This is a genomic window from Nonomuraea sp. NPDC046570 (assembly GCF_040645915.1).
Classification (GTDB): domain Bacteria; phylum Actinomycetota; class Actinomycetes; order Streptosporangiales; family Streptosporangiaceae; genus Nonomuraea.
On record NZ_JBEYZF010000001.1, the window covers coordinates 230,687 to 287,409 of the forward strand.

Genomic DNA, 56,723 nt, shown 5'->3' on the forward strand with positions numbered 1-56,723 from the left:
TCTCGATGCAGCCTGACCCCGCCAAGCTGCACCCCGACCACCCCGGCAGGAAGCACCCCGACTGGATCCTGCCGTTCGGCGGCAAGCTCTACTACAACCCGGGCATGCCGGAGGTCCGCGCGTTCTGCCAGGACGCGATGATGGACGCGATCACCCGCTACGACATCGACGGCCTGCACTTCGACGACTACTTCTACCCGACCAACACCACCGCCTTCGACGACAGCGCCGCCTTCGCCAAGTACGGCCAGGGCTTCCCCGACCTGGCCGCCTGGCGCCGCAACAACGTCGACCTGATGGTCCAGGAGATGCAGCAGCGGGTCCTGCAGGCCAAGCCGGAGATCTCCTGGGGCATCAGCCCCTCGGGCATCTGGCGCAACAAGGGCAGCGACCCGCTCGGCTCGGAGACCAACGGCGGCCAGTCCTACGACAACCTGCACGCCGACACCCGGGGCTGGGTGAAGAAGGGCTGGCTCGACTACATCGCGCCGCAGCTCTACTGGTACATCGGCCAGCCGCCCGCCGACTACTCCAAGCTCATCCCCTGGTGGTCGGACGTGACCGCGGGCACCGACGTGCAACTCTGGATCGGCCAGGCCGCCTACAAGGCCGGTGACCCCGCCCAGACCGCCCCGCAGTGGCAGGACCCCCAGGAGCTCTCCAAGCACCTGACGCTCAACAGGGACCACCCGCAGGTCGGCGGTGACATCTGGTTCAGCGCGGGTGACGTGCGGGCCGACCGGATCGGCTCGATCAGCACCGCGGTCAACGACCACTACCAGCGGCCCGCGCTGTCGCCGGTGCTGCCGCGCCTGGCCGGCGGCGAGGCGCCGCGACGTCCGGTCCTCGCCTACGCTCGCAGGGTGTCCGGCGGCGTCGAGCTGCGCGCGGTCGCGACGGGACGGCACGAGCCGTTCCAGTTCGCGATCTTCCGCTTCTCCGAGCGGGCGGGTTCCGGTCAGTTCGCCGACGCGCGCAACCTGGTCGCGGTCGTCCCCGGTGACCGCCACGTGCGCTGGGTCGACCCCGAGGGCAAGCAGGGCGACCACTACTACGTGCTCGCGGTCGACCGGGCGGGCCGGGTCAGCAGGCCCAGCAACGGGCACGCCGTCAGGCACTAGAAGGAGCGATATGCGGGTTCTCGGTCTGATCTCCGGCACCAGCCACGACGGCATCGACAGCGCCATCGTGGACTGGTCGCTGAGCGACGGGCTGCTCACGGGCGTGGTCGAGCACGTCGGCGAGCAGCCGTACGAGCCGGACCTGCGGGCCCGCATCATCGCGGCGCTGCCGCCGAACCAGGTGGACCTGGGGGAGGTCTGCCGGCTCGACACGCTCATCGGGCAGGCCTTCGCCTCGGCCGCCGCCGGCGCGGGGCCCGCGGACCTGATCTGCTCGCATGGGCAGACGCTGTTCCACTGGGTGTCCGACGGGCATGTGCTGGGCACGCTGCAGCTCGGCCAGCCCGCCTGGATCGCCGAGCGCACCGGCCTGCCCGTCGTCTCCGACCTGCGGGTGCGGGACGTCGCGGCGGGCGGTCACGGCGCCCCGCTCGTCTCCTACCTCGACCTGCTGCTGCTGGCCGGGATCGAGGGCCGCTCGGGGGCCCTCAACCTGGGCGGGATCGCGAACCTGACCGTGCGCGAGCCGGCCATCGCCTACGACACCGGGCCCGCCTCGGCCCTGATCGACGCCGCCGTGCTGGCCGCCACCGGCTCGCCGTACGACGAGGACGGGCGGCTCGGCGCGCAGGGAAAGGTGGACGAGGACCTGCTGGCCGACCTGCTGGCGGAGCCGTACTACCGGGAGGCGCCGCCCAAGTCGACGGGCAAGGAGCTGTTCACCCCCGGCTACGTCAAGTCCGACCTGCCGCTGCCCGACCTGGTGGCGACGCTGACGGCGCTGACCGCCGAGACCGTGGCCGCGGAGATCCGCCGGCACCGGCTGGACACCGTGGTCGTCTCCGGCGGCGGCGTGCGCAACCCCACACTGATGGGCATGCTGCGCTCCAGAGTCGACGCCCGCGTACTGCCGAGCGACGAACTCGGCGTGCCGGCCGACGCGAAGGAGGCCATCGCCTTCTCCCTGTACGGCTGGCTCACCGCGCACGGCCTACCGGCCACCGTGCCGAGTTGTACCGGCGCCAGTGGTGCGCGCCTGCTCGGCACGGTCACCCCAGGAGCCGGGCCGCTGCGCCTACCCGAACCCCTGGACGATGCTCCGACCGGCGTCCGCTTCCGTTGACCCTTCAGGAGGCGCGGCGCCCCGCCGCCGAAGGCTGAGTCTGAGTCTCCGTCGCCGAACCCGCCGAGCGCTGTGGCGGCACCACAGGAGTGGGCCTGACCAGGCCGAGCGCGACGACCTCGTTGGCCAGTCGGGTGCGCCGGTTGGTGCCCTCGGGAATCCGGAACTTCTGGTAGAGCCGCAGCAGGTGCTGCTTGACCGCGGCCTCGGTGACGACCAGGTCGTCGGCGATCTCACGCGCGGTGGCCGGAGCCACGAACGCCTCGTCCGACAGCGCCGGACGGCACAGCGACGTCAGGACGTCGACCTCCCGCCTGGTCAGCTCGGGTGCCGCTGCTCTGCGCAGCTCCACCTCCGGTGTGAAGTCCTCGCGGGGGACCCCGCCGATGCGCCCGCGAGCCGCGCCGAAGGAGACGACGTCGCCGTCGTCCAGCACCCTCCTGGCGATCGGCCTGCCGTTCACCCGGGTGCCGTTGCGGGACAGGCCCAGGTCAACGACATACAGGTAGGGTCCTCGCCGCACGAACTCAGCGTGGAGCCGAGACACACTCGGATCGGTCAGCCGGATGTCCACACCCCGGCCCCTCCCGATCGTCGTGATCTCGGGGCGCAACGGGACCACCTCGCCAGTGTCCTCGATGCGTATGAACGGCCCCTCCACGGCAGTTCCTCCCCAGGTAGCCCGCCGTAACTATTACTACAGCTCCGGCTTACCCAAACGAGGGGATGCGGAATCTCCTTTGCCATAAGCAGAATCCGTCATGAAATTGGTCTGGACCTCTGCGGCCGGTTTTACCTGCTCACAGGTAGACTTCGGACGAAGATAAGCGGAGGAAACCCACATGGCGGACAAGCCCACTAAAGGTCTCGCCGACGTCGTGGCGGCGTCAACAGCGCTCAGCGACATCGACGGCAAGGCCGGTCGCCTCTTCTATCGTGGATACGACATCCACGACCTGGCCGGCCGTACCACCTTTGAAGAGACCGCTCACCTGCTGCAGCGCGGCAAGCTCCCCAACCGTGACGAGCTGGAGGCGTACAACGCCGAGCTGGTCAGGGGGCATGAGCCAGGCGCGCTGGTCGCGGCGAACATCGCCGAGATCGCCGAGAAGCAGAAACCCATGGAGGCGCTGCGCTCGCTCGTCTCGCTGTCGGGCGCCGACGACGCCGACAAGGACTCGATCGCCCCGGACGCGAACCTGCGCAAGGCCGCGCGCCTGACCGCCCAGCAGCCGGTCCTCGTCGCGCGCTACCACGCCGCCCGCACCGGCGGCAGCGTCGCCGACCCCGACCCCGAGCTGAGCATCGCCGCGAACTTCCTGCTGCAGATCACCGGCCGCACCCCCGCGCCGCGCGAGGTCGAACTCTTCGACACCTGCCTGGTCTTGCACGCCGACCACACGATGAACGCCTCCACGTTCGCCGCCCGCGTCTGCGCCGCGACCCTGTCGGACATGCACTCGGCCATCGTCGCCGCCATCGGCACGCTGAAGGGCCCGCTGCACGGCGGCGCGAACGAGCAGGTCATGAAGACGCTGGAGTCGATCTCGCCCTCGGGCGTCGCCCAGGCCGTCCGCGACAAGCTGGCCGCCGGCGAGAAGATCATGGGCTTCGGCCACCGGGTCTACAAGACCGAGGACCCGCGCGCCACCCACCTGCGCAAGATGTCGGCCGAACTGGCCGAGTCCTCCGGCGACGACACCTACTATCGGATGTCGAAGGAGATGGAGGAGGTCGTGTTCGAGACCAAGGGCCTCTATCCCAACGTCGACTTCTACGCCGCCTCGGTCTACCACTACCTGGGCATCCCGACCGACCTGTTCACGCCCGTCTTCTCGATCAGCCGCATGTCCGGATGGACCGCGCACGTGATCGAGCAGCATGCCGACAACCGCCTGATCCGCCCGGACAGCGAGTACATCGGCGAGCGTGACCAGAAATGGAAGCCTCTGCTGGAGCGATGAGCCTGAACGACGATCGCACGCGAGCGAGCTGGGGACCGTACCCGCTGATCCTGGCGGGTGCGGCCCTCGCCGTGCTCGGGATCTTCCTGATCGATCTCGAATGGGGCGGATTCACGCTGGGCGCCGTGCTGATGGTCGGGGGCGCGCTCCGGTTCGCCGGGTACGGCGGGCAGCTCGCCGTACGAAACGAGAAAATAGACGCCATCACCCTCGCGGTGTTCGGATTCGCCTTGGTGATCACCGCGATGTTCCTGCAGTATCCGCAACTCAAGGACCTAATCGTCCGATGACCGGGCGGATCGCGGGGCTATGTCGTCAATCCGATAGCCTCAACGGCCAGTGAGCCTGGTCAGTTGTCTGTCATGAAGGGGAACACACGCATGCCCAAGATCAAGGTAGAGGGCCCCGTCGTCGAACTCGACGGCGACGAGATGACCCGGATCATCTGGCAGTTCATCAAGGACCAGCTGATCCTTCCCTACCTCGACGTCGACCTGAAGTACTACGACCTCGGCATCGAGCACCGCGACGCCACCGACGACCAGGTCACCATCGACGCCGCCCACGCCATCAAGAAGTACGGCGTGGGCGTCAAGTGCGCCACCATCACTCCCGATGAGGCGCGCGTCGAGGAGTTCGGCCTCAAGAAGATGTGGAAGTCCCCGAACGGGACCATCCGCAACATCCTCGGCGGCGTCATCTTCCGCGAGCCGATCATCATGTCGAACGTCCCGAGGCTCGTCCCCGGCTGGACCAAGCCGATCGTCGTCGGCCGTCACGCCTTCGGCGACCAGTACCGCGCGACCGACCTGAAGATCCCCGGCGAGGGCACGCTCACCCTGACCTACACGCCGAAGGACGGCTCGGAGCCGATCGAGCTCGACGTGTACGACTTCCCGGGCCCCGGCGTCGCGATGGCGATGTACAACCTGGACGACTCCATCCGGGACTTCGCCCGCGCCTCCATGCGCTACGGCCTGTCCCGCAACTACCCGGTCTACCTGTCGACGAAGAACACGATCCTGAAGGCCTACGACGGCCGCTTCAAGGACATCTTCGCCGAGGTCTTCGAGACCGAGTTCAAGGCCGACTTCGAGGCCGCCGGCATCACCTACGAGCACCGCCTGATCGACGACATGGTCGCGGCGGCGATGAAGTGGGAGGGCGGCTACGTCTGGGCGGCCAAGAACTATGACGGCGACGTCCAGTCCGACACGGTCGCGCAGGGCTTCGGCTCGCTCGGCCTGATGACCTCGGTCCTGATGACCCCCGACGGCCAGACCGTCGAGGCCGAGGCCGCCCACGGCACGGTGACCCGTCACTACCGTGAGCACCAGAAGGGCAACCCCACCTCCACCAACCCGATCGCCTCGATCTTCGCGTGGACCCGTGGCCTGCAGCACCGCGGCAAGCTCGACAACACCCCCGCGGTGAGCGACTTCGCCGAGAAGCTGGAGCAGGTCTGCATCGAGACCGTCGAGGGCGGTCAGATGACCAAGGACCTGGCCCTGCTGGTCGGCGGCGACGCCAAGTGGCTGACCACCCAGGACTTCCTGGCCGCGCTGGACGAGAACCTGAAGAAGAAGATGGCCTGACCTCCATCCCCCCGCATCACGACAACGGCCGCCCCACGGGGCGGCCTTTTCGCGTCCGGGTCCCGGCGACGCGGCCCGGTCCTCTCCTGACCCACTTTTTTGATCACGCTCAGAGTGGCTACCCCCTGGAGTGGGGTAGTAGCCCTTCGTATCAGTGGCGCGCGTCGAGTATCGGGGGGTTCCGATGCGTTTGCGGTTTCTTGGTGGGGCGAGTCTGGTCGTGGTCGGAGCCATGGTCGCGGGGTGCGGCGGATCGGGTGACGAGGCCGTACCCGCGAAGGCGAAGATCGACGACGCGGCGGTGATGAAGCAGGCCAAGGTGGCGCGCGCCGCGGCCGCGGCGAAGGTGAAGGCCAACGAGCTCGGCCAGGTGCCCGTGCTGATGTTCCACCGGGTGGTCGACCACCCGACCACCCAGGACGACAGGACGCCCGCCCAGTTCCGCGCCGACCTGGAGCGGCTGGTCCGGGACGGGTACGTGCCGGTCAGCGCCGCCGACTTCGTCCAGGGCAAGATCAACATCCCGGCGGGCAAGCACCCCGTGGTGCTCACCTTCGACGACTCCTCGCCCTCGCAGCTCACCCTGGACGAGATGGGCGTGCCCAGACCCGGTACGGCCGTGGCGATCCTGCAGGACGTGGCCAAGAAGAATCCCGGGTTCAAGGCCGCCGCGACGTTCTACGTGACGCGTGACATGTTCGGCAAGACGACGCCGGAGGAGAAGGCGCAGGCGCTGCTCTGGCTGAAGGACAACGGCTTCGACATCGGCAACCACACGCTCGACCACATGAACCTGCGGGGCAAGTCACAGAAGGACGTGGAGAGCCAGATCGCCGCGGTGCAGAAGCTGACCAGCTCGCTCGCCTACCTGTCGCCGGTCACGCTGGCGCTGCCGTACGGGAACCAGCCGAAGAACAAGAGCTGGGCGATGCATGGGAAGTTGGGGAATGTCTCCTACAAGCATGGTGGGGTCTTCCTGGCCGGGTACACGCCGGCTCCGGCGCCGTTCAACAAGACCTTCGATCCGCTGGGCATCCCGCGGATCAGGGCCATGGACAAGAAGGGCGACTGCGCCCAGTTCTGCTCGACGGCCTGGCTGGACTGGCTGAAGAACAACCCGGACCAGCGCTACACCTCCGACGGCGACCCGCAGACGGTGGCGTTCCCCAAGTTCAAGGCTCCGTTCGTGGCCAAGCAGTTCGCGGCCAAGGCGCTGCCGTACTGAATTCGGTGGCAGGGGGTGTCGAGCGTCAGCGCCAGCCGATCCGCTCCCGTAGCAGTGTCTGCTGGGCCGGGTTGGCGGTCAGGTGGAGCGCCCGCTCGTCGGCCAGCCGGGCCTCCTGGCGGCGGCCCAGATCCCGCAGCAACTCGGCCCGCGTGGCGTGGAACAGCGGGTAGCGCTCCAAGGCCTGCTCCAGCTCCGTCAACTCCGCCAGCGCCGCCCGCGCTCCCCGGGCGTAGCGCACCGCCACCGCCCGGTGCAGGCGGGCCACCGGCGAGGGCGTCAGGCACAGCAGCATGTCGTAGAGCGTCACGATCTGCGGCCAGTCGGTGTCGGCGAAGGTCGCGGCCTCGGCGTGGCAGGCCACGATCGCCGCCTGCACCTGGTACGGCCCCGGCCGGCGATGTGCCCGGGCCGTGCTCGTCAGCAGCGCGGTCGCCCGCTCGATCGCCGCCCGGTCCCACAGGGCGCGGTTCTGATCGGCCAGCAGCACCAGACGGCCGTCGTCGAAGCGGGCCGCGCCGCGCGCCCGGTGCAGCCTGATCAACGCCAGCAGGCCCGCCACCTCCGGCTCCTTCGGCAGCAGGCCGACCAGCAGCGCGGCCAGCCACTCGGCGTCCTCGACCAGGTCCCGCGCCTGCGCGCGCTCCGGGGTACTGGACAGATATCCCTCGTTGAGCAGCAGATAGATGACCGCCAGCACCTCCTCCAGCCGTGCGGGCAGGTCTTCGGCCACCGGAAGGCGGTAGGGGATCCCGGCTTCGGAGATCTTCCGCTTGGCGCGGGTCAGCCGCTGCGCCACCGTGGTCTCGGGCACCAGGAACGCGGCGGCGATCTGCGCGGTGCTCAGCCCGCACACCACCCGCAAGGTCAGCGCGATCTGCGCGGCCCGGGACAGCGCCGGGTGGCAGCAGATGAAGACGAGCCGCAGCCGGTCGTCCGGCGCGGACGGCGACGGCCGGGTCAGCTGGGCCAGCTTGGCCCGGTAGTTCGATTCGCGCCGCAGCACGTCCAGGCCGCGGCGCCGGGCCACCGTGAACAACCAGGCGTCCGGCCGCTCCGGCACCCCTTCGACCGGCCAGCGGCGAAGCGCCGTCTCGACCGCGTCCTGGACCAGGTCCTGGGCGGCCGAGAAGTCGCCCAGCAGCGACATCAGGGACGCCGCGAGCCGGCCCGCGTGCTCGCGCACCACGCGGGCCAGCGCCTCTCGGCTCGCCTGCTCACCGGTCTGTTCGTTCACGAGGCGGGGCGGATCTCCACGATCGGGCAGGCCGGCCAGGAGCGGGCCAGCCGCAGAGCCTGGTCCAGGTCTTCGACCTCGACCTCGACGAATCCGCTGACCACCTCCTTGCCCTCCACGAACGGCCCGTCGGTGACGACCGGCTCGCCGCCGCCCAGCCGTACCGTGGTCGCGGTGTGTGCCGGGTGCAGGTGCGCGTTATGGGTGATCTGGTCGGCGTGGTCGGCGAACCAGCGGCCCACCGCCTCGTACGCCGCGTCTCGTTCGGCCTCGCCCATCGCCTCCAGTTCCTTCGCGTACTCCTCGGTCTCCACGAACATCAACACGTACTTCACGTTGGCCCCCTCGATGTTGTCCTTTACCAGGAAGACGATTCGCGAATCAATCCATACGACACCATCGGTCAAAGAGAATCTGTAACTGAGTTAAACTTCTAACCGAGTTAACTCAGGAGGCGCAGCATGGACGGACTCGCGGAGGAACAGGCCTACGTGGAGGCGTGCGCCGTCGCGCTCCAGCGGATGCTCGACGGCGCCCGGCACAACGTGGTCGTCGGCGAGACCGTGGCGGGGGACCGCTACAGCGCCGAACGGCTCGGCCGGCATCTCAAGAGCCTGGCGAAGGAGCTGGGCGAGGCGCCGGCGGGGCCGCCGTTCTTCGGGCGGCTCGACTTCGGCGAGGGCGAGCACGCGGGACGGCGCTACTACCTCGGCCGCCGCCACATCACCGGCGAAGCGGGCCGCCAGCCGATGGTGATCGACTGGCGGGCCCCGGTGTCGACGGCCTTCTACCGCGCGGGCGCGCACGACCGCCGCGGCGTGACCGTCCGCCGCCGGTACGGCTGGGCGGGCCAGAGCATGACCGGCTTCGAGGACGAGCACCTCGACGGCAACGACCGGCCGGACAGCGCCATCCTGGCCGCCGAGATCGAGCGCCCCCGCGTCGGCCCGATGCGGGACATCGTCGCGACCATCCAGCCCGACCAGGACGAACTGGTCCGCGCCGAACTGGACGACTCGCTCTGCGTGCAGGGCGCGCCCGGCACCGGCAAGACCGCGGTCGGCCTGCACCGGGCCGCCTTCCTGCTGTACGCGCACCGGCGGCGGCTGCGCCGCGGCGGCGTGCTGATCCTCGGGCCGAACCGGGCCTTCCTCGGCTACATCTCGGCCGTGCTACCCGCCCTCGGCGAAGTGGACGTCGAGCAGACCACCCTGGACGCGCTGCTCGCGCGCGTCCCCGTCAAGGGGGCCGACGACGAGGCAGCCGCGCTGGTCAAGCACGACGGGCGGATGGCCGAGGTGCTGCGCGGGGCGCTGTACGCGCGGGTCCGCAGGCCGGTGGAGCCGGTCGCGGTGGCCGACGGGTCCGCCCGGTGGCGGGTGACCGAGGAGGAGCTGCGGCGCATCGTGGACGACACCCGGCGGGAGGCGGTGCCGTACCTGGTGGGGCGGGAGCGGGTGCTGGCGCGGACCGTGGAGCGGCTGCGGCGGCAGGCCGATGCGCGCGGGCGGATGGTCAACGCGGTGTGGACGGGGCGGATGGTGCGGGCGGTGAGCGGGTTCCTCGACGCGGTGTGGCCCGTCGTACGGCCGGAGGAGGTGCTTGCGGAGTTGCTGGGGGACGCGCGGGTGCTGGCCGAGGTGGCGGAGGGAGTGCTCACGGATGCCGAGCAGGCGGCGATCGGGTGGCGGAAGCCGCCTCGGTCGTACAAGAGCGCGAGCTGGTCGCCCGCGGACGTCGTCCTGCTGGACGAGCTGGCCGGGCTGCTCGAACGGCCGCGCGGGTACGGGCACGTGATCGTGGACGAGGCTCAGGACCTGTCGGAGATGCAGTGCCGGGCGATCGCGCGGCGCAGCGAGCACGGCTCGATCACCGTCCTGGGCGACCTGGCGCAGGGCACCACCCCGTGGGCGGCCCGCGACTGGCGGGTCAGGCTGTCCCACCTCGGCAAGCCCGAGGCCGAAATGATCGCGCTGACCACCGGCTTCCGGGTGCCCGCCGAGGTGGTCGAGCTGGCCAACCGGCTGCTCGGCGTGCTGGCGGTGGACGTGCCCGAGACCCGCTCGTACCGGAAGGACGGCAGGCTGACGGTCAGGCGGGTGCCGGACCTGAGGGCGGCGGTCGTCGCGGCGGCAGGGGAGGCGCTGGGCTTCGAGGGGTCGATCGGGGTGATCGCCGCCGACGGGCGGGTGGACGAGCTCTGCGAGGCGCTGTGGGACGCCGGGTTCGACGTGGCCGGGCCGGAGGACGGCGCGGCCAGGCTGACCGTGCTGCCCGCCGCACTGGCCAAGGGGCTGGAGTACGACCACGTGATCGTGGCCGAGCCCGCCGACATCGTCGAGGCGGAGGCGCGCGGGCTGAACCGGCTCTACGTCGCGCTCACCAGGGCGGTGTCCCGGCTCGACGTGCTGGCCTTCAGGGCGCTGCCGTACCCTCTCGGGTCCTGAAGCTGATTCCGGCCGCCCGCAGCCGTTCGATGAGCGGCTCGCCCATCGCCACCGCCGTCGTGACCTGGCCCGCCACCTCGGGCACGTCGTCGAAGGCCAGGCAGAGCGCCGCCTCGGCGAGCATCTTGGCCGTCTCGTCGTAGCCGGGGTCGCCGCCGGACACCTCGGTGATCACCCGGGCGCCGCCGCCCTCGCCGACGAACGTCGCCTTGAACCAGTGCCGGGCCCGCCGCTCGGGCGAGGGGCCCTGGCCCGGCCTGAGCCTGTCCAGCAGCCAGGACCTGGCGGGCGGGAGCTGGGCCAGCGCCACCAGCGCGCCCGCGCCCGCCGCCACGCCCAGCGCGGCCGGCAGGCTCCTGACCGCGTAGTGGTGGCGGTAGGTGAAGTCGGGGCCGTAGCGGTCGAGCGCGCGGGCCGAACGGCCGACCACCTGCGGGTCGATCGACGGGAACGGCAGCGCCCAGCCGCCAACGTTCCGCAACCGGCCCGGACCCGACCGCACCCGCCGGCCCATGAGGGGCGGTTCGGCGGCCCGGCGGGCCCTGGCCGCCTCGGCCATCTGCCGGTGCCTGGCGAAGGCGGTCATGGCCGAGTGGAAGGTGCCGCCCGACACGCCCGCGTCGGCGGTGACGAACCCGTCCACGGTGAGTGGCACACCCTGCGGCAACCGGCGGACCGTGTACAGGACGCCGAGGTCGTACGGGATGGAGTCGAAGCCGCAGGAGTGGACGAGCTTCGCGCCGGTCTTGGTGGCGTGCTCGTGGTGGAGCAGATACATCCGGTCGACGAACTCGGGTTCGCCGGTCAGGTCGAGGTAGTGGGTGCCGGCGTCGGCGCAGGCGGCGACGAGCGGGCCGCCGTACGACAGGTAGGGGCCGACTGTGCTGGCGACCACCCGCGCCTGGCGCGCCACCTCGGCCATGGACTCCGGGTCGGTGGCGTCGGCCACCAGGATCGGCACGCCCTCGTGGCCCAGGGCGGCGAGCTTGCCGCGGTCGCGCCCGGCCAGCGCCCACCGGCAGCCGGTCCCCGCGACCCGGGAGAGGTAGGCGGCGGTGAGCGCTCCGGTGAACCCGCTCGCTCCGAACAGCACGATGTCGTACGCACGCTCCATACGCCCGACCCTCTCAGGACAAGGCTTCGGCGACCAGGAGGGAGTCGGGCGCGGCGTTCCGCGGGTGGGTCGTGCCGGTGGCGACGTCGACGACCAGGTGCCCGTCCGTCGTTCTGACCAGGACGCGGTCGGCGCCGAGCCAGCGGACGGCGCTCCTCAGCCCCGGGACCGCCAGGGATCGGGTCGCCTTGCCTGTGGTCAGGTCGACCAGCGCCAGGCCGCTCGACATGGCGCTCGCCGCGGTCCTGCCGTCCGGGGAGATGGCCAGGTGGTCGGCCAGATTGCTGGGGATGGGGACGCGTCTGAGCGTCGTGCCGTCCGGGCCGATCTCGGTGAGGTCGGTCGCCCACAGGTGGCCGGGGATCTTGTCGCTCGGGCGGGTGGTGGTGAGGACGACGCCTTTCGCGGTCCAGCCGTGCAGCACGTCGTCGCCCCCGACCTTGACCCGGTGCTGTGCTCCCGAGGTGAGGTCGGTGATGGTCAGCCGCTTGCCGCTGCGGGCGCCGAGAAAGCGGACGTCGGGGGAGAAGAGCAGCGTGTCTCCGTCCGACCGGGAGATTCGGGGGGTGACGGGGGTGGTCTTGCCGTCGAGCAGGCGCCGGATGACGAGGTCGTCGGTGTGGTAGGCGGCGAGCGTGCCGTCGGGGCTCAGCGCGAGCGGGCCCGACTCGCCGGTCTTGCGGGGGAGCCACCAGCGGCGGCCGTCCCTGCCGACGAGGTGCCATCTGTCGCACGTCTTCGGGTCGTCGATATCGCCTTGGCAGGCGGGGCGGTAGCCGTACTCGATCGGGCCGGTCGCCTGGGTGGTCAGTTTCGTCGCGGGGGCGGTGGGGACGCCGAGTTCCGGTGGGGCCGTGTCCGCCGGTGTGATCACCCAGTAGGCGGCGGCGAGCAGGAGGAGGAGCGAGAGGGCCGTTCTCATTCGGGCACCTTGGCGAAGACCGCGTCGGCGGGGGCGACGGTGTCGAGTTTGCGGACCTTGCCGGACTTCATGTTCAGCAGGTGGAGTTCGTCGTCGGATATCCGGATAAGGGCGTGGTCGGGGTCCTTCCAGCCGAGTACCTGGGGGACCTCGAAGAGGTCGTTCGGTGACTTGATCGGCTTGCGGTCCAGGACGGCGCCGGTGGCCGGGTCCATCGTGACCAGGACGCCGGGGGTGAGGACGAGCAGGCGCTTCCCGCCGGGGACGAGCCAGGCGTGCAGGGTCGGGTCGAAGGGCACCCGGGTGAGGACCCGGCCGCGATGGTCGAGGGTGACGAGTTCGGTGTCCGCGGCTCCGGCGGCTTCCCTCGGGTGCGTGGTCGCCACGACCAGGTCCTGGTCGAGGCCGATGATCCTGGCGAGGCCGGGGGACTCGACGCTGTGGCCCGAGCCCAGGTCGACGAGGTGGAGGCCGCGGGGCGTCAGGAAGGCCAGGTGGCGCGAGTCCGCCGAGAACACGGGGGAGGAGCCGTCGTACTCGCGGGTCTTCCCCGAGCCGAGTTCGAGGCTGACGAGCTTGCGGGTCGTGCGGTCGGTGAAGGCGACGCGCCTGCCGTCCCCGCTCACCGCCAGCGGGGCGGTTCCTTCGGCTCGGTAGATCGGTTCCTTGCTCGTGGCGGACGACAGGACCCACCAGAGGTGGCGGGTGCGGCGGCCACTGTCGGCGGTGGTGACATCGGTCACCGTCTTGGCGTGCACGACGGGAAAGGTGAACGATCCATCCTGAATCGGGACCGCCTGGGTTGACGCAGGCGTCTCGGGTAGCGTGAAGAGGATCATCAGCGCCGCCGCGGCCGAGGCGGCCAGCACGCGTGGCAGCCAGGGCTCCGCCGCCCTGTCCGCGAGGAACGGCCTGGTCCCGATGTACAGGGCGATCAGCGGGTATGGCACGCCGAACAGGAGCGCGCCGACCAGATGGACCGGGGACCCACCGCGCAGCGCGAGCCACACCATGACGACTCCTCCACCGGTCGCCAGCACCTGCGCGGACCTGGACCGGATCGCGATCTCCGCGGCCACCCGCTCGGCCGTCTCCTCGGCGATCGGCCGCCTGACGAGCCGGGAATGCAGGTGCGTCACGGCCAGCGCCACCACGAGGGCGGCGAAGGTCCAGAGCCGCTCGGCCGGCGCGACGCGTCCGTGGAAGCTGTCCCAGACGGTGCGGCCGATGAGCACGGCGGCGAACGCCAGAGACATGCTCCTGAAGATCGAAACGGCGGGGGAGAGCAGGCGGATTCCCGCCAGGGCTATCGGGCGTGGGCGTGTCAGGCGCGGTGAACGGGTGAGCGCGAAGCCACGTCCGCGGGCCGGGCGGGAAGTCTCGGTGAGACCGCTGGTACGCGTCGCCCGCAGTTCCCCCAGGAGGACGCCCGCGAACCAGCCCGTGGTCAGCCAGAAGCTGTGCAGGCCGAAGGTGCCGCGCAGGAGGGCAGCGCCCAGGATGGAGACGGTCAGGCCGGCGGCCAGGCCGCTGGCGCGCCACATCCGGGTTCGCCTGAGGTAGGCGATGACCAGGTTGCCGTTGGCCGGGACGATGGGAAGCCGCTGGCGGGTGGCGAAAGCGCCAAGGCGTTGCGGGCTGACGCGGTTGTCGGTGGCGAGCCAGATGTACAGAAACGCTGCACCTGGAATCACCAATAACAGTTCTAAACCCACGCCACCCCTTCCCCTATAAGCCGTCAAACTAGCAGGATCACCACTAGTTGATCTATCGGTGGGATGAATAGTGATTTCTCCGGATATATGGAGTCAGTTGGACCCGGACGCGGGCCGTCTCTCGCTGCGCGGGCGGCGGTGGGCGGTCATGGTGGTGGCCGGGCTGGTGGCGGTCGGGATGCTGGGGATCTGGGCCTGGCCGGGCGGGGGCCTCGTGCCCCGTCTCACGGTCAGCGGCGTGGGCTCGTGGCAGCGGACGGCGGAGGACGGTTCGCGGGAGTTCGCGATCGAGCTACGGGTCGACAACGAGGGACGGGTCGCCCAGACGGTCGAGGCGATCGGGCGGAGTGGGCCGGGACTGCGCCTGCAAGAAGTGGAATACGAGGGCGTGTTTCCGCATGAGCTGGGGGCGCGGGGCCGGATGCTGGTCACCTTGGTCTACTCGATCACGGACTGCTCCGCCGTACCCGTGGGAGCATGGCCCGTTCCGGTACGGGTGGGAAGCTGGTGGGGTGGGGTGACGGTTGAGGCCGAGGACCCCCGCGCCGACATCGAGGCCTGGTACGCCTCCCCGGTGGAGCAGCTCTGCGGCGAAGAACTGTGACGTCACGAAGGGTTAACGAAACCCTGGGAGGTTGCTGGGCGTCGTAAAGTTTGCCTCGTCGGTCTTTGCCAACGTGGGGATGACGAATGCCGCAGATCGCGCCGCTGATGGCGGGCGACCCCAGCCAGCTGGGGTCGTTCACGCTGTCCGGGCGGATCGGGGAAGGCGGTCAGGGGATCGTCTACCTCGGCATTGACGGCCAGGGTCAGCGTGCGGCGATCAAGCTGCTGCACGTGAAGTTCAGCGGCGACACGATCGCCAGGTCGCGCTTCGCCAGGGAGCTCAAGGCGGCCCAGCGGGTCGCCTCGTTCTGCACGGCCAGGGTGGTCGAGGCCGACCTGGAGGGCAACACCCCCTACATCGCCAGCGAGTACATCGACGGCCTGCCGCTCAGGGAGATCGTCGACAACGACGGGCCGCTGACCGGCTCGGCGCTCGAACGGCTGGCGATCGGCACCGCCACCGCGCTCACCGCGATCCACCACGCCTCGATCATCCACCGGGACTTCAAGCCCGACAACGTGCTCATCGCCGCCGACGGGCCCAGGGTGGTCGACTTCGGCATCGCCCGGATCATCGACTCGACCGGCACGATCACCAGCAGGGCGATCGGCACGCCCGCCTACATGGCGCCCGAGCAGATCGCCGGCGACGACATCGGCCCCTACACCGACGTGTTCGCCTGGGGCGCGACGATCGCGTTCGCGGCCACCGGGGTGACGGTGTTCGAGGGCAACTCGATCGCGGTGGTGCTCAACCGCATCCTGAACCACGAGGTGGATGTCGAGCCGCTGCCGGAGCCGCTGCGCGGGGTGGTGCGCTCGGCGCTGGCGAAGAAGGCGGAGGATCGGCCTTCCGCCGACGAGATCCTGCTGCGGCTGCTCGGCCACCCCGCCAAGGCCGACGCCTCGCCCGCGGTGCTCAGCCAGGGCGTGCAGGTCGCCTCCGACGACACCACGCCGATTGCCAGACTGCCCACGAGCGTGACCGACCCTCCGGCACCGACCCCGGCTACCCCTCCCACACCGGCCACCCACCCGACCCCGGCCAAGCCCACCCAAGGGGCCCACCCGACCCAGGCCAAGCCGACTCAGGGGGTCCACTCCGCCCAACCGACCGCGCTCGCCCAGCTCGTCTCTCCGCCCCACGCGGCTCAGCCCGGTCATCAGTTCTCGACCGGGCAGCGGTGGTCGTCCGGTCATGAGGCTCTGGCCGGGCGTCAGGGGCCGCCCGGTGGGCAGGTGCCCGGCCGGGCGGAAGGGGCCGGGCCCGCGCGCAGGCCTAGGACGAAGGCGCCGTGGATCGCTCTGGCCGTGGCCGTCGTGCTGGTGGCGGCGGTGGTCCTCGCGACGCTGGCCAAGGGCTGGCCGCTGGCCCTGGGGACAGAGCCGGTGACGACGAAGCGGGCGGGCGCCGGCTTCGCCTCGGTGGCCGACAAGATCGCCGCGACCGGGCAGGTCAGGATCGGGATCAGGAACGACGTGCCCGGGGTGGGCTTCCAGAACAGGCCCGGCTCGCCGTACGAGGGATTCGACATCGACGTGGCGCGGCGGCTGGCGGCCGAGCTCGGCGTCAGGGACCCGAGCCAGATCACCTTCGTCCCGCTGACCAAGGCCGAGCGGGTGTCGGCGCTGGAGAGCGGGAAGGTCGACCTCGTCGTCGCCACCTTCTCCGTGGACGACAGCGGGGCGCAGTTCGCCGGGCCGTACTATCAGGCGCACCAAGACGTGCTGGTGCGCGACGACGGCTCGATCGAGAAGCTGGCCGATCTTCGGGGTAAGACCGTGTGCAACCAGGGCAGTACGGCGGTGGGCAAGGTGCAGGACCTGGTCACCGTGAAGCTGGTGCGCGGCACGGACTACGCGGACTGCATGCGGAAGATCAGCGAGGGCGAGGCCGACGCCATGACGGGGGACGACCTCATACTGGCCGGATTCGCCAATAGGGAGAACGTCCGTTACAAGATCATCGGCGCCCGGTTGAGCAACGAGCGGTACGCCGTGGCGGTCGCCAAGGGCGACGCGCGGACCTGTGAGGCCATCAAGGGCGCGATCGGCGAGTTCTACGCGCAGGGCGTCCAGGGCTCCCTCGTCAGGACCCATTTCGGGCACGTCGACTTCAAACCCGACCTGAAAGTGCCCGCGATGGAACCCTGCCGATGACGAGCGGGTAACATCCCAAAGTCACCATTCATCCTGTGAGTTGGGGGAAGGCCATGGCCACGCCCGTCAAGGTAACCGTCACCGGAGCCGCCGGTCAGATCGGCTACGCCCTGCTGTTCCGCATCGCGTCGGGCCAGCTGCTGGGCGCCGATGTCCCGGTCAAGCTGAGCCTGCTGGAGATCCCGCAGGCGGTGAAGGCGGCCGAGGGCACCGCGATGGAGCTCGACGACTGCGCCTTCCCGCTGCTCTCCGGCATCGAGATCACCGACGACCCGAACGTCGCCTTCAACGGCACCAACGTCGCTCTGCTGGTCGGCGCCATGCCGCGCAAGGCCGGTATGGAGCGCGGCGATCTGCTCGGCGCCAACGGCGGCATCTTCGGCCCGCAGGGCAAGGCGATCAACGACCACGCGGCCGACGACATCAGGGTCCTGGTCGTGGGCAACCCGGCCAACACCAACGCCCTCATCGCCCAGCAGAACGCGCCCGACGTCCCGGCCGAGCGCTTCACCGCGATGACCCGCCTCGACCACAACCGCGCGCTGTCCCAGCTCGCGGCCAAGCTCCAGGTCCCGGTCACCGAGATCAAGAAGATGACCATCTGGGGCAACCACTCCGCCACCCAGTACCCCGACCTGTTCCACGCCGAGGTCGGCGGCAAGGTCGCGGCCGAGCAGGTCGACGCCGAGTGGCTGAAGGACACCTTCATCCCGACCGTCGCCAAGCGCGGCGCCGCGATCATCGAGGCCCGTGGCGCGTCGAGCGCGGCGAGCGCGGCCAACGCCGCGATCGACCACGTCTACGACTGGGTCAACGGCACCGACTGGACCTCCGCCGCGATCCCCTCCGACGGCTCGTACGGCGTGCCCGAGGGCCTCATCTCCTCCTTCCCGGTCCGCTCGGTGGGCGGCAAGTGGGAGATCATCCAGGGCCTGGAGATCGACGCCTTCTCCCGCGAGCGCATCGACGCCTCGGTCAACGAGCTGGTCGAGGAGCGCGACGCGGTCAAGGAGCTCGGCCTCATCTGAGTTCCACTCGTGAACGCGCACGTCCCGCACCGGCGGGGCGTGCGCTTTCGCGTTCACGGCATGCCTGTCCCCGCGTGTCGGATCCCCCGTTCGCGCAGGTCACAAAGGGAGAATGGGGGCCGACTTTCGGGGGTTGGTTGTTCATGGGGCATTTCCCGGCGAGGTTCCTGGCCGGTTTCGTTGGCATCGTGGTCGCGGGGAGCCCGCTCGTCGCGTACGCGGGCGACGGGGGACGGGCCGACCTGTCGGTCCGGGTGACCACCTCACCGGCCGTGGCCCAGCCGGGCCAGCCGATCGCCTACCACGTCCAGGTGGGCAACGCGGGCACGGGTGAGGCGGTGCTGCCCGTGCTCAGGCTGGTCGTTCCTCAGGGGGTGCGGGTCGTCGGCGTGGACGTGGCCACCTGCCGGCCGGGCGGTACGCCGAACGAGGTGGTCTGCCCGTCCAGCCAGAACGTGCCGCCGGGCGGCACCGGCGCCGTGATCGTCAACGGGATCGTCAAGCCCGGCGCGCGCGGCCCGCTGCGGGCGATCGCCGCCCTGACCGCCCAGGCGCCCGACGAGAACGAGCAGGACAACATCGCGGCCGCGATCACCGAGGTCGGCGAGGGCGCCGACCTGGGCCTGCGGTTGCGTGGCGGCCCCCGGGACGGCGGGGTCGCGCTGGCGGCGGTGGTGAGCAACAAGGGGCCGCACACGGTCCGCGACGCGTATGTGTTCTTCCGCGGCCCGGTGGCGAGGCTCGTCTCCACCGCGGACGACCGCTGCCGCCGCCACCAGGGCTACGTCGCCTGCCGATTGCGCGCGATCCGGCCGGACGGGGAGGCCAGGGTGCGTCTCATGCTGTCCCCGCCGCACCAGGCGCTGACCGCCAGGGCCAACGTGTTCTCCGTCCAGCTCGGCGACCGCCACCCAGCCGACAACAAGGCCAGCACCCGCGTCGGCGCCGCGCCCGCCGTCACCTGAGGGCGGGTGCGCTCGGCCCAGCGGGCGACCGGGGGTAAGGCCAGCGCGCTGCGCGCGGCCCTTAGCCGGTTCGTGGGTGTGCGGTGGGGCAGTGCTGGCCCGGTTTCTTCGCCGGGGAATCCGTGGTGGTCGCGAACACCACTCCGGCGGCGGCCATGATGCTGCCGATCAGGATGAGGGCACAGAAGAGGAGTTTCGCGACCCTCGGTGAAATGCTCCTCACATTTCGGTATCACAGCACATATTTACTCGGCGCACACGGCGTTCAGCCCAATGTCACCGCGGAATCGCGTTCCAGGCGTCCGCCACGATCTCGCTCATCGAGGTGCGCTCGGGCTTCCAGCCCAGCTCGCGCTGGATCTTCTCGGACGAGGCGACCAGTACGGCGGGGTCGCCCGGCCGGCGCGGGCCGACCACGGTGGGGATCTCGTGCCCGGTGACCTCGCGGCAGACCTCGACGACCTCCCGCACCGAGAACCCGGTGCCGTTGCCCAGGTTGTAGACGCGGTGCTCGCCCTCGGTCGTCGCGTCGAGCGCGAGCAGGTGGGCGCGGGCCAGGTCGGCGACGTGGATGTAGTCGCGCACGCAGGTGCCGTCGGGCGTCGGGTAGTCGGTGCCGAAGACGCTGACCGACTCGCGCTCGCCGGTGGCGACCCTGAGCACGTTCGGGATGAGGTGCGTCTCCACCGTGTGGCGCTCGCGGTAGAGGTCACCGCCGGGGGCGGTGTAGGCGCCGGCCACGTTGAAGTAGCGCAGGCTCACCGCGCCGAGTTTGTGCAGCCCCGAGTAGGCGGTGAGCGCGGTGTCGACGGCGAGCTTGGAGGCGCCGTAGGGGTTGGTCGGCCTGGTCGGGTCGGTCTCCAGGATGGGGGAGCGCTCCGGCTCGCCGTAGGTGGCGGCGGTGGAGGAGAACACCAGGCGGCGCACGCCGTACTCGTGCATGGCGTGCAGCAGGGCGAGGGTGCCGCCCAGGTTGTTCGACCAGTAGAGGCCCGGCTTCTCGACCGACTCGCCGACCAGTGACCGGGCCGCGAAGTGCAGCACGCCCTCCACGCCGTCGAGCGCGTCGCCCGCCTCGGTGATGGGCCGGTTCACGAAGCGGGCTCCCCGCGGCACCGCGTCGGCATGCCCCGTCGACAGGTCGTCCAGCACGGTCACGTCGTGCCCGGCCTCGACGAGCTGGGCCGCGACGACGCTGCCGATATAGCCGGCGCCTCCGGTGACCAACAGCTTCATGTTCACCTCTGTTGAAATATGTGTGATTTTGTACGGCTCGCCGCCCAGCATACGCGCCGCCGGTCTCTGGTGCGCCGAAACAGGCCGAGTACGCTGTCAAACCACTACTCGACCCATGTCGAAAGCCATCCCTTGAACACCGTTGCGGCCAACATCGCACTAGTCCTGCTGTTCATCCTGATCGGCGGTTTCTTCGCGGCGGCCGAGATGGCCATGGTCTCCCTCCGGGAGAGCCAGGTCCGCCGCCTGGAGCAGCTCGGACGCAAGGGCGCCCGGGTGGCCAAGCTCGCCCGCGACCCGAACCGCTTCCTGTCGGCCGTGCAGATCGGCGTCACCGTGGCCACCATGATGTCGGCCGCGTTCGGCGCCGACCGCCTCGGCACGCATCTGGTGCCGGTCCTGGAGCGCTGGGGCATGCCCCGGACCTTCGCCTCGGCGTTCGCCCTGGTCCTGGTCACGCTGGCCATCTCCTACGTCTCCCTGGTGCTCGGCGAACTGGCGCCCAAGCGGCTGGCCCGCCAGCGGGCCGAGGGCCTGTCGCTGCTCGTCGCGCCGTTCCTGGACCGGCTCGCCTCGCTGTCCAGGCCGGTGATCTGGGCGCTGTCGAAGTCCAGCGACGGGGTGGTCAAGCTGCTCGGCGGCGACCCCGAGACCGACCGGGAGGAGATGACCACCGAGGAACTGCGCGACATGGTGGTCGGGCACACCGACCTGACCAGCGACGAGCGCAGCCTGATCGCCGAGGTCTTCGCGGCCGGCAAGCGGCAACTGCGCGAGGTGATGCTGCCGCGCACCGAGGTCGAGTTCATGGAGGCGGACACCGCGCTGGCCGAGGCGGCGGTGCTCGCCGCCGCGATGCCGCACTCGCGCTTCCCGGTCTTCCGCGACTCCTACGACGAAATCCTTGGCTTCGTCCACGTCAGGGACCTGCTCGACCCGGTGCTCACCGGCCGGATCGAGCCGATCAGCGAGCTGGTGCCGATCCGCCCGGTCAAACTCGTGCCCGCCTCCAAACGCGTGCTGACCACGCTGTCGGAGATGCGCGACGAGGGCCACCACCTGGCCATCGTGGTCGACGAGTACGGCGGCACGGCCGGCATCGTCACCCTGGAGGACCTGGTCGAGGAACTGATCGGCGACATCAGGGACGAGTACGACATCGAGGACGACCACCCCGTCCTGCTGCCCGCGGGCGAGATCGAGGTCGACGGCCTGACGAACCTCAACGACTTCGCCGCCCAGACCGGCATCAGACTGCCCGACGGGCCCTACGAGACGCTCGGCGGCTTCGTCATGGCCGAGCTCGGCCACCTGCCCGGACTCGGCGAGCAGGTGCAGATCCCCGGCTTCGAAATGATCGTCACCGAACTGGACGGCCGCCGCATCTCCCGGGTCCGAGTACGGCGGCGCATCGTCATCGAGTCGCAGCCCGACCAGGATTCCTGACACAATTGCCTGCTATGGCCAGACCACGTGTACTCTCCGGCATCCAGCCCACCGCGGACTCATTCCACCTGGGCAACTACCTGGGTGCGGTCCGCCAGTGGGTGACGATGCAGGAGACGCACGACGCGTTCTACTGCGTGGTCGACCTGCACGCGATCACCGTGCCGACCGACCCCGCCGATCTGCGCCGCCGCTCCCGGGTGGCCGCCGCGCAGATGTTCGCCGCCGGTCTCGACCCCGAGCGCTCGACCGTCTTCGTGCAGTCGCACGTGCGCGAGCACACCGAGCTGGCGTGGGTGCTGATCTGCCTCACCGGCATGGGCGAGGCCGCGCGCATGACCCAGTTCAAGGACAAGTCAGCCAAGTTCGGGGAGAACGCCGCCAGCGTCGGCCTGTTCACCTACCCGATCCTGCAGGCCGCCGACATCCTGCTCTACCAGGCCGACCGCGTCCCGGTCGGCGCCGACCAGAAGCAGCACCTGGAGCTCACCCGCGACCTGGCGCAGCGCTTCAACCACCGCTTCGGCGACACCTTCACGCTGCCCGAGCCGCACATCCTCAAGGAGGTCGAGAAGATCACCGACCTCCAGGACCCGACGGCGAAGATGTCGAAGTCCTCCTCCAGCCCCGCGGGCATCCTCGACGTGCTGGAGCAGCCGGGGCCGCTGCGCAAGAAGGTCATGCGCGCGGTGACCGACACCGGCTCCGAGGTCGCCTTCGACGAGGAGAACAAGGCGGGCGTGTCCAACCTGCTGCGCATCCAGTCGGCGCTCACCGGCACCCCGATCCCCGCCCTCGTCGAGCGGTACGCGGGCCAGGGCTACGGCTCGTTCAAGAAGGACGTCGCCGAGGCCGTGGTGGACACGTTCACCCCGATCCGCGAGCGGACCGAGAAGCTGCTGGCCAACGAGGCCGAGCTGGACCGGCTGCTGGGGATCGGCGCCGAGCGGGCCCGCGCGGTGGCCCGGGAGACCATGACCCAGGTACGGGACAAGGTCGGCTTCCTGCCCGGCGGCTGACACGCACGAACCTGCACGATCGCGGACGATCGGGGTAGTGACAGGCATATGGCGAGCCTGAGCGAGCGCGTGGCGGCGGTCAAAGCCCGCGGACGCGACCTGACCACGCACTACCGGGTGCGCTGGCTCTGGCTCGACCATCTGATCAGGAGCGTGCAGCGCTACCAGATCCAGTTCGGTGACCGCCTGGCCGGGGCGGTCACCTACTTCGCGTTCCTGTCGCTGTTCCCGCTGCTCGCACTCACCTTCTCGGTGTTCGGCTACGTCCTGGCCGACAACGCGCAGGCCATGGAGACGCTCAAGGCGGCGGTCCGCGAGCAGCTTCCCGGGCTGGCCGACCAGCTCAACATCGACGCCATGGCCGGGGCGCGGGTCAGCGCCGGGATCATCGGCCTGATCGGCCTGCTGTACGCCGGGCTCGGCGCGGTCGCCGAGCTGCGCGGCGCGCTCCGCGAGATCTCGATGACCACCACGCCGGCGCTGAACGTCGTCCTCGGCAAGCTGCGCGACCTGGTCACGCTGCTGCTGCTCGGCGCGACGATGCTGGTCTCGGTCCTGGTCGGCGGGTTCGCCACGCAGGCCACGACGGTCGTCTCCCGGTTCCTCGGGATCACCGAGGGGGCCGAGGCCGTACTGGTGCTCGTGGGCGTCGTGGCCGGGATCGCGGCGGACTGGCTGATCTTCCTGATCATCCTCGGCTGGGTGGCCAGACCCACCCAGCCGTTCCGCATCCTGGCCAAAGGGGCGCTGCTCGGCGGGATCGGCTTCACGGCGCTCAAGCAGCTCGCCGCCCTGCTGCTGTCCCACACGCTCAACAACCCCGTCTACGGCACGTTCGCGGTGACGGCGGGTCTGCTGCTGTGGATCAACTTCTCCGCCCGCCTGACCCTCTTCGTGGCCTCCTGGACCGCCACCTCCGGCTGCCCCCCGCCCCCGTCTCCCTCTCCGCCTCCGGCCGGCGGCTTCTAGGACGGCGAGTCCCTCACTCCTCCGGCCGGGGCCGCAGGCGGGTGCGGCGGCGGATGCCGTACAGCAGCCAGGTGCCGCCGCCCAGGATGCTGGCGCCGATCGCGATCGAGCCGATCATGCGGCTGGTGTCGTTCTGGCCGGAGGCCGCCGCGTCGAGCAGGGGGACGTTCTGCGGGTTCGCCTTGGCGGGCGCGGAGGCGATCACCTGCTGGGGTGCGGGCTTGGCGGGCAGCGGGTCGACGAGGCGGCCGACCGGGGTGACCTTGCCGGTGGCGGCGAACCCCCAGTCCAGCATGTCCGCGACCTCCTCCCAGAAGTAGCCCTCGTGCCGCAGGATCGTCACGACGATCGTGTGGCCGTTCCTGGTGGCCGCGCCGACGAAGCTGCCGAGCGCCTTGGAGGTGTAGCCGTTCTTGACCCCGACCATGCCCTTGTAGCGCCACAGCAGCTTGTTGTGGTTGCCGATCTCGTAGTAGCCCTTGGGGGCCGGGAACTTGGCGCTCTTGGTGCTCACGTAGCGCCGGAAGACGGGGTTGGCCAGGCCCGCTCTGGCGATGAGCGCAAGGTCGTAGGCGGAGCTGCTCTGGCCGGGCTTGTCCAGGCCGCTGGGCGTCTTGGCCACCGTGTCGTTGGCCTGCAGGCGCTTGGCCTCGGCGTTCATGTCGGCGAGCGTGGCGGCCAGGCCGCCGTTCGCCTCGGCCAGCGCCATGGCCGCGTCGTTGCCGGAGCTGAGCATGAGGGCCTTGAACAGGTCGTCGACCTTGTAGATCGGCTTGGGCGCCAGGCCGACGGCGCTGCCCTCCTCGTTCACGGCTCGCATGCTGGGCTTGACCTTGAGGTTCCGGTCGAGCTTGGGGATGAGCGCGACGGCGGTCAGCGTCTTGAGCGTGCTGGCCGGCAGGAAGCGGCCGTGTGCGTTCCTGGCGGCGAGCACCTCACCGGTCGTGGCGTCGGCGATCACGAACGAGGTGGCCTTGGTCTTCGGCGGCGCCTTGAACCCCGCCGGCTTCACCAGGCCGCGGCTGCCGAGCAGTTCGCCGCCGATCGGTGTGTTCGCCCCGGTGGGAGGGTCGATGAGGGCGGTGGCGTAGGCCGGCCCGGTGAGCGTGATCGCCGCGAGCAGGGCAGCCCCCGCTGTCAGTTTCGTCCCCATAGCGGTCTCAGCGTAGCTTCGTCACTTTGCGCATGTGCCGTGACTTCCCCCGATGAGTCGCCCTCGATACTTGAGGGATGGGCATGTCACGAAAGATCGCCGGATTCCTGATCATCCTCGGGGCGTTCATGATATTCGAGTGGATCAATCTTGGGTTTAACCTCGCCGACGGCCACCAGACGAGCTTCTACGTGGTGCACGGCGTCCTGATCGTGGTGAACGTCATCCTGGGGGCGGTGCTGGCCGTCATCGGCTGGCGCGGCCTGAAGGGGAGTGGCGCCTTGAAAGGCTAGCCGCCGCAGAGGGCCTGGCGGGTGAGGTCGTGCAGTTCGTCCGCCTCCTCGCGGGAGTCGCCGATCGTGGTGAAGCCGAGCTTGCCGTACTCGGGGACGGCGCCGAGCAGGTGCAGGACGTTGCCGGTCCGCCGTACCGGGTCGAAGCCGAGGCCCAGTCGCTCGATCAGCCGCACCACCTCGCCGGGGGCGCGCCCGCGCAGGTGGGGGGCCGAGCAGTTGTCGGTCGCGGTGTAGTACTTGGGCTGGTCGCCGCACATCAGCAGGCCGGTGGCGGGGTCGTAGGTCGCGCCCGTGGTGAGCATCGTCGCGCCGAACGGGTGGGTGGTGCCGCCGATGCGCAGGTTGATCTCGCAGAGCAGGGCCCGGTAGCCGGCGTCGGTCTTCAGCGCGAAGAAGTCCATGCCGAACAGCCCGACGACGCCCCGGTCGGCCAGTACGCGGGCGATCCTGGCCGCCGACACGCCCACCTCGGCGCGGTACTCGGGCGCGGCGGGGAAGGTGCAGCCCTGGTAGACGTCGCTGTTGCCGCCGCCGAGCACCTGGTCGTGGGTGGCGACCACGTCGGCCTTCCCGCCCGGGCTGATGTGCGCCAGGGCGCTGGGGTAGTAGAGCGGGCGGTGCTCGATGTACTCCTCGACGACCGCGCCCCGCTCGGCGATCTTCAGGGCGAACGTCTCCCAGGTCTCCTCGGCCGCGGAGAAGCTGGTGGGGGAGCTCGCCAGCGGCCAGTCCCCCTTGGTGACGATGGCGTTGCCGAGGCCCGAGTAGCCGTCGTTCAGCTTGACCATGACCCGCTCACCGGGCAGCGAGAGCGCCGCGTCCTCGGCCTCGGTCAGCGTGCGCAGGTCGCCGAAGCCGCGCGCCATGGGCACGTTCGCCTCCAGGCCGACCTCGCGCGAGCCGCTCTTGGAGCCGTAGGAGGACAGGGACATGGCCGGGCCGTAAATCGGGACGGAGAGCTGGGAGGCGAGCTCCTCCTCAAGGTCGCTCATCACGAACGGCACCAGCCAGGCGTCCTCACCCATGGCCTCGCGGATCCGCTCCACCAGCGCGGGACGCCGCAGGATGCTCCGGGTGAGCGGCTGGGAGAACGGGTCGTCGACGCTGATCAGCCGCAGGCGCTCGGCCGCGCTCTCGGGGTCGGGCAGGAAGCCGAGGTAGTACTCAACGGTGGCGGGGTCGACGGGCACCGAGGAGACGTAGACCACCCGAACCCCTGGTGCACGGAGGGTGAGCAGCAGGAAGAGCAGCCGCTCCTCGTAGCACCTCGCCCCCGTGATGCGGCGGAGCTCGTCCTGCGGAAGGGAGAGCGAGGGCACGACCACCAGGGTCCCCTCACTCGGCTTGAAGATGCTCAGTCGTGCATGCTTCTCCCCGAACGGGATATTAGTGATCATATAGCGAGTGAAACACGCATTCTTCGCATTTACATGGATCCGGGTGGTGTCAATGGCTAGACGGAAGGTGACAGGATTCAAAATCGCAGTGCACGTTTGGAAGTCGCGATCCTGGGCCAGTACCTAATGATCCCTTGTGACTATTTCGGGACCAGGCCCGCTGCTCACGGAACGTGACGACCTGCGGTTACGGGCGCGCCGCAGACCATCTTTCGGCGTAGTCGTCCGCGGGAAGGCACCCGGGGGAGATAAAGTCGAGGCATCGCCGACGGAGGCACGACCTGACCGGTCATGCTTCTCCGTGACAGCCGATGGCTGACGATCTCATGCACCGGACTCATGGGTGCGGCATTAGCTGGCTGCCCTGACCGGACGGCTACCGCAGTGGGACAACAAGACGAAGAAAGATTGCTATGAGCCGTGCGATTCCGGGCAATGGGTGATCGTGCGGGACGGGACGGTGACTGATGCGGGGACGTGAGCTTCGGGGGGAACTCGACGCGTTCCTGGCGGAGACCGAGCAGGATCTGGTGGCGTTCCGCCGCGACCTGCACATGCACCCTGAGCTGGCCTTCGCCGAATACCGCACCACACAGCGGATCGCCGAGCGGCTCAGCGCGGCCGGCCTGCACCCCACGGTGCTGCCCCGCGGCACTGGTCTCTTCTGTGAGGTGGGCAGCGGCGACGGCCCCACGGTCGCGCTCCGCGCCGACATCGACGCGCTCGCGCTGTCCGACGAGAAGAGCGTGCCGTACCGCTCGACCGTCCCCGGCGTCTGTCACGCGTGCGGGCACGACGTGCACACCACGGTTCTGGTCGGCACCTCGCTCTTCCTGGCCAGGCAGGCCGCCGAGGGCCTGCTGCCGGGCCGGGTCAGGCTCATCTTCCAGCCCGCCGAGGAACTGCCGGGCGGCGCGCTCGAGGTGATGGCCCAGGGCGGCATCAACGGCGTCGACCGGATCTTCGGCCTGCACTGCGACCCGCGCGTCGACGTCGGCCAGGTCGGCCTCAAGGTGGGTCCCATCACCTCCGCCTGCGACAAGCTGTCGATCAGGGTCAGCGGCCCTGGCGGCCACACCGCCCGGCCGCACCTCACCGCCGACCTGGTGTTCGCGCTGGCGAAGATCCTCACCGAGCTGCCCGCCGCGCTGTCCCGCCGGGTCGACCCGCGCTCGTCGCTGAGCCTGGTCTGGGGACGGGTCGAGTCGGGCTCGGCGGCCAACGCCATCCCCGACGACGGCATCGCCGAGGGCACCGTGCGCTGCCTCGACGAGAACGCCTGGCACGCCGCGCCCGACCTGATCAAGGCGCTGCTGGAGTCGGTCGCCGGCGCCTACGGCGTCGAGGCCACCATGGACTACACCCGGGGCGTGCCGCCGGTCGTCAACGACGAGGCCAGCGTGCAGATGCTGGCCGAGGCGGCCGAGCGGGCGCTGGGCACCGGATCGGTCGTGCCCACCACGCAGTCGCTCGGCGGCGAGGACTTCGCCTGGTACCTGGAGTCGATCCCCGGCGCGTTCGCCAGGCTCGGCACCCGCTCCCCGGAGTCCGGCGTGCAGTACGACATCCACCAGGGCACCTTCGACGTCGACGAGGCGGCCATCGGCCAGGGCGTGCGACTGATGGCCGCCACCGCGCTGACCGCGCTGTGGGAGGGCCACCGGCTCGGCGCCGACGAGCACGTCACCGAGCCGATGGCCGAGCTGATCTAGGAGATCCGGCCGAAGACGATCGGCAGTTGGAGCGACGACCTGCCGGGGCTGATCTCGATCACGGTTCCCGGCGGGTAGCGCAGGGTGTAGTCGTAGTCGGTGGAGATCAGCACGATGCCGATCTTGTGTCCCTTCTTGAACAGGTAGTCCTGGGGCTGGAAGTCCCAGGTGAAGGTGTAGGCGCGGCCGGGCCGTACCGGGTCGGTGCGGTCGGCGCGGTTGCGGTTGCGGATGTCCAGCCAGCCGCGCGAGACGATCTTGTACGGGGTCTCGGCGACGGCGTGCCGGCGGATCGCGGTGCAGCCGGTGTCACCGGGCACGCCCTGGCCATAGCAGAGCGTCTCGCCGGTCGGCACCAGCCCGCCCGTCGGGCGGACGTCGGCGCCGTAGTCCACCAGCAGCGCGGTCAGGTACGGCGAGGAGCCGTCCTTCACCGACGCCCGCACGGACACCTTGGGCGTGCCGGAGATGCGCACGTCGGTGGGGAGCACCGAGGTCAGGTAGGCCAGGCGGTTCGGGTCGGCCACGGGGGCGGTCTCCACGAGCTGCTCGGCCGTGCGGATCTTCTGGTCGGTGAAGGACTCGCGGGCCGACAGCGGCCGGGGCAGCAGGCCGAGCTTCGAGCCGGAGCCGAGCCAGAGCTTGACCGGCAGGGTGCCGGGCAGTGGCCATGACCGGTGCTGGCCCCACTGGCCGGGGGCGATCTCCACGTCGGCCTGCGGTTCGCGCATGATGCCGCTGTCGATGCCGTACAGCCAGTGGTCGAACCAGCCGTGCAGCTGGCGCAGCCATTCGGCGGTTCGGAGGCTGAACGGGTCGCGGTGGGTGCCCTGGTGCAGCCAGATCTTGCGTGGGATGTTCCGCTTGGCCAGCGCGTTCCACCACTGGACGGCCTGCTTGGTCTTGACGTTCCAGTCGTTGAGGCCGTGCGCGACGAAGACGCTGGCCTTGATCTTGTGGACGTCGTTGAGGTAGTTGCGGGCGTCCCAGAACGCGCTGTAGTCACCGGTGATCCGGTCCTGGGTGGCGGTGATCTGGTCCATCAGCGGGCCGCAGACGGCCTTGCCGTTCTCCCTGGTCAGCACGTACTTCGCCAGCACGTCGGCGTCCTCGCCCTGGTAGCCGCCGGGCGCGAGCACGCCGCCGTTGGCGCGGTAGTAGTCGTACCAGGAGGAGATGGCGGCGATCGGGACGATCGTCTTGAGGCCCGCGACGCCGGTGGTGGCCACCGCGTTCGGCAGGGTGCCGTTGTAGGAGGTGCCGATCATGCCGACGCTGCCGGTCGACCAGGTGGCGTTGACCGGGTTGCCGGCCGGGTCGAAGCCCTTGGCCCGGCCGTTCAGCCAGTCGATGGCCGCCTTCGGGCCGGCCGTCTCGTTGCGGTCGCCGGTGGTCGGGCAGCCGGTCGCCCGGCCGCTGCCCAGGTTCTCGACCAGCACGATGGCGTAGCCGCGGGGCAGGAAGTAGTTGTCGTAGTAGCCGTCGAACGGCTCGGCGGCGGCCCGCGCGTTCAGCGCGCGCAGCCGCTGCTCGGGGTTGCCGTCGGCGTCCACGTCCACCACGTGGTTGGGCACGCTGCCGTCGCCGCCCGCGTAGTAGGGGCTGGCCTCCATGATGCTGGCGACCTTGAGCCCCTGGTCGGTCTCCTTGGGGCGGAGGATGTCGACGGCGACCCGGTCGGGTTTGCCGTCGCTGTCGCTGTCGGTGCCTTCCACCTCGACGAACACCGTCTGTTTGATGGCGTCGGCGCGAGAGAAGACCGGTTGGGTGGCGTTGTCCTGGATGGCGAGGGCAGGGGTGTCGGCCGCGGCTGGGGCCGTACTCATCGAGGTGACGAGCACGGCCGCCAGAGGAACGGCGATCGTTTTCCAGCAGCGCATGGGGGGTGCTCCTCTATTGGGCTCTAGAGGGAATCTCCGCCATGATCTGTTTGACGGCAAGATCTTGACACCGAGCAAAGTTGGGCAAAGATCTGAAGCCCATGGTCAAGGCCACCCCACGAGGAACATAAGCTGCAGCTCAGCGTCAGCTGACCGCCTCCAGGTCACAGACGCGAGTGATGTCGGTAACGGAGCGATTGCGGACCTGTGTGCCGGTTTGGTATGGCCTGGTCCAGCAACTATCTTCCGTGCAGGGTTGCCGTGCGTTTCTTCGCGCGTGCGATGAAGGTTGGACGGCGGGGAAATGGAAGGAGTCGCCTTGCTCAGCAAGCGATTCGGCAAGATGGCTGTCAGCACGATGGCCGGTGCCATGCTCATGGCGGTCGCGGCGTGTGGCGGTGGCGGCGGCGACGCCGGGAAGAGCGCCGCGCCCGACGCGGGCGCGACCGGCGAGGCCCCCAAGGCCGCGGGCCTCAAGATCGGCCTCGCCTTCGATGTCGGCGGCCGTGGCGACAAGTCGTTCAACGACGCCGCCTACGCGGGCCTGGAGAAGGCCAAGACCGAGCTCAGCGCCGAGATCAAGGACCTCAGCCCGGCCGGTGACGGTTCCAACCGTGGTGAGCTGCTCCGTCAGCTCGCCGAGGCGGGCTACAACCCGATCATCGGCGTCGGCTTCGCCTACGGCGCGGACATCAAGAAGACCGCGGCCGAGTACCCGGACATCGAGTTCGCGGTCGTCGACTCGCCCACCAGCGGGAAGAACGTGACCGGCCTGCTGTTCGCCGAGGAGCAGGGCTCCTACCTGGCGGGCGTCGCCGCGGCGACCAAGGCCAAGAACGGCCACGTCGGCTTCATCGGCGGCGTCGAGAGCGACCTGATCAAGAAGTTCGAGGCGGGCTACGTGGCGGGCGTCAAGTCCGTCAAGAAGGACGCCAAGATCGACGTCAAGTACCTCACCCCCGACGGTGACTTCTCCGGCTTCAAGGCCCCCGACAAGGGCAAGGTCGCGGCCGCGAAGATGTACCAGGACGGCGCGGAGATCGTCTACCACGCCTCCGGCGACTCCGGCATCGGCGTCTTCCAGGCCGCCCTCGCGGCCAAGAAGAAGGCCATCGGCGTCGACTCCGACCAGCGCCTGACGGTCAAGGAGACCGACCTGCAGTCGGTCATCATGACCTCGATGCTCAAGCGCGTGGACGTCGGCGTGTTCGAGTTCATCAAGGCCTTCCAGGGCGGCGCCAAGGGCGGCAAAAACGACATCTACGACCTCAAGGTCGACGGTGTGGGCCTGTCCGCCACCGGTGGCGAGATCGACGACATCCAGGCCGCGATCGACGCCGCGAAGAAGCAGATCGTGGACGGCGCGATCACGGTTCCTGCAAAGCCGTAACCTGAGTTAGATCAGACTCTGAGGGCCCGGGGCGCGGACCCGATATCCGCTCCCCGGGCCTTCGCTCTACCCCGGCTCTCCAGGAGACCGTATGAGCTCGGAAACCCTCGCCCCGGCCATTCCCGCCGTCGAACTCGAGGGCATCACCAAGCGATTCCCCGGTGTGGTCGCCAACCATGACATCCGGATCACCGTCGACCCCGGCACGGTCCACGCCATCGTCGGCGAGAACGGCGCGGGCAAGTCCACCCTGATGAAGATCCTGTACGGCATGCAGAAGCCGGACGAGGGCCAGATCAGGGTGAACGGCGAGGACGTCACCTTCCGCACCCCCAGCGACGCGATCAACGCCGGCATCGGCATGGTCCACCAGCACTTCATGCTCGCCGACAACTTCACCGTGCTGGAGAACATCGTCCTCGGCGCCGAGCCGACGAAGGCGGGCCGTCTCGACCGGGCCACCGCGCGCGAGCGGATCATGAAGCTGGCCGACACCCACGGCCTGCGGATCGATCCCGACCGGATGGTGGAGGAGCTCGGGGTCGGCGACCGGCAGCGCGTGGAGATCCTCAAGGTCCTCTACCGGGGCGCCAGGATCCTCATCCTGGACGAGCCGACCGCGGTCCTGGTGCCGCAGGAGGTCGACGAGCTGTTCGGCAACCTGCGCGAGCTCAAGGCCGAGGGGCTGACCGTCATCTTCATCTCGCACAAGCTCGACGAGGTGCTCAGCATCGCCGACGCGATCACCGTGATCCGCCGGGGCACCACCGTCGCCAGCGTCGACCCCCAGGACGTCACCGCCCGCGGGCTCGCCGAACTGATGGTCGGCAGCGAGCTGCCCACTCCGGAGACCCGCGAGTCGACGGTGACGGACACGGTGGTGCTCGACGTGTCCGGCGTGACCGTCGCCGGGCCCGGCCGCCCGCTCCTGGCGGACGTCTCCTTCCCCGTGCGCGCGGGCGAGGTCGTCGGCATCGCCGGGGTCGAGGGCAACGGCCAGTCGGAGCTGATCGAGGCCATCATGGGCTTGCAGGTCCTGCAGAGCGGCGCGATCAGGCTGGGCGAGGAGGACATCGCCACCTGGTCCACGCTCAGGCGCCGCGAGGCCGGAATCGGCTACATCCCGGAGGACCGCCACCGCCAGGGCCTGCTGCTGGAGGCCTCCCTCTGGGAGAACAGGGCGCTGGGCCACCAGACCAGGCGGCCCGCCAAGAAGGGCATCTGGATCGACAGGTCGGCGACGCGGGCCGACACCGAGCGCATCGTCAAGGACTACGACGTGCGCACGCCCAGCGTCGAGACCTTGGCGCTGGCCCTGTCCGGCGGCAACCAGCAGAAGCTGATCGTCGGCCGGGAGATGAGCGGCCTGCCCAGGTTCCTCATCGCCGCGCACCCGACCCGCGGCGTGGACGTGGGCGCCCAGGCGGCCATCTGGGACCACCTGCGCAACGCCCGCGCGCTGGGACTGGCGGTCCTGCTGATCTCCGCCGACCTGGACGAGCTGATCGGCCTGTCCGACACCCTCTACGTGATCTACCGTGGTCGCCTGGTCGCCCGCCTCGACCCGGGGAACGTGACCCCCGAGCGGCTGGGCGGCTACATGACCGGCGCGATCACGAACTCCGAGGAGAGCTGATGCCCGCCGGGCTCTATCGCGCGCTGCTGACCGTGGCGGGCGCCGCGGTCGCCATCGTGCTGGCCATCGCGATCTCCAGCGTGGCGATCGTCGCGGCCGGTGCCGACCCCTTCACCGCCTTCGCCGCCTTCTTCGACTTCGGTTCCAAGGAGGCCACCCAAGTCAGCGGTGTCACCTTCATCATCAACCGGGCGGTGCCGCTGTTCATCGCCGGCCTGGCGGTGGCGGTCGGCTTCCGGATGAACCTCTTCAACATCGGCGTCGAGGGGCAGTACCGCATCGCGGCGATCTGCGCGGCCTTCGTCGGCTCGCAGTTCTCGCTGCCGGCCCCGCTGCAGATCACCTTCATCATCCTGGTGGCGATGATCGTCGGCGGCCTCTACGCGCTGATCCCCGCGGTGCTCAAGGTGACGCGGGGGGTGAACGAGGTGATCTCCACGATCATGCTGAACTACATCGCGATCAACCTAGCCGCCTTCTTGGTCCGCGGCCCGTTCGCGGGCGAGCGCAAGGAGGGCCTGCTCACCACCTCGACGCCCGAGCTGCCCGAGTCGGCGATGTTCCCCAACTTCAACTTCCTGTTCGAGATGTTCGGGCTTCCCTCGCCCAGGGGCGCGGGCCTGTGGGGCTTCGTCGGCGTGGCGATCGTCCTCGGCATCGTGCTCTGGGTGGTGCTGGAGCGCACCCGCTTCGGCTTCGAGGTCAAGGCCAGCGGCCTCAACTCGATGGCCGCCCTCGCCTCCGGCGTCAACCCGAAGAAGATGATCATCTCCGCGATGGTCCTGTCCGGCGCCATCGCCGGCCTGATCGGGCTGCCGGAGATCCTCGGCCGTACCGGCAACTACGGCACCGGCTTCACCGCCGGCCTGGGTTTCCTCGGCATCGCGGTCGCCCTGCTCGGCAGGAACAAGCCGGTCGGCATCGCGGTCGCCGCACTGCTGTTCGGCTTCCTCGACCGGGCGCAGACCCCGCTGCAGTTCGCGAACATCCCGCCCTCGGTCGTGGTGATCATCCAGGGCGCGATCGTCCTCCTGGTCGTCATCGCCAACGAGATCACCGGCAGGATGGCGCTGCGCCGGGAAGAGCGGCGCGCGGCCCGGCAACTCGGCACGACTACTCCCGTTGAGGTGGCCGTATGAGCACCGTCGCTACCGCCGAGGCCCGCCGCGTGCGCAAGTACCACCTCGGTCTTGTCGCCGTCGCGGCGCTGCTCCTGCTGCTCTCGCTGGTGCGGGTGATGTCCGGGTTCGACGACATCACCTCCTCCGGTACCTTCCAGGCGGCGCTGATGCTGGCCGTACCCATCGGGCTGGCTGGGCTCGGCGGTCTGTGGGCGGAGCGGGCCGGCATCGTCAACATCGGCCTCGAAGGCATGATGGTGCTCGGCACCTGGTTCGCCGGATGGGCGGGCTACCAGTGGGGGGCCACCGCGGCCCTGGTCGCCGGGCTCATCGCCGGCGCGCTGGGCGGCCTGCTGCACGCGATCGCCACCGTCGGCTTCGGCGTCGACCACATCATCAGCGGCGTCGCGATCAACCTGCTCGGCCCCGGCATCACCCGCTTCCTGTCGGAGGTGCTGTACGCCGAGGGCACCAAGGCCGGCGAGGCCGGCGCGGGACTCACCACCTCGCCCGCGCTCTCCTCCCAGGCCCCCTCGGTCAGCCTGCCGCTGTTCTCCTCGGGACCCGACTGGCTCGGCAGCCTGGAGGAGACGCACATCTTCCTGCTCTCCGACGTGGCGGGCATCCTGGGCGGCCTGACCCGCAACGTGAACGTCCTGGTCATCCTGGCCGTCGCGCTGATCCCGCTGACCTACTACGTGCTCTGGCACACCGCCTTCGGCCTGCGGCTGCGCTCCTCGGGCGAGAACCCGTGGGCGGCCGAGTCGCTCGGCGTCAACGTCTACCGGACCAAGTACGTCGCGACCGTCATCTCTGGCGCGCTGGCCGGGCTCGGCGGCGTCTTCCTGGTCTTCATCACCACCAAGTACGTCGAGGGCCAGACCGCGGGCCGGGGCTTCATCGGCCTCGCCGCGATGATCTTCGGTAACTGGCGTCCGGGCGGCCTGGCCATGGGCGCCTCGCTGTTCGGGTACGCCGACGGCCTGCAACTGCGCAGTTCCCAGGCCGTGACCGGCTTCTTCCTGTTCGGCGCGCTGCTGTTGATCATCTGGGCGGGGCTGCGGGTGCGCAAGCAGCTCGCCGGTCGTGGCACCGCGGAGGAGCAGCTCGCGGGCGTCAAGCACTACACCCTGCTGGCCGCCGCCGCGCTGGGCGCGGTCGTCCTGTTCTGGCTGTGGATGACCGTCGACAAGCTGCCGAACGAGTTCGTCTTCATCACACCGCACGTGCTGACGCTGCTGGTGCTCTCGGTCGCCTCGCAGCGGCTGCGGATGCCCAAGGCCGACGGCGTGCGCTACCGCCGCGGGGAGCAGCATTGAGCATCGACTGGGAGGGCCTGCGCGACGCGGCCCGCGAAGCCATGACCCACGCCTACGCGCCCTACTCCAAGTTCCCCGTGGGGGCCGCCGCGCTGGTCGACGACGGTCGCGTGGTCACCGGGTGCAACGTGGAGAACGCCTCCTACGGCATCGGCCTGTGCGCCGAGTGCGGGCTGGTCTCGGCCCTGCACGCCTCCGGCGGCGGCCGCCTGGTGGCCTTCACCTGCGTGGACGGCCACGGCGAGCTGCTCATGCCGTGCGGGCGCTGCCGCCAGCTCCTGCTGGAGCACGGCGGCCCGGAACTGCTGGTGGAGACGCCTGACGGCGTCAAATCCCTGAACGAGGTGCTGCCGTACGCCTTCGGGCCCGACGACCTGTCGCGGGGGGCGTGAATGGACGTCATCGAGGTCATCGTCACCAAGCGGGACGGCGGCGAGCTCAGCCCCGCGCAGATCTCCTGGGTGATCGACGCCTACACCTCCGGCGCGGTCGCCGACGAGCAGATGTCCGCGCTGGCCATGGCGATCCTGCTGAACGGGATGAACCGCCGCGAGATCGCCGACTGGACCCAGGCGATGATCCGCTCGGGCGAGCGCATGGACTGGTCGGCGCTGGACCGGCCGACCACCGACAAGCACTCCACGGGCGGCGTCGGCGACAAGATCACGCTGCCGCTGGCCCCGTTGGTGGCGGCCTGCGGCGCCTACGTGCCGCAGCTGTCCGGACGCGGGCTCGGCCACACCGGCGGCACGCTGGACAAACTGGAGTCCATCCCCGGCTGGCGGGCGTCGCTGTCCGGCGAGGAGATGCTCGGGGTGATCCGCTCCAGCGGCGCGGTGGTCTGCGCCGCGGGCTCGGGCCTGGCCCCCGCCGACAAGAAGCTGTACGCGCTGCGCGACGTCACCGGCACCGTCGAGTCGATCCCGCTCATCGCCTCGTCGATCATGTCGAAGAAGATCGCGGAGGGGACCGGCGCGCTGGTCCTGGACGTGAAGGTCGGCTCCGGCGCGTTCATGAAGACCGTCGAGCGGGCGCGCGAGCTGGCCGAGACCATGGTGGCGCTCGGCAGTGACGCGGGCGTGCGCACGGTGGCGCTGCTCACCGCCATGGACCGGCCGCTCGGGCGGACCGTGGGCAACGCCCTGGAGGTCGAGGAGTCGGTCGAGGTCCTCGCCGGAGGCGGCCCCGCCGACGTCGTCGAGCTGACCGTACGGCTGGCGCGCGAGATGCTGGAGGCGGCGGGCGTCTCCGGCAAGGACCCCGCCGACGCGCTCAAGGACGGCTCCGCGATGGACGCCTGGCGCCGGATGATCTCCGCCCAGGGCGGCGACCCCGACGCCGTGCTGCCCCGCGCCGCCGAGACGGTGACCGTGGAGGCTCCCGCGTCGGGCGTGCTGACCAGGCTCGACGCTTACTCCGTAGGGCTGGCCGCGTGGCGTCTCGGGGCCGGTCGGGCGCGCAAGGAGGACCCGGTGTCGTTCGGCGCGGGGGTCACGCTGCACGCCAAGCCCGGTGACCTGGTTCAGGCGGGGCAGCCGCTGCTGACCCTGCACGCCGACGAGACGGCCCGCTTCGAGCGGGGGCTGGCGGCGCTGGAGGGCGCCTACGAGGTCGGCCCGGCGGGCGACCCCGGCCTGCTCCCGCTGGTGATCGACCGCATCACCGCCTGAGGACCCTGGCGCCCGCCGTACCCTCGGGTCAGGGCGCCTGGAAGGCGGAGGCGTTCTCTCGCGCCCACTGGGCGAAGGTGCGGGCCGGGCGGCCGGTGTGCTCCTCGACGGTCGGGCCTACCTGGTAGGCGTCCTCGGCGACGTCGCCGAAGACCCGCACCTGGAACTCGATCATCTCGTCGGGCACCCAGTTGGCCGCCGCCTCCGTCCGGAACTGCTCCTCGGTGAGCTCCACCAGCGGGATCGTCCGCCCGATGGCCTCGCCGATGATGCGCAGCTTGTCGTGCACGTCGAGCCGCTCAGCCCCGGTCAGGCCGTAGGTCCTGCCGTGGTGCCCGTCCTCGGTCAGCCCCCTGACGATGACGTCGGCGATGTCGGCCTCGTGCACCATGACCGTCTTGGTGTTCACGAACGGCTCGCGTACCTCGCCCCCCGACCTGATCGTCTTGGCCCAGTCCAGCGCGTTGCTCATGAACTCGGTCGGCTGGATGTAGGTCCACTCCAGGTCGCCAGCTCGTACGGCGGGTTCGAGCGTGCTCTCGGTCCACCCGCTCAGCAGGGTCACCCGGCCCACCCCGGCCTTGAGCAGGGTTTCGACGATCTCCTCCCCGTTGCCGAGCGGCGCGTAGTCGTCGCCGCCGAAATTGATCAGGTGGACCGCCGTCACCCCGTCCAGTGCCCGCTCCAGGCTGCCGGCAACCGTCAGGTCACCCTCGGCGACCTCGACGCCCTCGGGGAAGTTCGCCTTGCCGGGCCTGCGGGTGAGCGCCCTCACCGGTCGCCCGGCCTCGGCCAGGTGGGCGATCACGTGCTTGCCGACATTGCCCGTCGCGCCGGTCACCAGAACCGTCATTGCCTCTCCTCATGCCGTCCTCGCTGTCATGACGACCATAGGAGCTATTGCGGAAGATTAGCTTCCGCATAGATATGTACGCTGCGGAAATGGTTTGTCGGGTTTCTGGGTACCGCCCTACATATGAACGGGGGAAACGACACTATGAAGATCATCGGAATGGCGGTCGCAGGCGCCGCCTTGCTGGCCGCGGCGGCCTGCGGCGGGGGCCAGAGCACGGCGCTGCAGGCCAACATCGCGGGTAAGGCGTCGCCCACGGATATGGCCACGCCTCCGGATATGCCCACGGACATGACACCCACGGACATGACACCCACGGACGATACGACCCCCACGGATGGCGCGACCACTCCGGGCGGTCCGACCACTCCGGGCGGTCCGACCACTCCGGGCGGTCCGACCACTCCGGGTGCCCCGACCACTCCGGGTGCCCCGACCACTCCAGGTGGGGCGACTCCGAGCCCCACCGAGACGGGCGGCCCCATCAGGGGGAAGGTCGCGCTCGTCGTCGCGGCCAGTGTCGCGCTGGCGGAGGTGCCGGACTCCTCGTTGCTCTCGATCGAGAGGCAGGGGGAGGGCGCGGACCGCATGTGGGACGTCTCGGTGGTCGACGACAAGGGCGCCGAGCAGAAGATGCAGGTCAAGGCCGGCAAGGTCGTCGACGGTCCGACCGCGGAGCAGGTGGACGAGGCGGAGAAGGCCAAGTACCTCAAGTGGGTCGAGGGGGACAAGATCGGTTACGCGAAGGCGGCGGAGAAGGCTCTCGCGGAGGTGCCGGACGGCCAGCTCACCATGCTCGCCCTCGACAGCCAGGACGACACGGTCATCTGGGAGGCCACCGTGACCACCCGGGACGGCGCCGAGCGCGAACTGAAGATCAACGCGGAGGACGGCTCGGTCATGAACTGAGGCGGCTGCGCCGTACGCACACGGTGTAGACATCAGCCCGCGTCGCGGTTGCGGCGCGGGCCTTCCGTGAGTGGGTGGCGCGGGGCTAGCTGAAGATCTCGGAAAGGATCGCGCGGTGCGTGGGGAGCGCTGACGCGTGGCGGGCGAGGCCATCGTCGGTGATGGACACCGCCACCCCTCGCCGGTCCGCCGGACAGCTGTTGCGGCTGACCAGGCCCGCCTTCTCCAGGCGGGCGACCACCCGGGAGAGCGCGCTCTGGCTCAGGTGGACGGCGTCGGCCAGCTCCTGGACGCGAAAGCTCCGGCAGTCGAGGGACACGATCCGGTCCAGCACCTCGAACTCGCTCGGGCCGAGATCGTGCTCGCACAGCGCGCGCTCCAGCGCGCACCAGGCGGTCGCGTGCTTGGCCAGCACCTCGTGCCAGGCCGTGAGGACGGCCTCTTCCTTCATGACGCGGAGAATACCATCGGGTTAACAAGCATGCAACTGCATTAAATTCTGTTGCATATGATGCATGTGCATGTATTGTTCTGGTTCATGTCCTCCACCACAACTCGCTGGGGCGCGCTCGCCGTGCTCTGCGCTGTGATCTTCCTCGACGCCCTGGACGTCTCGATGGTCGGCGTCGCGCTGCCGTCCATCCAGGCCGACCTCGGGCTCTCGACCTCTTCCCTGCAGTGGGTGGTCAGCGGGTACGTGCTGGGTTACGGCGGTCTTCTTCTGCTCGGGGGCAGGACCGCCGACCTGCTCGGGCGGCGCAGGGTGTTCCTGGTCGCGCTGGGCGTCTTCGCCGTGGCCTCGCTGCTCGGCGGCATCGTCGACGACGGCACGCTGCTGATCGCCGCTCGCTTCGTCAAGGGCGTCAGCGCCGCGTTCACCGCGCCCGCCGCCCTGTCCATCATCACCACGACCTTCCCCGAGGGGCCCGCCCGCAACAAGGCGCTGAGCGTGTTCACCGCCTCCGGGGCCAGCGGCTTCTCCCTCGGCCTGGTCCTGTCCGGCCTGCTGACCGAGCTGGGCTGGCGCTGGACCTTCCTGATGCCGGTGCCGGTCGCGATCATCGCGCTGATCGCCGCGCTGAAGGTGCTGCCCAAGGTGCGCGAGGAGCGCGCCGAAGGCGGCCACGACCTGATCGGCGCCGCGCTGATCACCGCCTCGATGCTGCTGCTCGTCTTCACCGTCGTGCAGGCGCCCGAGGTCGGCTGGACCTCGCTGCGCACGATCGGCTCCCTGGTCGGCGCCGCCGCCCTGCTGGGCCTGTTCGTCTTCGCCGAACTCCGGATGAAGCACCCGCTGGTCCGCCTCGGCATCCTGCGCTCGGCGCCCATCGTCCGGGCCAACCTCGGCCTGGTCATCCTGTTCGGCTCCTACGTCGGCTTCCAGTTCGTGGCCATGCAGTACTTCCAGAACCTGCTGCACTGGTCGGCCATGCAGACCGCGCTCGCGTTCCTGCCCGCCGGCCTGCTGGTCGCGCTCACCTCCACCAAGATGGGCGACTTCGCCGACCGGTTCGGCACCGCGAAGCTCATCGTCATCGGCTCGGCCGCGCTGGCCGGCGGGTACGCGGTCTTCCTGGGCATCGACGAGACCCCGAGCCTCGGCGGCCTGGTCATCCCCGGCATGGTGCTGCTGGGCATCGCGTTCGCGCTGTCCTTCCCCTCGCTCAACATCCAGGCCACCAACGGCGTCCACGACGACGAGCAGGGCCTGGCCTCGGGCCTGCTCAACACCTCCGGCCAGGTCGGCGGCGCGGTCGTGCTGGCGGTGGTCGCCGCGGTGCTCACCTCGGGCTCGGGCGAGGCCCTGACGATCGACACGCTGCGCTCGGCGATCGTGGTCCCGATGGTCCTCGCGGTCGTCGGCCTCGCCATCGCGGCGACCGGCCTCTCCTTCCGTACGGCTCCCGCCACGGCCAAAGAGGAGCAGAAGGTCTACGAGACCGTCTGACCGTCCGAGGGCTCCGCGAACTGTCGTGGAGCCCTCGGCCCGCACCCGCGTTCAGGACGGGGAATCGGGGAATGAGCGGGGTATGCGCTCCTCCGGATTCGCGGCAGTCCTGCTCTGTCTCGCCGTGCTGGCGGCCTGTGGCTCGACACCCCCGCGCGGCACCGCCACCCACAGCCCGGGCAGCGCCAGACCGCCCGCCGAGCAGCCGACCGCCTCGCAGACCCCCAGCGGCTCGATGCCGACCGGCACGGGCGACGTCGAGGTGCAGCGCCCCGCGGGCGAGCCGGTGCTGGTCAAGGGCGTCACGTTCACCAAGCTGCCGGGCCTGGACCGGGTGGTGATCAACCTGGTCGGCGAGGTGCCCGGCTACAGCGTGCGCTGGGTGAACGCGCTCATCCAGGAGGGCTCGGGCGAGCCGATCGACGTCCAGGGCGGCGCCTACCTGCAGGTGACCGTACGGCCCGCCAACGCGCACACCGACGCCGGCGTCCCCACCTGGTCCGGCGGCCCGGTCTTCCCCGCCAGGCTGGGCAACCTGCGCAGCGTGGTGAAGACCGGCGACTTCGAGGGCGTCGTCGGCATCGGGATCGTGCTCGACCACCGGGCGCCGTTCAGCGTCTATGAGCGGACCGCCCCTGACCGGCTGGTCATCGACGTGGCACACTGACCAGGTGGTGAGAAAGATCGAAGGGGCCGCCCGCATCCCGGTGCCTGGCGGCAAGACGATCGACGAGCACATCGGCCGCGTGAACAGCGGCGACGAGGGCATCTCGATCGCGCACATGGTCGCCCCGCCCGGCTGGACGGAGCCCGCCCAGACACCGGAGTTCACCGAGTACACCGTGGTGCTGCGCGGCACCGTGGTGGTCGAGCACGCGGACGGCGTGGACGAGGTGTCGGCGGGGCAGTCCATCGTCACGTCGGCGGGGGAGAAGGTGCGCTACAGCACCGGCCCCGAGGGCGCCGAGTACCTCGCGGTGTGCCTGCCCGCCTTCGCTCCGGACACGGCCCACCGGGATGAATAGGATGGGCCGATGAGCCGCCAACCGTCCCTTGACGAGATCCGCCGGGCGCCGAAGGTGCTGCTCCACGACCACCTCGACGGCGGCCTGCGGGCCGAGACGATCGTCGAGCTGGCGCGCGAGAGTGGCTACGACCGGCTGCCCACCACCGACCCCGACAACCTCCGGCAGTGGTTCGAGGAGGCCTCCGACTCCGGCTCCCTGGTCCGCTACCTGGAGACCTTCGACCACACGGTCGGGGTGATGCAGAGCCGCGAGGCGCTGGTCCGGGTGGCCGCCGAGTGCGCCGAGGACCTGGCGGCCGACGGCGTCGTCTACGCCGAGGTCCGCTACGCCCCCGAGCAGCACACCACAACCGGGCTCTCCCTCGACCAGGTCGTGGAGGCGGTGCTGGAGGGGTTCAGGATCGGCTCGGAGGGGCGCGGCATCAGGGTGGGCACGCTGCTCACCGCCATGCGCCATCAGGCCAGGTCGATGGAGATCGCCGAGCTGGCGGTGCGCTATCGCGACGTCGGCGTGGTCGGCTTCGACATCGCGGGCGCGGAGGCGGGCTACCCGCCCACCCGCCACCTCGACGCCTTCGAGTACCTGCAGCGGGAGAACGCCCACTTCACCATCCACGCCGGTGAGGCGTTCGGCCTGCCGTCGATCTGGCAGGCCATCCAGTGGTGCGGCGCCGACCGGCTCGGGCACGGCGTGCGGATCATCGACGACATCTCGGTCTCCGGCGACGGCAGCGCCAAGCTCGGCCGGCTGGCCGCGTACGTGCGTGACAAGCGCATCCCGCTGGAGATGTGCCCCACGTCCAACCTGCAGACGGGCGCCGCGACCTCGATCGCCGAGCACCCGATCGGCCTGCTGCGCGGCCTGCACTTCCGGGTGACCGTCAACACCGACAACCGGCTGATGAGCTCCACGACCGTGTCGGGCGAGTTCGCCAAGCTGGTCGAGGCGTTCGGGTACGGCTGGGACGACCTGCAGTGGTTCGCGGTCAACGCGATGAAGTCGGCGTTCCTGCCGTTCGACGAGCGGCTGGCGCTCATCAACGGTGTGATCAAGCCGGGCTTCGCGCAGCTCAAGTGGCAGGGATGAAGCAGACCTACCGGTCGATGACCGGCTATGTGCTCGGCTGGGTGTGGGTGGCCTTCGTCGCCTACAACATCTGGGATCTGACCGCCCACTACAACGGCAAGGCGTCGCTGGTGGCGGGCGCCGTACTGGGCGTGCTGACCGCGATCGTCTACATCACCGCGCTGCGCCCCGCCACGACGGTCGCCGAGGACGGGCTGCGGGTGCGCAACCCGTTCAGGTCCTCGTTCCTGCCCTGGGCGAGCGTGGGGGACGTCACGGTGTCGCACGCGATCAGCGTCGAGCACAGCGGCGATCAGGTGCTGCGGCTGTGGACTCCGCAGGCGTCGGCGCGCGAGCGGGCCAAGGCGAGCCGCCGCGGCGCGCCCAAGACCCAGCGGGGGAAGTACAAGACCGAGCCGACACTGTCCAAGGGTGAGCAGGCGGCGGCCGAGGCGCTGTCCGGCAAGACGCACGCGGACTGGGTGGCCGAGCAGATCAACGAGCAGGCCGAGGCGGCCAGGCGCCGCAAGGAGCAGCCCGCCCCGGCCAAGGTGAGCTGGGCGATCGACTCCCTGGTGGCGTGCGCGCTGGCCCTGGCCCTGGTGGTCGCGGCCATCCTCGCCTGACCAGCGGCTCTGCGCTCCAGGAGGGGTGGGAGCGCAGAGCGGCCTGGCTTCGGTCAGCAGCCCCAGTGCTGGTGGTAGACCCTGAAGACGTCGTTCCACGGACCGACGTCGATGGTCCTCCTGGCCCCCGCGCAGTGGTACTGGTTGGAACCGAAGATCCTGGTCACGAAGATCCACTCATTGCGGTCGTCGCAACTGGTGTACAGCGCCTGGGTGCCGGCTCGGTGCAGGCCGCACGCCATGGCGGCGGTCCGCTCGACGGCCGTGGCGGCCGAGGCGGCTGCCGGGCCTGCCGTGAGCAGGGCGATGGCGGTCAGCGCGGTGGCGGTCATGGCTTTCCCACTGAATCGACGTCGACTCACTTCTTGAGCTCCTTCTGGTAGCGCCACCGGACGCGGTGGCGGGTTCGACAGACGAATCGTCGCGCCGTACGGCGGGCGGCCAGGAGGGGTTTCCCGTCGCCTTCGGAGGTGGGGGGACGAGGAAACCGTGGCGTATCCGGGCGAAAGCTACTGGTCACTCGCATCGTGGGGTCGTCGGCCGGTACCGGCGACTACGCTCTGTGAGCGTCGATGGCCGGTGAGTGGAGACGGGTGCGCGTGGAGAAGCCTGACGATTCGGGTGCCTCGCCGGGGGCCAGGCTGCGGGGGCTGCGGCTGGAGCGTGGGCTGTCCCTCAACGAGCTGTCCCGGCTGACGCACTACAGCAAGGGCTATCTCAGCAAGGTCGAGACGGAAGAGAAGCGGCTGACCGCCGATGTGGCGCGCCGGTGTGACGCGGTGCTGGAGTCCGGCGGCGAGCTGCGAAGCCTGGTCTCGGCGGTGGGCGAGCCGGTCGCGTGCCCGTACCGGGGGCTCAGCGCCTACGGGACGGAGGACTCGCGCTGGTTCTTCGGCCGGGAGCATGCGGTCGGGGTGCTCGTGGGGTGGCTGGCCGAGCGCATGGAGGGGCCGCTGGCCGTGGTCGCTCCTTCGGGGGCGGGCAAGTCGTCGCTGCTGCGGGCGGGGTTGCTGCCCGCCATCTCCCGGGGTGCGCTGCCTGAGGCGGATTCTTGTACGTGGCCCGTCGTGCTGTTCACACCCGGGGAGCGTCCGGTCGGTGAACTGACGGCCCGGATCTCCGCCGTCACCGGGCTCGCGGTACCGGCTCTGGTTCGGGCGCTTGTGGAGGGCCCGGCGGCCTTCGCCGCGCGCGTCCGGACCGCTCTCATCGAGCGCGGGGAGGAGCGGCGTCTGGTTCTGGTCGTCGATCAGCTTGAGGAGATCTTCACTCTCTGCCGTGACCCGGTCGAGCGGCGCGTCTTCCTGGGGGCGGTGCTCGCCCTGGCCGGGGGCCCATCGTCCTGTGGGCATGCTGCGGCGCTGGTCGTGCTCGGTGTGCGGGCCGACTTCTATGGGCACTGCCTGGCCTACCCGGACCTGGTGGCGGCCCTGCGGGAGGGGCAGTTCCCGCTGGGGCCGATGACTCTGGCCGAGCTGCGCGAGGTGATCACCGCGCCCGCCCACGCGGCCGGTCTGACCCTGGAGCCGGGGCTGGTGGAACTCCTGCTGCGGGACCTGGGCGTACCCGCCGAAGTGGTGGGAGCCGAGGCGGGCCCGGTGTACGAGCCCGGGGCGCTGCCGCTGCTCTCCCACGCCCTGCTGACCACCTGGCAGCAGCGCCGGGGCGACACCCTGACCGTGGACGGCTATCGGCTGACCGGCGGGATCGGCGGGGCGGTGGCCGCCACGGCCGAACGCGTCTTCACTCGGCTGGAGCCCGGCCAGCAGGAGATCGCCCGCCGGGTGCTGCCGCGCCTGGTGTGTGTCGGCGAGGACGACACCCTGACCCGTCGGCCGGTCGACGTCAGGCGGCTCCCGAGCGCCCACTTCCCGGCGGAGGCCACCTTCGAGGTGATCGAGTCCTTCGCCCGCGCCCGGCTGCTCACCCTGGACGCCGACCACGCCCAGCTCGCCCACGAGGCGCTGTTGCGCGCCTGGCCCCGGCTGCGCGAGTGGATCCACGCCGACCGCGACGGCCTGCGCGTCCACCGGCAACTCGCGGAGGCGGCCGAGGGGTGGGAGCGCGAAGGCCACGATCCCTCCCTGCTGTATCGCGGCACCCGCCTCCGGGCGGCCCGGGACTGGGCCGCGTCCGGCGGCGCCGTGCTGACCGAGCTGGAGCAGCGCTTCCTCGACGCCGGGCTTGCCGGGCAGGCCGCCGAGCAGGCCGCGGCCCATGTTCGCGCCCGTCGCCGCCGTCAGGCCGTCACCGGGCTGGCCGTGCTGCTGGCTCTCACGCTCGTCGCCACGGTGGTGGCCGTCGCCGCCGCCCGCACCGCCGAGACCCAGCGCCGGCTCGCCCACCAGCAGAAGTCCCTGGCCCTGTCCCGCCACCTGGCGCTGCAGAGCGAGAGCCTGCTCGGCACCGACCCCACCACCGCGCAGCTGCTCGCGGTCACCGCGCACCGGATCGCCGGCACCCCCGACGCCCGGCGCGGCATGCTGAGCGCCTTGGCCCACCCCGCGCGCGAAGTCCTCACCGGCCACACCGCCTCGGTGGTGAGCATGGCCTTCAGCCCCGACGGCCGCATCATGGCCAGCGCCTCCCACGACCGGACGGTACGGCTGTGGGACACGGCCACCTGCCGCCCGCTCGGCACGGCCCTGACCGGCCACACCGGCGGGGTCACCACGGTGGCGTTCAGTCCTGACGGGCGCACGCTGGCCAGCGCCGGCCTCGACCGGACGGTACGCCTGTGGGACGTGGCCACCCGCCGTCCCCTCGGGGAACCCCTCGTCGGCCACACCGATCATGTGCTCGACGTGGCCTTCGGTCCCGGCGGTCTTACGCTGGCCAGCGCCGGAGCCGACCGGACGGTGCGGCTGTGGGACGTGGCCACGCGCGGCCGGATCGGCGAACCCCTGCGCGGCCACACCGGCTTCGTCAACGCGGTGGCGTTCAGCCCGGACGGCCGCACGCTGGCCGGTGCCGGTGACCGGAGCGTACGGCTGTGGGATCCGCTCACCGGCCGCCAGATCGGCAGGCCCCTGAACGGCGAGGCGCTCGATGTGGCGTTCAGCCCGGACGGCCGCACCCTGGCCGTCGCCGGTGACGACGAAGCGGTGCGGCTGTGGGACGCCGCCACCGGCCGCCCCGCCGGTGATCCCCTGCTCGGGCGGGCCGACCACCGGTTCGGAACGGTGGCGTTCAGCTCCGACGGGCGGACCCTGGCGGGTGGTGGACGTGGTGGGGACGGCGCGGTGCTGGTGTGGGACGTGGTCACCCGCCGCCAGGTCGGAGCGCCGCTGAGCGGCCACGCCGGCTGGGTGAGTGGCGTCGCGTTCAGCCCGGACGGGCGGGTGCTGGCCAGCGCGGGCGGTGACAAGTCGGTCCGGTTGTGGGACCTGGTCGCCCGCCGCCCGGTCGGCGTACCCCTGGCCGGTGCGGGCGTGGTCGACGCGGTGGCGTTCAGTCCCGACGGGCGGACGCTCGCCGGAGGCGGTTCCGGCGAGGACGCGACGGTGCGGCTGTGGGACCTGGTCACCCGCCGTCCCATCGGCGCGCCTCTCGCCGGGCACACCGGCGCGATGTCCGAGCTGGAGTTCAGCCCCGATCGGCGCACGCTGGTCAGCGCCGACGGCGCGGGCGTGGTGCTGCTGTGGGACGCGGTCACGTGGCGCCGGATAGGCCCCCTCACAGACGCGTACGCCAGTGAAGCGGCGTTCAGCCCGGACGGCCGGGTGCTGGTCAGCGCCAGCGGTGGCACCAACCCGGACGAGGACGACATCCAGCTCTGGGATGTGGCCACCCGCCGCCCGCTCGGCGCGCCTCTGACCGACCGGGCCGAGGGGGTGACGGACGTGGAGTTCAGCCCGGACGGGCGCATCCTGGCCGTCGCGAACGCCCGCGCCGACCCCGGCGCGGAGGTGCTAGGGAACGGCGGCATGGTGCGGTTGTGGGATGTGGCCACGCGGCGCCCGATCGGCGCGCCCCTGGTCGATCAGGTGGGCGGGGTGTCCGATGTGGAGTTCAGCCCCGATGGGCGAGTTGTGGCCGGTGCGGTGAGCGACAGGTCGGTGCGGTTGTGGGAGGTGGCCACCGGTCGTCCGATCGGGGCGCCCCTCGCCCAGCACGCCGACGGGGTGACGGATGTGGAGTTCAGCCCGGACGGGCGGACCCTCGCCGGTGCGGGCCACGACGGGACGGTGCGGCTGTGGGATGTGGCCACGCGGCTGCCGATCGGCGCGCCGCTGGTGGGGCATGCGGGTTCCGTCAACGCGATGGCGTTCGGTCCTGACGGGCGCGTCCTGGCCAGTGGTGGCGACGACGGGACGGTCCGGCTGTGGGATGTGGCGGTGGCGGCCGATCCGGCGGCGGAGCTCTGTGCCATCGCCGGGCGCTCACGCTCGGCCGTACCGGCGGGGCTGACCCGGGAGGAGTGGGAGCGGTATCTGCCGGGGGAGCCGTATCAGGAGGTGTGTTCTTCCGTGCTCTGAACGGGCTACGGCATGCTTGACGCTCCCGGAATGGCATGGTTAGGTTTGCCTTACCTAAATAAGGTATGCCTAACTCGAGGGGCCGATGTGAAGCGCCGTTTCGTTGCTCTGGTTGCTGTGGGGCTGCTCGGCCTGACGGGGTGCGGCGGCGGCGCGGGAGCCCAGGAAGCGCCCGCCCCCTCCGCGACGACCGCGCAGGCGGCTAGGATCATCCCGCTCAACAGCGACGTCGCCGAGATCGTCTTCGCGCTCGGGCTCGCCGACCAGGTCGTCGGCGTCGACCTGTCCGCGATGGGCCTGCCCGAGGCGCGCGGCAAGAAGCAGATCGGCTACCAGCGCACACTCGCCGCCGAAGGCATCCTCTCGCTCAAGCCCACCGTCCTGGTCGGCACCGAGGAGGCCGGACCGCCGGCGGTCATCGAACAGCTCAAGGGCGCGGGCGTCCCACTCGTCCTGGTGCCCACCGGCGCCGCCTCCGTCGACGACGTACCCGGCAAGATCGAGCAGGTCGCCCAGGCGCTCGGCGTCGCCGACCAGGGCAAGCGGCTCGCCGCCGGCACCAAGACCGAGATCGACGCCGCCAAGGGGCGCGTCGACGCGGCCAAGAAGCCGAGGGTCGCCTTCCTGTACCTGCGCGGGCAGTCCAAGACTTACCAGCTCGGCGGCGCGGGTACCCGGGCCGACGCGATGATCACGGCCGCCGGCGGAGTGGACGCGGGCACCGAGGCCGGGGTGAAGGGCTTCAAGCCGATCACCGCCGAGGCCATGGTCGAGGCCGCGCCCGACGTCATCCTGGTGATGAAGATGGGGCTGGAGTCCGTCGGCGGTGAGCAGGGCCTGCTGAAGCTGCCCGGCGTCGCGCAGACCCCGGCGGGCGAGAACAAGCGCATCGTGTCGGTCGACGACCTGGAACTGCTCGGCATGGGGCCGCGCACCGGCAAAGCCCTCGACCAGCTCGTCACCGCCTTCCAGAAGTGAGCACCCCCACCAAGAACGCGGTGGGGTCCGCGTCCCACAGCGCGGGCCCCACCGGAGCCGCCGGCCGGGAGGCGTCCGCACCGCTCCCCGGCCGTACGGCCATGAAGATCGCGCTGATCCCCGTCCTGACGATGCTGCTCGCCACGCTCTGCGTCGCATCGGCGGGGATCGGCGCGGTCCGCGTACCGTTCGGCGAGGTGCTCACCTCGCTGTTCGGCGGCGGCACCGCGCACGACCAGGTGCTGTGGCAGATCCGCTTCCCGCGCGTGGTGCTGGCCGTGCTGGTCGGCGCGGCCCTGTCGGTGGCGGGCGCGGGCATGCAGGGCGTGTTCGGCAACCCGCTGGCCGAACCGGGCGTCATCGGCGTCTCCTCCGGCGCGGCGGTCGGCGCGGTGGGCGCGATCGTGCTCGGCGTCACCGCCTTCGGGCAGTGGACGGTGGCGGTCGCGGCGTTCGCCGGCGGGCTGCTCACCACCTTCGCCGTGTACGCGCTGGCCAGGTCGCAGGGCCGTACCGAGATCGTCACGCTGGTGCTGACCGGCATCGCGATCAACGCGATCGCCTGGGCGGTCGTCGGCCTGTTCACCTTCCTGGCCGACGACGCCGAGCTCAGGTCGATCTCCTTCTGGAACCTCGGCACCCTCGGCGGCGCCACCTGGCCGTTGATCGGCGCGGTCGTGCCGTTCGTCGTCGCCGGGCTGGCCCTCATGCCGCTGTTCGCCCGCTCCCTCGACCTGCTCGCGCTGGGCGAGCGCGGGGCACGGCACCTCGGCGTCGACACCGAGCGGGTACGGCTGGCGGTCATCTTCCTGGCCTCCCTGCTCACCGGCGCCTCCGTCGCGGCGGCCGGGGCCATCTCCTTCGTCGGGCTGGTCGTGCCGCACCTGATCAGGCTGATCGCCGGGCCCGGCCATCGCGTGCTGCTGCCCGCCTCCGCGCTCGCCGGCGCGTGCGTGCTGCTGCTCGCCGACCTCGTCGCCAGGACCGTCGCGGTGCCCGCCGAGCTGCCCATCGGCGTGCTGACCGCGCTGCTCGGCGGGCCGTTCTTCCTGTGGTTGCTTCGCCGTACCCGGGCTCAGCAAGGAGGGTGGGCGTGATCCGCGCGGCCGAGGTGTCGCTGTCGGCCGGTCAGGCGACGCTGCTCGACCAGGTATCGATGGCCGTGGACGCGGGGGAGCTGGTGGCCGTCGTCGGGCCGAACGGGGCGGGTAAGTCGTCGCTGCTGTCGGTGCTCGCCGGAGACCAGCGGCCCGGCTCGGGTACGGTCACCGTCGCCGGGCAGGACGTCTTCTCGTTGCGCCCGGCGAAGCTGGCCAGGCTGCGGGCCGTACTGCCGCAGCGGGTCACCCTGGCCTTCCCCTTCACCGTGGCCGAGGTCGTGGAGATGGGCCTGCACGCGCGGCGGCGGGACGGGGGCGGCGAAGCCGTGGCGCGGGCGCTGGCGGTCACCGACGTCGCCCACCTCGCCGGGCGGCGGTACCCGACGCTGTCGGGCGGCGAGCAGGCCCGCGTCTCGCTGGCCAGAGTCCTGGTGCAGCAGGCGCCGGTCCTGCTCCTCGACGAGCCCACGGCCGCGCTCGACCTGCGCCACCAGGAGCAGGTGATGCGCGTCGCCAGGGACCGGGCGGCCGAGGGCGACGCCGTAGTGGTCGTCCTGCACGACCTGAACCTGGCCGCCGCCTACGCCGACCGGGTCGTGCTCCTGCGCGACGGCCGGATCGCCGCGCAGGGCCCGCCCGCCGAGGTCCTCGACGCCGAGGTGCTCAGCGACGTGTACGCCTGCCCCGTGGAGGTGCGCGGCACCGGCGAGGAACTGCTGGTGCTGCCCCGGCGGGTCAACTGAGCAGGTCGGCGGTGTCGAACTCGCCCGAGACCCGCTTGCCGTCCGTCACCCGCAGGCGCAGCAGCTCGCCGCCGTCCCCTGAGCCGAGCACCAGTTCGTCCCGGCCGTCGCGGTCGTAGTCCCCGGCGGCCAGCGGTGTCGCGTTCGCGCCGCCCGCCGCCGCCCCGCCGAGCCGCAGGCCGTCCCGCCCGCCCCAGAAGACCCGCACGGGCCCCCGGGAGGTCTTCTGGTAGGCGCCGCCGCCGTAGGCCAGGTCGTCGTGGCCGTCTCCGTCGAAGTCGCCGGCCACCGCCCGTCCGCCACTCAGGTTCCTGAACACGTGTGCCTCGCGGCCGCCGAAGTAGACGGTCAGCACCCCGGCGACGCCCGGCGGCTCGGTCTCGAAGCCCGGCTCGTTGTTGCGGCTGCCGTCGTCGGCCACCACCACATCCCTGGTCCCGTCGCCGTCGAAGTCGCCCCACGCCGACGCCACGCCCGCGTTGAGCTTGCGGCCCCGCTCGGCCAGCCCGCCGGGCCCGGCCGGCACCAGCCAGGCGGGCACCTGCTCGCCGTCGTCGGCCTCGTTGACGAGCAGGCCGGTGGCCCGCCCCGCGCCTATCGCGTCGGCGGTCATCCGCCAGAAGTCGCCGCCGGTCGGCGAGGGCCGCAGTGTGTGCCTGGCCGGAGCGCCCGCGCGGGTGAACGGCCCGTACAGCACGGCGAGGTCGCCGTCCATCCCGTTGGCCCCGTCGAACGACATCGCCAGGTCGGCCGCGCCGTCGCCGTCGAAGTCGCCCGCCGTCGCGCCGGAACGGAGCCTTTCCTCCTTCACCGGCAGCCGCAGCGCCGTAGGGGCTCGTCCTCCGTCCACGCCCGAAGGGCCGCCCCAGAAGACGTGCAGCGAGTACGGCGCCTCGGAGCCGGGCACGCCGCCGCGTGCGACAACGTCGGCGAAACCGTCGCCGTCGAGGTCGGCGGTGGTGGCGGGGGGAGTGGCCGACCAGAGTTCCAGGGTCTTGCCGGTCACGACCGTTCTGGCGTCGGGGGAGAGGCCGTGGCGGGAGCCGTACAGGATGATGAGGGTTGTGCCGTTCTCGTCGGGGGCGTCTACGAGGAGGTCCTGGTAGCCGTCGCCGTTGATGTCGTGGGCCCGGCTCGGGGGCTCGCCCTTGGCGGGTTCACGGGTGGGGGCCGAGGCGGCGGGGGTGAGGGCGCCCCACGATGGCGGGTCGGCGGCGCAGCCGGTGAGCGTGAGCGTCAGCGCCGGAAGAAGCGCGGCGGCGGTCACGACCTGGCAGACCCTCATCGTCCTCCCCTTCGACAGGAGGGCTCATCGTAACCTTGACTTTGACACCGTGTGAGGCCATAGACCGGGAGTCATCATGTTCAGCATCGGAGACTTCGCCAGGCTCGGGCTCGTGTCGACGCGCATGTTGCGCCACTACGACGCGATCGGGCTGCTACGGCCCGCGCACGTCGACCCCGGCACCGGCTACCGCTCCTACCAGGCCGGACAGCTCGCCAGGCTCAACCGAGTCGTCGCGCTCAAGGATCTCGGCTTCACCCTCGAACAGGTGCGCTCGATCCTCGACGAGAAGGTCAGCACGGAAGAACTGCACGGCATGGTACGGCTGCGCCGCGCCCAGCTGGAGGAGCGGATCGCCGCCGACCGGGCCAGGCTGCTCAGCGTCGAGGCGAGGCTCCGGACGATCGAGAGGGAGGGGCACATGAAGACCGACGAGGTCGTGCTCAAGTCCGTCGCACCCGTCAGGGTGGCGGGGCTGTCCGCCAGGGCCGCCAGCTACGAGACCGAGGACATCGGGCCGGTGATCCAGCCGCTGTTCCACGAGGTGTGCGGGCGGATGGACGCGGCGGGCAAGCCGTACGTGGGGCCCGGCATCGCCCACTATGTGCCTGAGGACGACGGCGGCGTGCTGGTCCACGCCTCCTTCGAGGCCACCTTCGGCCCCGAGGACGCCGTCGGCCTGGACCTGTTCGACCTGCCCGGCATCGAGACCGCCGCCACGATCATCCACCGCGGCCCGATGGACGACATCGGCAGCACCTTCCAGACCCTCGCCCACTGGATCGAGGAGAACGGCTACCGCTCCGTCGGCCTGGCCCGCGAACTCTCCCTGCACTGCCCGCCCGACCACGCCGAATGGGTCCACGAACTCCAAATCGAGATCACCAAGGCCTAACCCCGCCACGCGTCGATCAGGTCACCGGGCGTGACGTGGCTGACCCCCTCGACCACGCACCCACTCCGCGAGACGGCATAGAGCGGAGTGGAGCTGTCGGCCCCCGGCAGCTTCGCCCGGCGAACGACGAGCTCACTCAGATCATGCTGGTCGAAGGGCCGGTTCTCCAGCCACTTGATCGACCCCGCCATCGTGATCCGCCTGGCCACCGGCTCACGGTCGGCACCTACGATGTCGATCTCAGGATCGTTCGTACGCGTCCAGTAGCCGCCTATCGCGCCCGTCCCCTCCGGGAGCCCGTCCATCCGCCGCAGCGACTCGCGGATGACGGGCTCGACGGCCATCCCACGCCAGGACGGCCACGACCGGCGGATCCGCTCCACGACCAGGTCACCGCGCCCCCGCTCGATCTCGGGCAGGTACGGCTCGATGAAAGGCAGCCAGAACCGCAGATGCGGATCGGCGACGTGGTAGCGGTGCTCGCGCGACGGCTTGCCGGACAGCGGGGCCTCGGAGACGATCATGCGTTTCTCCAGGAGAACCCGCAACGCCCGGCTAAGGGAGGCCTGCGGCATCCCGCCGGTGGCCCGGCTGATCGAGGAGAAGGTCCGCTGCCCGGCGCCGATCACGCTCAGCACGTCCCTGGCCTGGGCCTCCGGCGGGAACTCGGCCGCGAGCGACCTCTCCCCGCTGACCGCCAGTGCGGAGATCGGATCGGGGACGCTCCGCTCCAGGTACTCCCACAGTGACGCCCCCACCGGCCACTCCTCGCAGATGTGCGGGAACCCGCCGGAGATCAGATGGGCGTCGAACGCCTCCGGTGCGCCGAGGTCGAGCAGCTCACCCACGTCGGCCGGGGTGAGGGGGTGGATCAGCATGTCGGTGGCACGCAGGTAGAAGGGCCGGTCGTACTGGTTGATCGCCTCCATCATGGACAGGTCAGAGCCGATCAGCAGGAGCAGCACCGGGCGCCTGGAGAACTCGCGGTCGAACAGTTCCTGAAGGGTTCCCTCCAGTGAGGGATCGCCGCTGATCAGGAACGGCAGTTCGTCGATGACCACCACGCTGGGAGAGTCCTGCGGAAGCGCGTCCACGAGCAGGCGGAGGGCGGCTTCCCACGAGTCCGGGGTGACGACGTCGAAGAGATCCGCGCCGGGGAGAGTCGAACGGCGGGCCACCTCCTGGAACCGCTGAAGCTGCATGCGAGTGGGGCGCGTGTTCGCGGCGAAGAACAGATGAGGCAGGCCCGACCTGGCCACGAACTCCTCGGCGAGCCGCGATTTACCCACCCGGCGGCGGCCGCGCATCAGGATGGCCCGGCCTGGCCGCCCTAGCCGGCCACCCGCCGCGGCGGTGGACAGCAGCCGGTTCAGGCTGGCCAGCTCACGCTTTCGGCCGATGAATCCGGCCATCGCTCCAACACTCACCGCTGAGTGTTCCACGTTTGAGTGTTCCACGGCATGGATCTGGAGTGCCGGTCCGAATCCGGCCGGTTGGTGAGGGTCTGGGCTGTTACAGGCCCAGTGCGGTGCGCAGGTCTGTGGACAGGGCTTCCAGGGCGGTGGTGGCCTGTGCGCGGGCCGTGGACACCTCGCCGGTGACCGGGACGACCACTTCCAGGTAGGACTTGAGCTTCGGTTCGGTGCCCGAAGGGCGGACGACGACGCGGGCGCCGCCGGACAGGCGGTAGCGCAGGCCGTCGGTCGGGGGCAGGCCGCCCGCGCCCTCACGCAGGTCGTCGACCGCCTCGACCGTGCGGCCCGCCAGCGTGGCCGGCGGGTTGGCGCGCAGCCGGGTCATCGCCTCGGTGATGAGTGACAGGTCGCCGACCCTGACCGAGAGCTGCGAGGTGGCGTGCAGGCCGTAGCGCCTGGCCTGGTCGTCGAGCAGGTCGAGCAGGGTACGGCCGTCGCGCTTGGCGTCCGCCGCCAGGCCCGCCACGGTGAGCGCCGCGCCGATGCCGTCCTTGTCGTGCACGGGCAGCCACGAGCCCTTGGTCTCGGAGCCCGGCTCGGTGTCGGAGCCGACGCTGTAGCCCAGGGCCTCCTCGTAGCCGAAGAGGAGGCCCTCGCCCGCCTTCATGATCCACTTGAAGCCGGTGAGGGTCTCGGCGTGCCGTACGCCGTAGGAGTCGGCGATCCTGCCCAGCAGTGAGGAGGACACGATCGTGGTCGCGACCAGGCGATCGTCGCCCGAGGTGAGGCGGAGGACCCGCTCGGCGAGGAGGCCGCCGACCTCGTCGCCGGTCAGCATCCGGTAGGCGCCGTCGCCCACCGGCACGCCGACCGCGCACCGGTCGGCGTCGGGGTCGTTGGCCAGCACGAGGTCGGCGCCGACGCGGGCGGCCAGGGCGAACGCGAGGTCCATCGCGCCCGGCTCCTCGGGATTGGGAAAGGCGACGGTCGGGAACTCGGGATCGGGCTCGCGCTGCTCGGGTACGGCCACCGGCGCCTCGAACCCCGCGGCGGTGAACGCCCTGGCCAGCGTGCCGGCCCCGACACCGTGCAACGGCGTGTAGGCGATCCGCAGCTCACGCGCCTCACCCAGCGGCAGCGCGGTCACCGCCTCGACGTACGCGGCCACGATGGAGTCGTCGAGCTGGACGAACAAGCCCGCGGCGCCGGAGGCGGGAGGGCCCAGCGGGAGCTCGTCCACGCGGCCCACCGCGTCGATCGCCGCCGAGATCCGCGCGTCCACCGGCGGCACGATCTGCGAACCGTCACCCCAGTAGACCTTGTAGCCGTTGTCCCGGGGCGGGTTGTGGCTGGCGGTGACCGTGACCCCGGCGTCTGCGCCGAGCCGGCGGACCGCGAAGGCCAGCACAGGCGTGGGCAGCGGCCCGGGAAGCAGCGAGGCGCGCAACCCGGCGCCGGTCAGCACGGCGGCGGTGTCACGGGCGAACACGTCGGACTTGTGCCGCGCGTCGTACCCGATCACCACATGCCGGCCGGGTCCGAGGACGGCGGCCAGTCCGGCGGCGGCGCGCATCACGGTGACCCGGTTCATCCGGTTGGGGCCCGCGCCGAGTTCGCCGCGCAGGCCCGCCGTACCGAACTCCAGCCTGGTCTCGAAGCGGTCGCGCAGGGCGGCCAGGTCGCCGGAGTCGAGCAGGGCGGTCAGTTCCGCCCGGGTGTCCGGGTCGGGGTCCTGGGCCAGCCAGTCCCGCGCCCGCCGCGCCAGGTCTTCCACGATCACGCCGCCTCTCCCGCTACAGCTTGTCGACGACCTGCGCGAGCAGGACACCCATCCTGGCGGCTGTGGCCCGGCCCACCTCCAGGACCTCCTCGTGGTTGAGCGGCTCGTCGGCCAGCCCCGCGCCGGGGTTGGTGACCAGGGAGATGCCGAGCAC

Annotated in this window: 50 protein-coding genes (2 of these 50 running past the window's edge); 33 read left to right on the plus strand and 17 right to left on the minus strand. The window is 70.7% G+C overall.

Annotated features, from left to right (window positions below; all coding sequences use genetic code 11):
* On the plus strand, positions 1–1,121 hold the 3' portion of the coding sequence (locus ABZ911_RS01125; protein WP_358050060.1) for a family 10 glycosylhydrolase. Its footprint begins 421 nt before the window's first position; 1,121 of the gene's 1,542 nt are visible here — the last part of the coding sequence; the start codon falls outside the window, past its left edge; it ends in the stop codon at positions 1,119–1,121.
* A gap of 10 nt (positions 1,122–1,131) precedes the next feature.
* On the plus strand, positions 1,132–2,244 hold the full coding sequence (locus ABZ911_RS01130) for an anhydro-N-acetylmuramic acid kinase (protein ID WP_358050063.1): 1,113 nt from the start codon (positions 1,132–1,134) through the stop codon (positions 2,242–2,244).
* Positions 2,245–2,248: 4 nt separating this feature from the next.
* On the opposite strand, the gene ABZ911_RS01135 is transcribed toward ABZ911_RS01130, so the two are convergent.
* Positions 2,249–2,905, minus strand: coding sequence for an FHA domain-containing protein (locus ABZ911_RS01135; protein WP_358050066.1), 657 nt, complete (start codon positions 2,903–2,905; stop codon positions 2,249–2,251).
* A gap of 181 nt (positions 2,906–3,086) precedes the next feature.
* Here ABZ911_RS01135 and ABZ911_RS01140 point away from each other — a divergent pair, with 181 nt between their 5' ends.
* The 4 genes from ABZ911_RS01140 (at position 3,087) to ABZ911_RS01155 (ending at position 7,028) form a co-directional block, all read left to right on the plus strand.
* A complete protein-coding gene (locus ABZ911_RS01140) occupies positions 3,087–4,208 on the plus strand; it encodes a citrate/2-methylcitrate synthase (protein ID WP_358050069.1) in 1,122 nt (373 codons plus the stop codon).
* A complete protein-coding gene (locus ABZ911_RS01145) occupies positions 4,205–4,498 on the plus strand; it encodes a DUF3017 domain-containing protein (protein ID WP_358050072.1) in 294 nt (97 codons plus the stop codon). Before ABZ911_RS01140 ends, ABZ911_RS01145 begins: the two co-directional genes overlap by 4 nt.
* Positions 4,499–4,588: 90 nt before the next feature.
* Positions 4,589–5,803, plus strand: a complete 1,215-nt coding sequence (locus tag ABZ911_RS01150) for an NADP-dependent isocitrate dehydrogenase (RefSeq protein WP_358050075.1) — start codon at positions 4,589–4,591, stop codon at positions 5,801–5,803.
* Positions 5,804–5,987: 184 nt separating this feature from the next.
* Positions 5,988–7,028, plus strand: a complete 1,041-nt coding sequence (locus ABZ911_RS01155) for a polysaccharide deacetylase family protein (RefSeq protein ID WP_358050078.1) — start codon at positions 5,988–5,990, stop codon at positions 7,026–7,028.
* Positions 7,029–7,053: 25 nt separating this feature from the next.
* Here the strand turns inward: ABZ911_RS01155 and ABZ911_RS01160 are convergent, their stop codons facing one another.
* On the minus strand, positions 7,054–8,265 hold the full coding sequence (locus tag ABZ911_RS01160) for a sigma-70 family RNA polymerase sigma factor (protein ID WP_358050081.1): 1,212 nt from the start codon (positions 8,263–8,265) through the stop codon (positions 7,054–7,056).
* Positions 8,262–8,600, minus strand: coding sequence for a YciI family protein (locus ABZ911_RS01165; protein ID WP_358050084.1), 339 nt, complete (start codon positions 8,598–8,600; stop codon positions 8,262–8,264). Before ABZ911_RS01165 ends, ABZ911_RS01160 begins: the two co-directional genes overlap by 4 nt.
* A gap of 126 nt (positions 8,601–8,726) precedes the next feature.
* Between ABZ911_RS01165 and ABZ911_RS01170 the strand changes: the two genes are divergently transcribed.
* Complete coding sequence (locus tag ABZ911_RS01170; RefSeq protein WP_358050087.1) at positions 8,727–10,712, plus strand: AAA family ATPase; 1,986 nt, start codon at positions 8,727–8,729, stop codon at positions 10,710–10,712.
* Here ABZ911_RS01170 and ABZ911_RS01175 read toward each other — a convergent pair.
* From ABZ911_RS01175 to ABZ911_RS01185, 3 genes are read right to left on the minus strand one after another with little or no spacing between them, the layout of a single operon-like run.
* Complete coding sequence (locus tag ABZ911_RS01175) at positions 10,681–11,826, minus strand: saccharopine dehydrogenase NADP-binding domain-containing protein (protein WP_358050090.1); 1,146 nt, start codon at positions 11,824–11,826, stop codon at positions 10,681–10,683. The genes ABZ911_RS01170 and ABZ911_RS01175 overlap by 32 nt on opposite strands.
* Positions 11,827–11,839: 13 nt before the next feature.
* Positions 11,840–12,748, minus strand: coding sequence for a hypothetical protein (locus ABZ911_RS01180; RefSeq protein WP_358050093.1), 909 nt, complete (start codon positions 12,746–12,748; stop codon positions 11,840–11,842).
* Positions 12,745–14,442, minus strand: coding sequence for a hypothetical protein (locus ABZ911_RS01185; protein WP_358050096.1), 1,698 nt, complete (start codon positions 14,440–14,442; stop codon positions 12,745–12,747). The genes ABZ911_RS01180 and ABZ911_RS01185 overlap by 4 nt, the downstream gene beginning before the upstream one ends.
* 118 nt (positions 14,443–14,560) lie before the next feature.
* Between ABZ911_RS01185 and ABZ911_RS01190 the strand changes: the two genes are divergently transcribed.
* The 4 genes from ABZ911_RS01190 to ABZ911_RS01205 all read left to right on the plus strand — a co-directional run bounded on the left by ABZ911_RS01190 (position 14,561) and on the right by ABZ911_RS01205 (position 19,222).
* A complete protein-coding gene (locus tag ABZ911_RS01190; RefSeq protein ID WP_358050099.1) occupies positions 14,561–15,067 on the plus strand; it encodes a hypothetical protein in 507 nt (168 codons plus the stop codon).
* An 86-nt stretch (positions 15,068–15,153) separates the two neighbouring features.
* The gene (locus ABZ911_RS01195) at positions 15,154–17,229 is read left to right on the plus strand and encodes a serine/threonine-protein kinase (protein ID WP_358050102.1); all 2,076 of its coding nucleotides are present in this window, start codon (positions 15,154–15,156) and stop codon (positions 17,227–17,229) included.
* Positions 17,230–17,282: 53 nt separating this feature from the next.
* Positions 17,283–18,257 carry a malate dehydrogenase gene (locus ABZ911_RS01200; protein ID WP_358051423.1) on the plus strand — a complete coding sequence of 325 codons (975 nt, stop codon included), beginning with the start codon at positions 17,283–17,285 and terminating at the stop codon, positions 18,255–18,257.
* Between the two features lie 143 nt (positions 18,258–18,400).
* The gene (locus tag ABZ911_RS01205; protein WP_358050105.1) at positions 18,401–19,222 is read left to right on the plus strand and encodes a hypothetical protein; all 822 of its coding nucleotides are present in this window, start codon (positions 18,401–18,403) and stop codon (positions 19,220–19,222) included.
* A 276-nt stretch (positions 19,223–19,498) separates the two neighbouring features.
* On the opposite strand, the gene galE is transcribed toward ABZ911_RS01205, so the two are convergent.
* Positions 19,499–20,458, minus strand: coding sequence for a UDP-glucose 4-epimerase GalE (gene galE, locus ABZ911_RS01210; RefSeq protein WP_358050108.1), 960 nt, complete (start codon positions 20,456–20,458; stop codon positions 19,499–19,501).
* A gap of 132 nt (positions 20,459–20,590) precedes the next feature.
* Here galE and ABZ911_RS01215 point away from each other — a divergent pair, with 132 nt between their 5' ends.
* Genes ABZ911_RS01215 through ABZ911_RS01225 form a run of 3 tightly spaced genes read left to right on the plus strand, consistent with a single transcriptional unit; the run spans position 20,591 to position 23,892 of the window.
* Positions 20,591–21,904 carry a hemolysin family protein gene (locus ABZ911_RS01215; RefSeq protein WP_358050111.1) on the plus strand — a complete coding sequence of 438 codons (1,314 nt, stop codon included), beginning with the start codon at positions 20,591–20,593 and terminating at the stop codon, positions 21,902–21,904.
* Between the two features lie 14 nt (positions 21,905–21,918).
* Positions 21,919–22,923, plus strand: coding sequence for a tryptophan--tRNA ligase (gene trpS / locus ABZ911_RS01220; protein ID WP_358050112.1), 1,005 nt, complete (start codon positions 21,919–21,921; stop codon positions 22,921–22,923).
* A gap of 48 nt (positions 22,924–22,971) precedes the next feature.
* On the plus strand, positions 22,972–23,892 hold the full coding sequence (locus tag ABZ911_RS01225; protein WP_358050115.1) for a YihY/virulence factor BrkB family protein: 921 nt from the start codon (positions 22,972–22,974) through the stop codon (positions 23,890–23,892).
* A gap of 13 nt (positions 23,893–23,905) precedes the next feature.
* Here ABZ911_RS01225 and ABZ911_RS01230 read toward each other — a convergent pair whose 3' ends face one another.
* Positions 23,906–25,045, minus strand: a complete 1,140-nt coding sequence (locus tag ABZ911_RS01230; RefSeq protein WP_358050118.1) for a D-alanyl-D-alanine carboxypeptidase — start codon at positions 25,043–25,045, stop codon at positions 23,906–23,908.
* Positions 25,046–25,128: 83 nt separating this feature from the next.
* On the opposite strand from ABZ911_RS01230, the gene ABZ911_RS01235 reads away from it, so the two are divergent.
* A complete protein-coding gene (locus tag ABZ911_RS01235; protein WP_358050121.1) occupies positions 25,129–25,338 on the plus strand; it encodes a hypothetical protein in 210 nt (69 codons plus the stop codon).
* Here ABZ911_RS01235 and ABZ911_RS01240 read toward each other — a convergent pair.
* Positions 25,335–26,738 (minus strand): peptide ligase PGM1-related protein, encoded by a 1,404-nt coding sequence (locus ABZ911_RS01240; protein WP_358050124.1) that lies wholly within the window; start codon positions 26,736–26,738, stop codon positions 25,335–25,337. The genes ABZ911_RS01235 and ABZ911_RS01240 overlap by 4 nt on opposite strands.
* 467 nt (positions 26,739–27,205) lie before the next feature.
* Between ABZ911_RS01240 and ABZ911_RS01245 the strand changes: the two genes are divergently transcribed.
* On the plus strand, positions 27,206–28,450 hold the full coding sequence (locus tag ABZ911_RS01245) for a M20 family metallopeptidase (protein WP_358050127.1): 1,245 nt from the start codon (positions 27,206–27,208) through the stop codon (positions 28,448–28,450).
* Here the strand turns inward: ABZ911_RS01245 and ABZ911_RS01250 are convergent.
* On the minus strand, positions 28,447–30,330 hold the full coding sequence (locus ABZ911_RS01250; protein WP_358050129.1) for a Xaa-Pro dipeptidyl-peptidase: 1,884 nt from the start codon (positions 30,328–30,330) through the stop codon (positions 28,447–28,449). The genes ABZ911_RS01245 and ABZ911_RS01250 overlap by 4 nt on opposite strands.
* A 319-nt stretch (positions 30,331–30,649) precedes the next feature.
* On the opposite strand from ABZ911_RS01250, the gene ABZ911_RS01255 reads away from it, so the two are divergent.
* The 6 genes from ABZ911_RS01255 to ABZ911_RS01280 all read left to right on the plus strand — a co-directional run bounded on the left by ABZ911_RS01255 (position 30,650) and on the right by ABZ911_RS01280 (position 37,466).
* Positions 30,650–31,720 carry a BMP family ABC transporter substrate-binding protein gene (locus ABZ911_RS01255; protein ID WP_358050132.1) on the plus strand — a complete coding sequence of 357 codons (1,071 nt, stop codon included), beginning with the start codon at positions 30,650–30,652 and terminating at the stop codon, positions 31,718–31,720.
* Between the two features lie 91 nt (positions 31,721–31,811).
* The gene (locus tag ABZ911_RS01260) at positions 31,812–33,356 is read left to right on the plus strand and encodes an ABC transporter ATP-binding protein (protein WP_358050135.1); all 1,545 of its coding nucleotides are present in this window, start codon (positions 31,812–31,814) and stop codon (positions 33,354–33,356) included.
* A complete protein-coding gene (locus ABZ911_RS01265; RefSeq protein WP_358050138.1) occupies positions 33,356–34,495 on the plus strand; it encodes an ABC transporter permease in 1,140 nt (379 codons plus the stop codon). Before ABZ911_RS01260 ends, ABZ911_RS01265 begins: the two co-directional genes overlap by 1 nt.
* Positions 34,492–35,796, plus strand: coding sequence for an ABC transporter permease (locus ABZ911_RS01270; protein WP_358050141.1), 1,305 nt, complete (start codon positions 34,492–34,494; stop codon positions 35,794–35,796). The genes ABZ911_RS01265 and ABZ911_RS01270 overlap by 4 nt, the downstream gene beginning before the upstream one ends.
* On the plus strand, positions 35,793–36,188 hold the full coding sequence (locus tag ABZ911_RS01275; protein WP_358050144.1) for a cytidine deaminase: 396 nt from the start codon (positions 35,793–35,795) through the stop codon (positions 36,186–36,188). The genes ABZ911_RS01270 and ABZ911_RS01275 overlap by 4 nt, the downstream gene beginning before the upstream one ends.
* Positions 36,189–37,466: a thymidine phosphorylase gene (locus ABZ911_RS01280; protein ID WP_358050147.1), complete on the plus strand. Its 1,278-nt coding sequence runs from the start codon at positions 36,189–36,191 to the stop codon at positions 37,464–37,466.
* 28 nt (positions 37,467–37,494) lie between these two features.
* Here the strand turns inward: ABZ911_RS01280 and ABZ911_RS01285 are convergent, their stop codons facing one another.
* A complete protein-coding gene (locus ABZ911_RS01285) occupies positions 37,495–38,319 on the minus strand; it encodes an NAD(P)H-binding protein (RefSeq protein WP_358050150.1) in 825 nt (274 codons plus the stop codon).
* A gap of 144 nt (positions 38,320–38,463) precedes the next feature.
* Here ABZ911_RS01285 and ABZ911_RS01290 point away from each other — a divergent pair, with 144 nt between their 5' ends.
* Positions 38,464–39,228 (plus strand): PepSY domain-containing protein, encoded by a 765-nt coding sequence (locus tag ABZ911_RS01290; protein WP_358050153.1) that lies wholly within the window; start codon positions 38,464–38,466, stop codon positions 39,226–39,228.
* A gap of 85 nt (positions 39,229–39,313) precedes the next feature.
* Here ABZ911_RS01290 and ABZ911_RS01295 read toward each other — a convergent pair whose 3' ends face one another.
* Positions 39,314–39,679, minus strand: coding sequence for a MarR family transcriptional regulator (locus tag ABZ911_RS01295; RefSeq protein WP_358050154.1), 366 nt, complete (start codon positions 39,677–39,679; stop codon positions 39,314–39,316).
* Between the two features lie 87 nt (positions 39,680–39,766).
* Here ABZ911_RS01295 and ABZ911_RS01300 point away from each other — a divergent pair, with 87 nt between their 5' ends.
* From ABZ911_RS01300 to ABZ911_RS01320, 5 genes are all read left to right on the plus strand, one after another.
* The gene (locus ABZ911_RS01300) at positions 39,767–41,176 is read left to right on the plus strand and encodes an MFS transporter (RefSeq protein WP_358050157.1); all 1,410 of its coding nucleotides are present in this window, start codon (positions 39,767–39,769) and stop codon (positions 41,174–41,176) included.
* A gap of 82 nt (positions 41,177–41,258) precedes the next feature.
* Positions 41,259–41,843, plus strand: a complete 585-nt coding sequence (locus tag ABZ911_RS01305; protein ID WP_358050160.1) for a hypothetical protein — start codon at positions 41,259–41,261, stop codon at positions 41,841–41,843.
* A gap of 7 nt (positions 41,844–41,850) precedes the next feature.
* Positions 41,851–42,201 carry a cupin gene (locus ABZ911_RS01310; RefSeq protein WP_358050163.1) on the plus strand — a complete coding sequence of 117 codons (351 nt, stop codon included), beginning with the start codon at positions 41,851–41,853 and terminating at the stop codon, positions 42,199–42,201.
* Between the two features lie 9 nt (positions 42,202–42,210).
* Positions 42,211–43,290 (plus strand): adenosine deaminase, encoded by a 1,080-nt coding sequence (locus tag ABZ911_RS01315; RefSeq protein WP_358050166.1) that lies wholly within the window; start codon positions 42,211–42,213, stop codon positions 43,288–43,290.
* Positions 43,287–43,895: a PH domain-containing protein gene (locus ABZ911_RS01320; protein WP_358050169.1), complete on the plus strand. Its 609-nt coding sequence runs from the start codon at positions 43,287–43,289 to the stop codon at positions 43,893–43,895. Before ABZ911_RS01315 ends, ABZ911_RS01320 begins: the two co-directional genes overlap by 4 nt.
* A 53-nt stretch (positions 43,896–43,948) precedes the next feature.
* Here ABZ911_RS01320 and ABZ911_RS01325 read toward each other — a convergent pair whose 3' ends face one another.
* Entirely contained in the window at positions 43,949–44,257 is a 309-nt protein-coding gene (locus ABZ911_RS01325) for a DUF6355 family natural product biosynthesis protein (protein ID WP_358050172.1), read from the minus strand.
* A 237-nt stretch (positions 44,258–44,494) separates the two neighbouring features.
* Here ABZ911_RS01325 and ABZ911_RS01330 point away from each other — a divergent pair, with 237 nt between their 5' ends.
* The 4 genes from ABZ911_RS01330 (at position 44,495) to ABZ911_RS01345 (ending at position 51,194) form a co-directional block, all read left to right on the plus strand.
* The gene (locus ABZ911_RS01330; protein WP_358050175.1) at positions 44,495–48,373 is read left to right on the plus strand and encodes a helix-turn-helix domain-containing protein; all 3,879 of its coding nucleotides are present in this window, start codon (positions 44,495–44,497) and stop codon (positions 48,371–48,373) included.
* An 87-nt stretch (positions 48,374–48,460) separates the two neighbouring features.
* Positions 48,461–49,351 carry an ABC transporter substrate-binding protein gene (locus tag ABZ911_RS01335; protein ID WP_358050178.1) on the plus strand — a complete coding sequence of 297 codons (891 nt, stop codon included), beginning with the start codon at positions 48,461–48,463 and terminating at the stop codon, positions 49,349–49,351.
* Positions 49,348–50,448, plus strand: a complete 1,101-nt coding sequence (locus ABZ911_RS01340) for an iron ABC transporter permease (protein ID WP_358050181.1) — start codon at positions 49,348–49,350, stop codon at positions 50,446–50,448. The genes ABZ911_RS01335 and ABZ911_RS01340 overlap by 4 nt, the downstream gene beginning before the upstream one ends.
* Positions 50,445–51,194, plus strand: a complete 750-nt coding sequence (locus ABZ911_RS01345; RefSeq protein ID WP_358050184.1) for a heme ABC transporter ATP-binding protein — start codon at positions 50,445–50,447, stop codon at positions 51,192–51,194. The genes ABZ911_RS01340 and ABZ911_RS01345 overlap by 4 nt, the downstream gene beginning before the upstream one ends.
* Here the strand turns inward: ABZ911_RS01345 and ABZ911_RS01350 are convergent.
* Entirely contained in the window at positions 51,187–52,479 is a 1,293-nt protein-coding gene (locus tag ABZ911_RS01350) for a VCBS repeat-containing protein (protein ID WP_358050186.1), read from the minus strand. The two genes, ABZ911_RS01345 and ABZ911_RS01350, sit on opposite strands and share 8 nt — an antisense overlap.
* 76 nt (positions 52,480–52,555) lie before the next feature.
* Here ABZ911_RS01350 and ABZ911_RS01355 point away from each other — a divergent pair, with 76 nt between their 5' ends.
* Positions 52,556–53,374, plus strand: coding sequence for a MerR family transcriptional regulator (locus ABZ911_RS01355; RefSeq protein WP_358050189.1), 819 nt, complete (start codon positions 52,556–52,558; stop codon positions 53,372–53,374).
* Here the strand turns inward: ABZ911_RS01355 and ABZ911_RS01360 are convergent.
* The 3 genes from ABZ911_RS01360 to ABZ911_RS01370 form a co-directional block, all read right to left on the minus strand.
* Positions 53,371–54,786, minus strand: a complete 1,416-nt coding sequence (locus ABZ911_RS01360) for a DUF234 domain-containing protein (protein ID WP_358050190.1) — start codon at positions 54,784–54,786, stop codon at positions 53,371–53,373. The genes ABZ911_RS01355 and ABZ911_RS01360 overlap by 4 nt on opposite strands.
* A 100-nt stretch (positions 54,787–54,886) precedes the next feature.
* Positions 54,887–56,566: a phospho-sugar mutase gene (locus ABZ911_RS01365; protein WP_358051425.1), complete on the minus strand. Its 1,680-nt coding sequence runs from the start codon at positions 56,564–56,566 to the stop codon at positions 54,887–54,889.
* A gap of 16 nt (positions 56,567–56,582) precedes the next feature.
* Positions 56,583–56,723, minus strand: partial view of a purine-nucleoside phosphorylase gene (locus ABZ911_RS01370; RefSeq protein WP_358050193.1) — the final stretch only. It continues 660 nt past the right edge of the window; the window shows 141 of its 801 coding nt (coding positions 661–801); the start codon falls outside the window, past its right edge; the stop codon is at positions 56,583–56,585.

What these genes read in the sequence shown, in the direction of transcription:
- ABZ911_RS01175 (WP_358050090.1), bottom strand. Translation starts at nt 11,826, where the DNA reads ATGGAGCGTGCGTACGACATCGTGCTGTTCGGAGCGAGCGGGTTCACC.
- ABZ911_RS01230 (WP_358050118.1), bottom strand. Translation starts at nt 25,045, where the DNA reads ATGGGGACGAAACTGACAGCGGGGGCTGCCCTGCTCGCGGCGATCACG.
- ABZ911_RS01150 (WP_358050075.1), top strand. Translation starts at nt 4,589, where the DNA reads ATGCCCAAGATCAAGGTAGAGGGCCCCGTCGTCGAACTCGACGGCGAC.
- ABZ911_RS01300 (WP_358050157.1), top strand. Translation starts at nt 39,767, where the DNA reads ATGTCCTCCACCACAACTCGCTGGGGCGCGCTCGCCGTGCTCTGCGCT.
- ABZ911_RS01360 (WP_358050190.1), bottom strand. Translation starts at nt 54,786, where the DNA reads ATGGCCGGATTCATCGGCCGAAAGCGTGAGCTGGCCAGCCTGAACCGG.
- ABZ911_RS01225 (WP_358050115.1), top strand. Translation starts at nt 22,972, where the DNA reads ATGGCGAGCCTGAGCGAGCGCGTGGCGGCGGTCAAAGCCCGCGGACGC.
- ABZ911_RS01200 (WP_358051423.1), top strand. Translation starts at nt 17,283, where the DNA reads ATGGCCACGCCCGTCAAGGTAACCGTCACCGGAGCCGCCGGTCAGATC.
- ABZ911_RS01290 (WP_358050153.1), top strand. Translation starts at nt 38,464, where the DNA reads ATGAAGATCATCGGAATGGCGGTCGCAGGCGCCGCCTTGCTGGCCGCG.
- ABZ911_RS01270 (WP_358050141.1), top strand. Translation starts at nt 34,492, where the DNA reads ATGAGCACCGTCGCTACCGCCGAGGCCCGCCGCGTGCGCAAGTACCAC.
- ABZ911_RS01140 (WP_358050069.1), top strand. Translation starts at nt 3,087, where the DNA reads ATGGCGGACAAGCCCACTAAAGGTCTCGCCGACGTCGTGGCGGCGTCA.
- ABZ911_RS01260 (WP_358050135.1), top strand. Translation starts at nt 31,812, where the DNA reads ATGAGCTCGGAAACCCTCGCCCCGGCCATTCCCGCCGTCGAACTCGAG.
- ABZ911_RS01130 (WP_358050063.1), top strand. Translation starts at nt 1,132, where the DNA reads ATGCGGGTTCTCGGTCTGATCTCCGGCACCAGCCACGACGGCATCGAC.
- ABZ911_RS01295 (WP_358050154.1), bottom strand. Translation starts at nt 39,679, where the DNA reads ATGAAGGAAGAGGCCGTCCTCACGGCCTGGCACGAGGTGCTGGCCAAG.
- ABZ911_RS01355 (WP_358050189.1), top strand. Translation starts at nt 52,556, where the DNA reads ATGTTCAGCATCGGAGACTTCGCCAGGCTCGGGCTCGTGTCGACGCGC.
- trpS (WP_358050112.1), top strand. Translation starts at nt 21,919, where the DNA reads ATGGCCAGACCACGTGTACTCTCCGGCATCCAGCCCACCGCGGACTCA.
- ABZ911_RS01305 (WP_358050160.1), top strand. Translation starts at nt 41,259, where the DNA reads ATGCGCTCCTCCGGATTCGCGGCAGTCCTGCTCTGTCTCGCCGTGCTG.
- ABZ911_RS01250 (WP_358050129.1), bottom strand. Translation starts at nt 30,330, where the DNA reads ATGCGCTGCTGGAAAACGATCGCCGTTCCTCTGGCGGCCGTGCTCGTC.
- ABZ911_RS01180 (WP_358050093.1), bottom strand. Translation starts at nt 12,748, where the DNA reads ATGAGAACGGCCCTCTCGCTCCTCCTCCTGCTCGCCGCCGCCTACTGG.
- ABZ911_RS01285 (WP_358050150.1), bottom strand. Translation starts at nt 38,319, where the DNA reads ATGACGGTTCTGGTGACCGGCGCGACGGGCAATGTCGGCAAGCACGTG.
- ABZ911_RS01145 (WP_358050072.1), top strand. Translation starts at nt 4,205, where the DNA reads ATGAGCCTGAACGACGATCGCACGCGAGCGAGCTGGGGACCGTACCCG.
- ABZ911_RS01155 (WP_358050078.1), top strand. Translation starts at nt 5,988, where the DNA reads ATGCGTTTGCGGTTTCTTGGTGGGGCGAGTCTGGTCGTGGTCGGAGCC.
- ABZ911_RS01205 (WP_358050105.1), top strand. Translation starts at nt 18,401, where the DNA reads ATGGGGCATTTCCCGGCGAGGTTCCTGGCCGGTTTCGTTGGCATCGTG.
- ABZ911_RS01245 (WP_358050127.1), top strand. Translation starts at nt 27,206, where the DNA reads ATGCGGGGACGTGAGCTTCGGGGGGAACTCGACGCGTTCCTGGCGGAG.
- ABZ911_RS01265 (WP_358050138.1), top strand. Translation starts at nt 33,356, where the DNA reads ATGCCCGCCGGGCTCTATCGCGCGCTGCTGACCGTGGCGGGCGCCGCG.
- galE (WP_358050108.1), bottom strand. Translation starts at nt 20,458, where the DNA reads ATGAAGCTGTTGGTCACCGGAGGCGCCGGCTATATCGGCAGCGTCGTC.
- ABZ911_RS01315 (WP_358050166.1), top strand. Translation starts at nt 42,211, where the DNA reads ATGAGCCGCCAACCGTCCCTTGACGAGATCCGCCGGGCGCCGAAGGTG.
- ABZ911_RS01280 (WP_358050147.1), top strand. Translation starts at nt 36,189, where the DNA reads ATGGACGTCATCGAGGTCATCGTCACCAAGCGGGACGGCGGCGAGCTC.
- ABZ911_RS01320 (WP_358050169.1), top strand. Translation starts at nt 43,287, where the DNA reads ATGAAGCAGACCTACCGGTCGATGACCGGCTATGTGCTCGGCTGGGTG.
- ABZ911_RS01350 (WP_358050186.1), bottom strand. Translation starts at nt 52,479, where the DNA reads ATGAGGGTCTGCCAGGTCGTGACCGCCGCCGCGCTTCTTCCGGCGCTG.
- ABZ911_RS01240 (WP_358050124.1), bottom strand. Translation starts at nt 26,738, where the DNA reads ATGATCACTAATATCCCGTTCGGGGAGAAGCATGCACGACTGAGCATC.
- ABZ911_RS01170 (WP_358050087.1), top strand. Translation starts at nt 8,727, where the DNA reads ATGGACGGACTCGCGGAGGAACAGGCCTACGTGGAGGCGTGCGCCGTC.
- ABZ911_RS01235 (WP_358050121.1), top strand. Translation starts at nt 25,129, where the DNA reads ATGTCACGAAAGATCGCCGGATTCCTGATCATCCTCGGGGCGTTCATG.
- ABZ911_RS01195 (WP_358050102.1), top strand. Translation starts at nt 15,154, where the DNA reads ATGCCGCAGATCGCGCCGCTGATGGCGGGCGACCCCAGCCAGCTGGGG.